Raw genomic sequence first — 56,838 nt, 5'->3', positions numbered from 1 at the left:
GTCCGAAAGGCGGTGCCCTTCATGGCCACCCCAACCGGCGATGTCGTCGCCGAGCGCCTGAAGGTTGTCCAGGACCTCTGTGACCGGGGGGAGCCGCTCGACGCGATCATGCGGACCGTCCGGGCAGGAGGCCTGCCGGCCACCGAACGACGCGCGTTCGACGCCGCGGTGCTCAGCGGCTCGCTCGGGCCGCGCTTCGACCAGGCCGTCAAGCGCGGCGCCGCCCGCAGGCGCGAGCTGGTCAACCTGTTCAAGCCCTACCTGGCCGAGGTCGACGCCGAGGTCAAGCGTGCACTGCCCGTCGAGCGCCGCCTCGCCTACCACCTCGTCGAGCACCGTCCCGACGCGGAGCTGATCGACGGCGACACCCTCACCAAGGTCGTCACGGCCGCCGCCGAGCCGTCCAAGCGCATCCGCAGGGGCCTGCGCTGGTACGCCGACCTGCCGTTCGCCGACGAGCTGCCCGCCGACCTCTACCGCCTGCGCCGCTCCGACCTGGTGCCGGTCACCCAGATCGACGACATCGTCTGGGAGAACGGCCGGCTGCGCGTCGACGGCTACGCCTACCTGGCCGGCCTGTCCGTGCGCAGCCGCCGCTTCAACCGGGCCACCGTCGTGCTGCGCGGTCCCCGCTGGCTGCCGCCCGTCCGCATGCGCACCCGCCGCACGCTCGCCCCCGAGGCCACCCACGCCGCGCGGGAGCCGGGCTGCAACTACGACTGGTCCGGCTTCACCGCCACCCTCAGCCCGTGGCCGCTGCGCTGGCGCGCCTCGCTGCGCGCCGTCGTGTCGGCGGTGCGGCGCAAGATGCGCCACCGGCCCGCCGTCCAGGACACCACCACCTGGCGGGCCGAGATCGTCTTCTGGTCGCGCGGCGCGCGGGCCACCGGCCTGCTGCGCGGCGCCTCCCTCGGCAGGACCGAACGGCCCGCCGGGCTGCGCGTCAAGCCGCGCTGGTGGGTGCGTCCCGTGTGGACCTCCGACCGGGCGCTCCAGGTCGTGCTCCAGCCGAACCGGGCCGAGCTGACCGGGGTCCGGCTCGACGGCGAGCGTCTCGAACTGACCGTCTTCCTGCCCGGACGCACCTGCACCAAGGGCCACGCCAGGCTGGGCGGCCACCGCATGGCGGCCGAGTTCCACCCCGTCGAGGGCGGCACCAACGTCACCGTGGCGCTGGCCGTACCGGCTCTGCTGCAGGAGAAGGACGGCCGGAGGCTGTGGGTCGAGCCCAAGGGCGACCCGGCGGCCTCGGTCATGCTCGGAGACTCCCTGGAGGAGACCAGGGCCACCGTCGGCGACAGGGAGATCACCGTGCTCGGCGACCGGCGCGACCGCGTCGTCGTCTCCGCGCACCGGATCAGGCCCGTCATCACCTCCGCCACCTGGGACGGACCCGTCCTCGAACTGCGCGGCGAGTACCCGGACGCCGAAGGGCCCCGTCGCCTGTCGATGCGGCACCGCTCGGGGCTGATGTTCCACGCGGACATGACCCGCACGGGCCACCAGTTCACGGTACGGCTGACGCCGTCGGAGACGGAGCGGTTCGGCGAGCGGATCCCGATGCCCTCCGGCACCTGGAACCTGTCCGTGCGCCACCCCACGGGCGAGATCGTCCCCGCGCGCATGGCCCACGGCGCGCTGCCCACCCTCGACGAGACGTGGCACTCCTTCTCCGGACGCGGCTACCGGTTCGTCTCCACCCGCTTCGACGTGCCCGTGCTGATGGCCGAGGAGACCCGGCCGGCCGACGAGAAGGGCGTGGCGGGCACCCACGTGCTGCGCCGCGTGTTCTACCCGGCCCAGCGCGGCGAGCCGATCCAGGAGACGACCGTCTACGTCGTCAACGACGGCCGCCACTACGCCGACAGCGTCCGCGCCATCTACGAGGAGCGGCTGCGCCGCGGCGACGACCGCGAGCACATCTGGGTCGTCAAGGACGGCGCCTTCGTCCCGCCCGGCCCCGCCACCGTCGTCCGCGCGGGCAGCAGGGAGCACCACGCCGCGCTGGCACGTTCCCGACACATCGTGACCAACGCCTTCCTGCCTGCCTGGTTCAGGGCGCGCGAGGACCAGGTGGTCCTGCAGACCTGGCACGGCACGCCGGCCAAGCGCATCGGCAACGACCTGCCCCACATGTCGCGCGACCCGCGCCCGCCCGTCTGGCACCGGCAGGCCGCCGAGGTCCGCGGCTGGGACGTGCTGCTGTCGCAGTCGCCGTGGGCCACGCCCGTCCTGCGGGAGGCGTTCGGCTACAAGGGCGAGGTGCTGGAGAGCGGGCTGCCGCGCAACGACGTCCTCACCTCGCCCGACAGGGAGGTTCTCGCGGCGGCCATACGGCGGCGCCTCGGCCTGGCCGAAGGCAAGAAGGTCGTGCTGTACGCGCCCACCTGGCGCGACTACGACAGGAAGAACAGCGCCATCAAGCTGGACCTGTCGCTGGCCAGGGCCGAACTCGGAGCCGACCACGAACTCCTGGTGAGGGCGCACCCGATGCAGGCCATGCCGGTCGTGCCCGCGGACGTCGCCCACGACGTCACCACCTACCCCGACATGTCCGACCTGCTGCTGGTGGCGGACGTGCTGGTCACGGACTACTCCTCGTCGATGTTCGACTTCGTGGCCACCGGGCGGCCGATCGTGTTCCTCGCCTACGACCTGGACAAGTACGCGGCGAAGCGCGGGCTGTACCTGGACCTCGCCGAGCAGGCACCCGGACCGGTGCTGTCGCGGTCGGCCGAGGTGGTGGAGGCGCTGCGGTCGATCGACACGGTGGCGGCGGCGCACGCTGACCGGTACGAGGCGTTCAGGGCCACGTACGCCCCCCGAGACGACGGCAAGGCCACGGCCCGCGTCGTCGATCACCTGTTCTCGTAGGGTTCCCGCGGAAGGGCCTTGGGCACGCGCCCGGGCCCTTCGCGCGTTCCTCCACCGTGTGACATCGCGGATGCGCGACGGCGGCGTCAGTCCCGCAGGCTGTGGAGCGCCTGCCGGGCCGCGGCGAGCGCCTCCTCGTCAGAGGCTCCCGCCTGCCGGGCGGCCTTCGCGAACTCCTCGGCCGCCGCCGCGAGGCGCAGCCGCAGCTGGTCCGCCGTACCTGAGATGACGGCCGTACGGCCGCGCCGCAGTTCGACCAGGCCCTCGTCGCGTAGCTGCTGATAGCCCCGCAGGACGGTGTGCAGGTTGATGCCGAGGGTGGCGGCCACGTTGCGCGCTGAGGGCAACCGGTCTCCGGGCCCCGCCGTACCGCCGGCCAGCGCCGCGCGTACGGCGCCCGCCACCTGGTCCGCCAGCGGCTGGGCCGACGAGAAATCCACCGTGATCAGCATGAGCCCGTCTCTCCGCGTCGTTGCCTGGTGAGCCAGCCGTTGACCAGCGCGGCCGCCGTGTCCGCCTCCGGGGTGGAGTACACGAACGAACGGTCGTCGGCGAGCGAGAGCACCAGCACCGGCCCCCTGCCGCTGACGGCCCCCCAGCCGTGCTCCCGGTCGTCCAGCTTGTAGCGGCCGGCCGGGGCCTCGGGCCTGGCCTCGGCAAAGCGTATCCGCGCCCACGGGACGGTGCGGCGCAGCCGCAGCCAGGGCAACGTCATCGTGACACCGGAGCCGTCGATCTGCAGACGGGTACGCGCCTGCGCCGTCTCCACCACCGTCCACAACGCCAGCAGGGCCACGCCGAGCCACCCGGTGTACGCCTGGACGGCCACCCACACGGCCGCGGCCGCCAGCAGAGCGCCGATCAGCAGGCTGCGGACCGACCAGGCGGAGGTCACGAACATCACCCGCTGCCACGGGCCGATCGCCATGGCGTTCACGTGCGGGGGCGGGGCGCTCCTGGCCTCGGGGTGCGCCGGCGACGGGCCCGCCGCCATCCATCCGAGCGCGAAGGCCCCCAGGGTCCCCGCGATCTCGACCGTCACGGGCCGGCCCGGCGGCGCCGCGTCCCCGAGGACGTCGACCAGCCCCAGCGACCAGGTCATGAAGGCCACGGGGATCGTGAGACCGACCACGAAGCCGATCGCCACCAGGAGGCGCTGCACCACGGGCACCCGCCAGTAACGCAGGAACGTGATGACGAGCAACGCCTCCATCCACACCATCACGCCGAAGACCGGCTGCGCGGACCAGTCCCGCCAGGTGAACTCGATCCTGGTGTCGAAGCTCCAGTGGTTGACCGTGACCCGATCGGGCAGGCGCTCGCCGAGCAGACCGACGAGGAGCATGGGGACGATGAACACCAGCAGTGGACCGAGCACCGTCAGGACCAGGCGGCGAGGACGCCGCTGCGCGGCGAAGTCCGTGGATGGGGACACCGGCCACCTCCAAGTGTTTGCTTTTGACTATAACACTGCTAACAGTTTGGCGAGCGGAACGGACCGGTGCGGACTCGGGACGTCAACTTCCCCGACAAAGTGCTCATTTGGTGAGCACTTTGCGGCGGAGGATAGGACCTGTCACGGACCGAAGGAAAGGGCCCACCCATGTCGCGAGCACCCATCACCAGCAGCGCCGGCGACCCCGAGCGGGCGATGCTCTTCGCGGACGCCGCGGGGTGGGAGACGTGGCTGGCCGAGCATCACGACGCCGGCGGCGGGGTCTGGCTGAAGATCGCCAAGAAGGGGTCGCCCGTCGCATCGGTCACGATCGCGCAGGCGCTGGAGGTCGCGCTGTGCTACGGCTGGATCGACAGCCGGCGCAAGTCCTGTGACGAGCACGTCTACCTGCAGCGGTACTCGCGCCGCCGGAAGGGCAGCCCCTGGTCGCGGGTGAACGTCGAGCACGTGGAGCGGTTGACCGCCGCGGGGCGCATGCGTCCGCCCGGTCTCGCGGAGGTCGCCACGGCCCGGGCGGACGGCCGCTGGGAGGCGGCGTACACCGCGCAGCGCGACGTCACCGTCCCGGCCGACCTGGCCGAGGCGCTGGCGGCGGAACCGGAGGCCGCCGCCCGGTTCGAGGCACTCGACAAGACCGGCCGCTACCTGCTGATCCTCCCGCTGCTCAAGGCCAGGACGCCGGCCGGGCGGGCCGTTCGCCTGCGGACGGCGATCGCCGGCCTGGCTGGGCCCGGCGGTCGGCTCCCGGCGAGCGACTGATCACCGGGCGGCCGGGCCACCGGGCCACGGCGTGCGGCCGGTCGCGCGGTGATGCGGCTGACGTGGCATGCGGGAAACGGCTCGGGTGAAGAGCGTGCGGCGACCGGCGGGTGCCGGCCGCCACGGGAAGCGGCTCAGGTGAAGAGCATGCGGCGGCCGGACACGCGGTATCCGGCCCGTTCGAAGACGGCCGCCATGGGCGCGTTGCCCACGTCGGTGTTGTCGTTGATCTCCGTCTCTCCTTCCTCGGCGAACAGGTGCATCGCCTCGGCAAGCAGGTCGAAGGCATAGCCGTTGCCGCGATGGCGATGGTCGACGCCGATGTAGCCGACGGTCGCCGACTTCGCGTTCCTGGTGGGCATGACCATCCCCACGAGCGCGCCGGACGCGTCGTGGGCCAGCCGCCACCGGCCGCGTCCACCGGGCATGTCCGCGAGCAGCGTCATCGTCTCGGCGGCCACCTCGCGCGGCGTCCTGGTGAGCAGCTCGCGGCTGTCCCAGGCGTCGAGGCTGCCGATCAGGACGTTCGCCAGGAGGTCGAGCAGCACCTCGTCGTCCGTGACGGGGCTGAACGTCAGCCTGGCCGGACGGGACGGCAGGCCGTCCTCGCGCTTCCAGGTGAGGTTGAGCCGTTCCACGTGGAAGTCCAGGCCGGCCAGCTCGGCCGCCCTGGCCCGCGCGTCGGCGTCGGCCCTGGCGTCGGGACGCTCGCGCCAGTCGGCGGGCAGGAAGAGGTGGTATTCGGGCCGCCTGCCCAGCGGGGAGTGGTAGCCGGGTGGGACGAGGGCGGCGTAGGCGGCGCGGAGCAGGGCGGCGCCCGTCTCGACGGTGTCGAAGTCGAAGAAGTCGAGGGCCCACGGGTGCTCGGCGTCGGCCGGGCCCCAGAACGCGGCGCGGGCGACGACCTCGTCGCCGCGCTGGGCGATCCAGACCCAGGCGGGCCGGTACTCGCCATCGGCCGCGAGCTCGGCGAAGGCACGGCTGCGCCGGCCGACGCCGGAGTCAGGAAGGCGGGTGACGCGGTCGAACAGGGGGAACTCGCGCTCGTCGGTGAGAGCGCGGAAGTCGGTTTCGGTCAAGGGATCTCCTTGCGGGAGCGCTCCCTCAGGCGGACACCCGTCCGGAGGGAGAGCGCGACGACATGGCGGACGACATGCTGCTCCTCACCTCCTCCGATCGATCACCGCCCGGACCCTAGCGGCCTGCCGCTGCCTGGCGCAACAGGGAATGCGCCGGGCGTTCCGCGGGTTGGAGGCATCTAGTTTAAGTTTCAATTAGATCGGAGCTCGTCGTGAACATGGGACACATCCTGATGCTGCTCGTGGGCGTGCTGGTCGTCGGCGGCATGGGCGCCGCCCTGATCGCGCTCGTCCACTCCGGGGTCCGCGCCGGCGAGTGGCCCGTGGAGAACAGGCGTCGCGTCGTCTGGCGCGGTTTCGTCGTCCGTTGAGGCCCGCGGCGGCCGCAGGCCGGTCGCAGGACGCCGAGCGCCTCGCGGTGGTGAGGCGGGCGTGCCCATGGCCGTGCCGCCGCCCGCCTGACCCGGCGAGAGTCGTGCCGTGGCCGGATCAGCCGGAGGCTCGCGCGCGGAAGGCGGCGGCCTTGGCCCGGTTGCCGCATCCGCGCATGTCGCACCACCGCCGCGTGCGCCGGTGCGAGGTGTCCACGTACAGCCGGGTGCAGGGGGCGGCCTCGCACTCCCTGACGCTCGCCGCCTGGGCCCCGCCGAGCAGGTCGATCGCCGCCCTGGCGGCGGTGGCGAGGGCGGCGGCCACGTCTCCCGCGCGCGCCACGTCCCCGGACGGGAGCAGCCGCACGTCCGGGAGCCGCCCCCCGGCGGCCTGGTTGACCAGGTCGAGGTCGGCGGGCTCGAACCCGGCGCCGAGCCGTACGGCCGAAGCCAGCCGGTAGATCGCCTCGCGCAGCGCCCTGGCCCGCGCCAGGTCGTCCGCGTCCGCGGCGGGCGGGGCGTCCAGCAGCCCGGCGGCGACCGTCCACCGGGCCAGGTCGGCGGGCGTGCTCAGCAGGTCGACGCGCTCGTTGCGCCGGTGGCCGACCGTCCCGGCGAGGTCGAGGCCCAGGTTCCCGCTGACGAAGGTGAACTCCACGAACCCCATAGTAACCGACTTGACAGGTTAGTTTGTGGCCTGCGACGGTCAGATAACCGCCTTTGCCGGTTATTACAGGGAGCTGATCGTGCCAGGACCCAACCACCGATGGATCGTCCTGTCGCTGGGTGTCGCCGCGCAGGCGAGCTTCTCGGCGATGTTCTCCGGGCTGCCGGTCACGGGGGTCACGATGCGCGCCGACTACCACCTCTCGACCGGCCGGCTCGGACTGGTCCTGGGCGGTCTGGGGCTCGGCGTGGCGATCTCCGAGATCGGGTGGGGACTGCTGACCGACAGGTACGGCGACCGCCGGATCCTGCTCACCGGCCTGCTCTCGACGGGGGCGCTCATGGCGATGATGGCGCTGGTCCCCCTCCGCTCCGTGGCGGCGCTGGCCGCCTGCATGGTGGCCGCGGGGGCGCTGGGCGGCAGCGTCAACGGCTCCTCGGGACGGGCGGTCATGACCTGGTTCGCCGACGGGCAACGCGGCTTCGCCATGAGCGTGCGGCAGACGGCGATCCCCGTCGGCGGCGCGGTCGGGGTCGCCCTGCTGCCGTGGCTGGCCGAGGCCCACGGGTTCGCGCTGGTCTACGGCGTGCTGGCCGGGTTCTTCGCGCTCACCGCGGCCGCCACGTGGCGCTGGCTGCCCGCCGCCGAGGTCGCCGCCGTCGTGCGCGAGCGTTCCGCCTCCCCGCTTCGCCGCTGGGACGTCTGGCGTTTCGCGCTGGCCGGCGGGCTGCTGACGGTGCCGCAGTTCGCCGTGCTGGCCTTCTCCGCGATCTTCCTGCACGACGTCAAGGGCGAGGGCGTGGCGCTGGCCGGCCTGGTCGTGCTGATCGCGCAGCTCGGTGGGGGCGCGGCCAGGGTGTGGACGGGACGGCTCAGCGACCGCGGCGGCGACCGCCGTACCATGATCAAGGGGATCGGCGTGCTCATCGCGGTGGTCATGGCGGGCGCCGCCGTCCTCACCCACGCGCCCACCCCGCTGACCGTCGCCGCCCTCGCGCTGGGCGGGCTGCTGGCCAACGCGTGGCACGGCGTCGCCTACACCGAGATCGCCGTCATGGCGGGTCCGGGACGCGAGGGCGCGGCTCTCGGTCTGGAGGGCACCACGCTCTTCGCCGCCGGCTTCCTCACTCCCGTCCTGATCCCGGTCGTGCTGGCCGCGACGTCGTCGTGGACGGTCGTCTGGGCACTCGCGGCCCTGGCGCCGCTCCTGGCCGTACCGCTCATCCCCGGCTCCCCGAGGCGGATGGCGGCGGTCGAGGCGCCGGCGGCCTGAAAAGAACATGCCCACCAGGGGCCCAGTCGGTACGGTTGCCGAAATGACCCCCATTTTCCGGCTTTGTGATGAATACGTCACCAGAGCGGCTCAGCTCGACCCCATCGATGCCGTCTACCTCGGAATCACCGGCGACTTCGGCGTGGCCACCGACTACAGCCCCGAGGGACACGCCGCCAGGCACGAGCTGACCAGGTCCACGCTGGCCGAGCTCGACACCCTCAGGCCCACCTCGGCCGACGACCGCCGCGCCGCCGACCACCTGCGCGAACGCCTGCAGGCGCAGGCCGCGTGGTTCGAGACCGGCGAGCAGTACCGCGACCTGCGCAGCCCCTTCGGCATGCTCTCCTCGGTGCGGGACAGCGTCGACCTGCTGTCCACCGGCGACGACGACAAGTGGCGCGCGGTGGCCGCGCACCTGGCCGCGGTGCCGGAGATGCTGGCGAGCTGGCGGGCCTCGCTCGACGAAGGTCTGCGCAGGGGACTGGTGGCGGCACGACGGCAGGCGGTGGAGGGCGCGGCCCAGGCCGAACAGTACGCGGGCACGCACGACGACCTGGTCGCCGCCTACGGCGACGGGCCGCTGGCCGGCGAGCTGGCCAAGGCCGCCGCCCAGGCCCACCAGGGCTACGCGGACGCGGCCCGCTACCTCCTGCGGGAGTACGCGCCGCGGGCCGCCGAGCACGACGGCGTCGGCCCCGAGCGCTACGCCGTCGCCGCCCGGCAGAACCTCGGCGCCGACATCGACCCGCTCGACGCCTACGAGTGGGGCTGGGCCGAACTGCACAGGATCGAAGAGGAGATGGCCGAGGAGGCCCACGCCATCCTGCCCGGCGCGAGCGTCGACGAGGCGATCGCGCACCTCAACGAGACGCAGTACGTCGAGGGCGCCGAGGCCTTCCACGCCTGGCTCAGGGACAGGCACGACTTCGCCGTCGAGGCGCTGCACGGCACCCACTTCGACATCGCCGAGCCGCTGCGCACGGTCGACGTGAAGCTGCTGCCAGGCTCGACGGCCGGCGCGCCGTACTACACGGGGCCGAGCGAGGACCTGACGCGCCCCGGCCGCACCTGGTGGCCGGTGGGCGGGCGGGAGCGGTTCGCCACGTGGAACGAGCTGTCGGTCGTCTTCCACGAGGGCGTCCCCGGACACCACCTGCAGATCGGCGCGGTCGCCGTGGCGGGTGACCGGATGTCGCGCTTCTCGAAGTTCTCCTGGGTCAGCGGGCACGGCGAGGGCTGGGCGCTGTACGCCGAGCGGCTGGCCGACGAGCTGGGCTGGCACACCGAGCCGGGCACCCGCATGGGCATGCTGGCCGAATCGGCCCTCAGGGCCGCGCGCGTCGTGATCGACATCGGCGTCCACCTGGACCTGCCGCTGCCCGACGGCTCCCGGTGGAGCTTCGAGAAGGCCTGCGAGACGCTGCGTGACCGTGGCCGCGCGCTGCCGCACAGCGTCCACGCCGAGATCGTCAGGTACTTCGGCTGGCCCGCGCAGGCGATCACCTACAAGCTGGGCGAGCGGGCGTGGCTGGAGGCGCGTGCCGAGGCCGCCCGCAAGCCGGGCTTCGACCTGAAGCAGTGGCACACCGCCGCCCTCAACCTGGGCCCGATCGGCCTGGGCAACCTCAGCGCCGCACTCCGCGAGATCTGACGTAGGGGAAACGGAGGGGAACGGGCGCGGTCCCTCGTGTCCGGCGGGGGACCGGCCTGGCCGGACGCGTGGCGCCGGCTCGACCAGTGCCGATGGAGCCCTGCGTGCCGTACAGATCGGCAGGAAAGCGGGCGTGTCGGAAAACGGGCGCGACGATTTCTCCCGGTACGGTGGGCGGATCGCGCAGGGAGACCGGGCAAGTCGGCACGATCTGTCCCTGTGGTCTGGTGGAATCTAGTGCTGTGAGTTCTCAGACCTGGCGGTTGGTGCGGCGACGAGGCAGTGGGCCCGGTGCGGCCCCTGCGCTCGACCGTGACCAGCGCGCCGTGGTCGAGCACCCAGGCGGCCCGCTGCTGGTCCTCGCGGGCCCCGGCACCGGCAAGACCACCACGATCGTCGAGGCCGTCGTCGACCGCGTCGAGCGGCGCGGCGTCGACCCCGAACGCGTCCTCATCCTCACCTTCAGCCGCAAGGCGGCCGAGGAGCTGCGCCAGCGGGTGACCAGCCGCATGCGCCGCACCACCAGGACCCCGCTCGCGCTCACCTTCCACAGCTACGCCTACGCGCTGCTGCGCAGGGAGGCCGTCCTCGAGGGCAGGGAGCCGCCGCGCCTGCTCACCGGTCCCGAACAGCTGCTGGAGATCCGCCGCCTGCTCCACGGCGAGCTCGAGGACGGCGCCCGCCTGTGGCCCGAGTCGCTGCGCGAGGCGCTCAAGACGCGCGGCTTCGCCGAGGAGCTACGCGACTTCCTGGCCCGCGCGGGCGAGCGCGGCCTCGACGCGGCGCGCCTGGTGGAGCTGGGCCGGCAGTACGGCAGGGCGGACTGGGCGGCCGCGGGCCGCTTCTCCCAGCGCTACCAGGAACGGTTCGACCTCGACCCCGAGCTGTCGCTCGACTACGCCGAACTGGTCAGGGCCGCCGCCGCGCTGCTCGCCGACCCCTCGGTACGGCACCGCGAGCGCTCGGCGTACGACGCGGTGTTCGTCGACGAGTACCAGGACACCGATCCCGCGCAGGAGCACCTGCTGCGCCAGCTGGCGGGCGACGGGCGCGACCTCGTCGCCGTCGGCGACCCCGACCAGTCGATCTACGGCTTCCGCGGGGCTGACGTCCAGGGGATCCTGCGCTTCCCCGAACGCTTCCGCGACCGTGCGGGGCGTCCCGCGCCCGTGGTGGCGCTCCACGTCTCGCGCCGCAGCGGCACCGACCTGCTGGCCGCCTCGCGCCGCGTCGCCGCCCGCCTGCCCGCCGCTCCCGCTCCCAGCGTCGGCTACCCGGCGGCGTCCGGCGGGCGGCCTTCCGCCGCCTCGGACGCTCGTGTCTCCCCGGTGGCCGGGACGCGTCCGGGGGAGGCAGGGAAGGCGTGGGAGCGGCCCGACCGGCGGCAAGCGCGCGGTCACCGGGACCTGGTCGCGCCCGAGGACGTCGACCCCGGGCAGGTCCGGGTGCTCCTGGCCGACAGCGTCAGCCAGGAGGCGGCGGTGGTCGCCGACACCCTCCGCCGGGCCCACCTCATCGACGGGATGCCGTGGCATCGGATGGCCGTGCTGGTGCGGTCGGCCACCCGGCAGGTGCCGCTGCTCAGGCGTGCGCTGGTGAGCGCCGGTGTGCCGACGATGGTGGCGGGCGACGAGGTGCCGCTGGCGCAGGAGCCCGGCGTCCGTCCGCTGCTCACCACGCTCCGCGTCGTCCTCGACCCGCGCGCGCTCGACGAGGCGGCGGCCGAGGAACTGCTGACCGGGCCGTTGGGGGGCACCGACATGCTCGGCGTCCGCCGGCTCAGGCGCGCCCTCAAGATCGCCGAGAACGAGATCACCCACCTCCTGCCCGGGAAAGCGCGCCCCTCCGCCGGACCCGCTGACGCGCCCGCTGGCCCCGACGCGTCCGCCGGTCCCGAAGCGTCCGCCGGCTCCGACACGTCCGCCGGCTCCGACACGTCCGCCGGCTCTGACACGTCCGCCGGTCCCGACGCGTCCGCCGGTCCCGACGCGTCCGCCGGTCCCGAAGCGTCCGCCGGCTCTGACACGTCCGCTGGTTCCGACGCGTCCGCTGGTTCCGACGCGCCCGCGGGTCCCGCTGATGCGTCTGCCCGCTCCGACACGCTCGAAGACGCCGGGAAGGTCGCGCCCCGGGACCGGTCCGGGCCGCCGCGGTCGTCGGGCGAGCTGCTCATCGCCGCCCTCAAGGACGTCAGAGAGCTGGTCAGGATCGAGCCGCACATCGCCCATCCCGCCGAACGCGTGGCCAAGCTCATCCAGACCGCCCGCGACGCCGTACAGGCCGGGGGCACGGCGGAGGACGTGATCTGGGCGGTGTGGCAGGCCAGCGGCCTGGCCGAGCGGTGGACCGACCTCAGCCTCGCGGGCGGCGCCAGGGGAGCGCAGGCCGACAGGGACCTGGACGCCGTGGTCGCCCTCTTCGACTACGCCGCCAGGTTCGTGGACCGGATGCCGAAGGCGGGCCCTGAGGTGTTCCTGGAGGATCTGTCCTCCCAGGAGATCCCCGGCGACACGCTCGCCGAGCGGGCCCCGGACGGCGACGCGGTCAGGGTGCTCACCGCCCACCGGTCCAAGGGCCTGGAGTGGGACCTGGTCGTCGTGGCGGGCGTCCAGGAGGGGGTGTGGCCCGACATCAGGCTCAAGGGCTCGCTGCTGGGCATCGACGAGCTGGTCGAGCTGGCCGAGGGCGCGCCGCTCGACTCCACGGACGCGACCGTCGCCGCGCTGGCCGCCAGGCAGCTGGCCGAGGAGCGGCGCCTGTTCTACGTGGCCGCCACCAGGGCGCGGGAGAAGCTGGTCGTCACCGCGATCGGCGGAGAGGACGCCGACGAGCGTCCGTCGAGGTTCCTGTCGGAGCTGATGCCGGGCGCGGTGGAGGAGGCGACGGTCGACGACCACGCCAGGTGGCTGAACCTGGCCGCGCTCGTCGCCGACCTGCGCAGCGTGGTCACCGACGCCGCGCAGCCGGAGCGCATGCGCACGCAGGCGGCGCGGCATCTGGCGCGCCTGGCCAGGCAGGGTGTGCAGGGCGCGCATCCCAGCGAGTGGTACGCGCTCACCCCACTGTCCGACGATCGCCCGCTGAGCTGGCCGGACGGCATCGTGCGCATCTCGCCCTCGGCCGTGGAGAGCTTCACCAAGTGCGGGCTGCGCTGGCTGCTGGAGACGGCGGTGGGCGCGGCGGGCACGAGTTCGGCGCAGGGTCTCGGCACGGTCGTCCACGCGCTGGCCGTTCTGGCCACCGAGGATCTGGCCGGGGAGGAGCTGCTGGGCAAGCGGCTCGACGACATCTGGACCGAGCTCGACTTCGGCGGCGTCTGGTTCAACCGCAAGCAGCGCAGGGTCGCCGAGCAGATGATCGCCAAGTTCATGGAGTGGCAGCGCCGCAACGGCAGGACCGTCGTCGCCACGGAGGAGTCGTTCGTGGCGATGGTGTCGGAGGGCGTGCAGATCAAGGGCCGGGTCGACCGGGTGGAGATGGACGAGCAGGGCAGGGCGTTCATCATCGACCTCAAGACCGGCAGTTCGAAGCCGCGGCCCGAGGAGCTGGACCGGCATCCTCAGCTCGGCGTCTACCAGCTGGCGGTGCTGCTGGACGCGTTCAAGCGGCACGGCCTGGCCGAGCCGGGCGGCGCCGCGCTGGTGCAGGTCGGCAAGGCCGCCGGCAAGGAGGCCAAGGAGCAGGCGCAGGCCCCGCTCGACAGGGACGACAACTGGGCCAGGGACATGGTCGACACGGTCGCCATCGGCATGTCGGGCCCGTTCTTCCAGGCGAAGGTCAACGACGGCTGCCGCACGTGCGCGGCCAAGGGGAGCTGCCCGGTCAACGACAGCGGGGGGCAGGTGTGCTGAGCCCCGTCGAGCTGGCGGACAAGCTCGGCATCCTGCCGCCCACGCCGGAGCAGGCCGCGGTCATCGAGGCGCCGCTCGAACCCATGGTCGTCATGGCAGGAGCGGGCTCGGGCAAGAGCGAGACCATGGCGGGCCGGGTCGTCTGGCTGGTGGCCAACGGCCTGGTCAAACCCGAGCGCGTCCTCGGTCTCACCTTCACCCGCAAGGCCGCCGCCGAGCTGGCCCACCGGGTGCGGGAGCGCCTGAACGGCCTGGCCGAGGCGGGGCTGGTGCCGGCGCAGGTGCTCGACAACGAGCCGACCGTCTCGACCTATCACGCCTACGCCGCCCGCCTGGTCACCGACCACGCCGTCCGCGAGGCGCTCGAACCGACGATGCGCCTGGTCACGCCCGCCGTCTCGTGGCAGCTGGCCTCGCGGGTGGTCGCGATGTACGACGGGCCGATGGACCGGATCGAGCTGGGCCCGCCCTCGGTCACGGCCGCCGTGCTGGAGCTGGCGGGTGAGATGTCGGAGCACCTGCGTTCGAGCGCGGACGTCAGGAGGGTGGGCGAGTGGCTGCGCGAGCGCCGGGGCGAGGCGACCACCGTCCGCCAGCGCCGGCCGATCGGCGTGCACGACGCCCGCGAGCAGTTGCTTCCCCTGGTGGAGGCCTACGAGCGGCTCAAGCGGGCCCGCGAGGTGATCGACTACGGCGACCAGATGTCGCTGGCGGCCCGCATCGCCGCCAACCATCCCGACGTGGGCCGCATCGAGCGTGCCCGCTACTCGGTGGTGCTGCTCGACGAGTACCAGGACACCAGTCACGCCCAGCTCGTCCTGCTCAGGAGCCTGTACGGCACCGGCCACCCGGTCACCGCCGTCGGCGACCCCTGCCAGTCCATCTACGGCTGGCGCGGCGCCTCGTCGGGCAACCTGCGGCGCTTCGTCGCCGACTTCCCGACGGCCAAGGGCGACCCGGCGCCGGTCAGGCAGCTGAGCGTCAGCTTCCGCAACGGCGACCGGGTCCTCGACGTGGCCGCGCGCGTCCAGCTGCCGCTGCGCATGGAGGCCCGCGAGGTGCCGGTGCTCGTGCCGGGGCCGAACCGGGTCGACAGGGGCCGCGTGACGTGCGCCTTCCACGAGACCGCCGAGGACGAGGCGCGGTGGGTGGCCGAGCAGGTCAGGCAGGCGCTCGGCCATGAGGTGGCGCCCGACGGCCTGCCGTGGGGCGGCGGGGAGCGCAAGAAGACGCCGGCCGTCCAGCCCCAGGACATCGCGGTGCTGGCGCGCAAGCGGTCGCAGTTCCCCGTGCTGCGCCGGGCGCTCGAGGAGCGCGACATCCCGGTCGAGGTGGTGGGCCTCGGCGGGCTGCTGACCGTGCCGGAGGTCAGCGACCTCGTGGCCACGCTGAGGGTGCTGTACGACGCGGGCGCGGGCGACGCGCTGGCCCGGCTGCTGGCGGGCCCGCGCTGGCGGATCGGCCCGGCGGACCTGCGGCAGCTCGGCGAGTTCGCCAGGGAGCTGAACCGTGAGCTGCGCGAGGGCACCGAGCGCGTGGCCGATCCGCTGGACCAGGCCGTCGCGGACCTCGCCGAGGAGCGCGGCAGCCTGGTCGACGCGCTGGACGAGCTGCCGGACCGGCCGGAGTGGCTGGAGGCGTTCTCGCCGCTGGCCAGGACCAGGATGGTGGCGCTCGCCCAGGAGCTGCGCCACCTGCGCGCGCACACGCACCAGCCGCTGCCCGACCTGATCACCGAGGCCGAGCGCCGCATGGGCCTCGACATCGAGGTGGCGGCCCGAGCCGGTACGGCAGGCGCCGTCGCGGCCCGCGCGGATCTGGACGCCTTCCTCGACGCCGCCTCCCGTTTCGCGGGCGACGCCGAGGACCCGACGCTCGGCGCCTTCCTGGCCTACCTGGAGGCGGCAGAGAGCGAGGAGTTCGGCCTGGAGGCCGGCAGGGTCGGTGAGAGCAACAGCGTGAAGCTGATGACCGTCCACGCCTCGAAGGGCCTGGAGTGGCCGATCGTCGTCGTGCCGGGGCTGTCGCAGCTGGTGGGCAGGACCGGCATCACCAAGGGCAGCATCTTCCCCTCCACCCCGGTCACCAACAGCCGCTGGACCGACAATCCGCGCAAGCTGCCCTACCCGCTGCGCGGCGACGTCGCCGACCTGCCCAGGCTGGCCGGGCTCACCAGGGACGAGCTGGACGCCTTCGACGAGCGCTGCCGCGACCGTGACCTGATGGAGGAGCGCCGCCTGGCCTACGTGGCGGTCACCCGCGCCCACTACCACCTCATCGCCTCCGGGTACCGGTGGGGGACCGCGTCCAAGCCGCTGGAGCCGTCCGACTTCCTGCTGGAGATCAGGGACACCTGCGGCAGGGTCGCCTGCTGGGCGCCGGAGCCGGCGGAGGGGGCCACCAACCCGCTGCTCGCCGAGCCCGCGGAGGCCACCTGGCCGCTCGCTCCCGGCGGCGTCCGCCGGCAGGCCATCGAGGAGGGCGCCGACCTGGTGCTGCGGGCGCTGATGGAGCCGCCCGACCTGGGGGAGACGGCCGGGCTCGACGACGAGCCCGACACGGAGGGCATGGAGAGTGCGGAGGGCGTGGAGGGCGCGGAGGAGATCGGCGAGGGCGACGCGGAGCGGCTGCGGGCCTGGGCGCGCGACACCGACCTGCTGCTCAGGGAGCGGGCCTCCGGCGGGCGCCGCACGCAGACCGTGGTGGAGCTGCCCGCCAGGCTGACCGTCTCCTCGCTGGTCACGCTCGCCACCGACCCGCGCGCGCTGGCCCGCAGGATCCGCCGGCCCGTTCCCACCCAGCCGGCTCCGCTGGCCCGCCGCGGCACCTCCTTCCACAAGTGGCTGGAGTCCAGGTGGGGGCAGCAGCGGCTGATCGACGACTTCGAGCTGCCCGGCGCCTACGACGAGCCGGAGGAGATCGACGCCCGGCTGGCGGAGCTGCAGGAACGCTTCGAGGAGAGCGAGTGGGCGGGCAGGGAGCCGCTCGACCTGGAGGTCCCGTTCGAGACCATGATCGCCGACCGGCTGGTGCGCGGCCGCATGGACGCCGTCTTCGAGCGGGACGACGGCTCCTACGAGGTGGTCGACTGGAAGACGGGCCGCCCGCCCTCCGGCAAGGCGGCCCGCGGCGCGGCCGTGCAGCTGGCCGCCTACCGGCTGGCGTGGTCGCACCTGGCCGGGGTGCCGCTGGAGCGGGTGGGCGCCGCCTTCCACTACGTGCGCTTCAACAGGACCGTCCGCCCCGTCGACCTGCTGGACGCCGACGGCCTGGTCGCGCTGATCGAGTCGGTCCCGCTGCGCCGCTGACCCGCCCGGCTCCCCGGGCGGGTCAGGTGAGGTAGTGGAATCCGGGCTTCGGATGCATCAGGAAGTCGTGGTGGGAGATGTTCCACGCGTAGGCCCCCGCCATCGCGAACACCACCGTGTCGCCCACCCTGATCGACGTCCGCACCCCGCTGGCCAGCACGTCCTTCGGCGTGCACAGCTGCCCGACGATCGTCACCGGCGTGTCCGCCACGCCGGGCCCCGATCCCGTCGGCAGCACGGTGAACGGCTGCGAGTGCCCCTTCGTCGCGGGTGTCCGCAGGTGGTGGGTGCCGCCGTGCACGATCGCGAACACCTCCCCGTGCACCCGCCGTACGTCGATCACCCTGGTCACGTAGGACCCGCAGTAGACGGTCAGCGCCCGCCCCGGCTCGATCCGCACCACCTGCCCGGGGCGGCGCAGCGCGGCCAGCCCGGCCCCGTAGGCGGCCCAGTCGAAGCGGGCGGAGGGCGAGGTGTAGGAGACGGCCATGCCGCCGCCCACGTTGACCTCCTCGTCGTGCCGCGCCAGGACGACCGCCGCCAGATCCAGCAGCGCGGGCGCGTCCAGGCCGCTGGCCAGGTGGGCGTGGACGCCGCGCAGCCGTACCGTGTCGGTGAACAGCGGCAGGCAGGCGGCCAGCCCGTCGGCGTCCATGCCGAACGGCCCGCTCATGGTCAGCGCCGCGCCGGTGGTCTCCACCCGCAGGTTCAGCCGCAGCAGCACGTCGGCGGGCACGCCCGCCGCGACCAGCCGCCGCAGCTCGAAGGGCGACTCGACGTGCACCCGGTGTGCGGGCAGGCGCAGCTCGGCGTCCGTCTTGCCGGGCCCGCCCAGCGCCAGCCGCGCCTTCGGCAGGACGGCGCCGACGTGCGCGTGCTCGCCCGCCGACGACACCTCGAAGCCGTCGACGTGGGGGGCGAGGACCCGCAGCAGCGCGGGGTCCGGGTTGGCCTTGACCGCGTAGTACAGCTCGACCCCGGGGAGGGCGGCCCGTACGGCGGCGGCGTGCGCGTCGAGCCCCGCCAGGTCGTAGACGAAGGCGGGGGCGTCCAGCGTCGGAGCGATCTCGTCGATCATGCGAAGTCGATCACGCGAAGGGGTTCCCGATCGGCACGTACCCGGCGCTCCTGTCGGCGCCGCGGGCCCACCTGACGGTCAGGTTGGCCTTGGCGGGCAGCGGAGCGCCCGCCAGCAGGTCCGACAGCGGCAGCGGCCGGCCCGCCGCGTCGCCGTACCCGGCCAGGACGTCCCTGGCCACCGCCCACAGCTCGCGCAGCCCGGCGTCCGTCGTGGCCAGCGTGGCGGCGATCTCGGTGAGGTGGTTGACCATCAGGCAGTAGACCACCCGGGCCCAGCCGCGCGCGGCGTCGTAGGTGAGGGCCTGGGCCACCCGCGGGTGCATGCCGGACAGGTCGTGCCCGACGAGCTTGGTGCCCTCCAGGTCGCGGAAGATCGCCTCGACGGGACGGCCGGCGGGGTCGAGGCAGACGAGGACGTTCTGCAGGTGGGGTTCGAGGACGACGCCGTGGGTGAAGTACGCGTCGAGCACCGGCAGCGCGACCACGCGCACGTAGGCGGCCCACCAGGAGACCGGGTCGGCCGGCGGCGCCGCGCAGGCCAGCGCCCCCGCCAGCACCGGGGTCAGGCCCGGCGAGCACACCGACCACGGGCCGGCCCGCACGATCACCCCCAGCCCCTCCAGCAGCCTGCCGCCGAGGGCCGCCGAGCGGTAGCCGGGCTCGGGCAGCCACCGGGTGCCGGGGTACTTCGCCGACAGCTCGGCGAAGATCGGGGCCAGCCGCTCGGTCAGCGCGACCGCGCCCGACAGCTCGTACCAGGCGTTCTTCCTGACGCAGTTGGTGATCCGCACGTCCAGGCTGAACTTCAGGCAGGTGCCGCTCACCGGGTCGTACACCGTGCGGACCGAGGAGGTCGGGGCGACGAGCGGGCCGGGACCGAGGTCGATCAGCCGGTCGTCGAACGCGGGCCTGAGCAGGTCGAGCTGCCACGGGTGCGCGGGCAGCAGCGCGTAGCCGGGCGGCGCGACCCCGGCCAGGTCGAGGGCGGCGGCGTCGCCCTCCTCCGCCAGCACGTCCTCGCGCACGCCCAGCAGCCGCAGCGGGAAGGCGGCGTGGGCTTCAGGGGCGTACCTCAGCCAGTCGTCGCCCGCCCGTGCCTTCGGCGAGGGATGGAACGGATGCCCGAGCACCAGCGCCTGCTCCGAGGCCAGCCAGGGGTCGTTCGGCGGCGGCGCGGCGGCGCGGGCCCGCAGGATCGCCGCCAGCGCGTCCCTGCTGGCCGCCACCTGCGCGGCGAACTCGGGGTTGCGCCCGTCGAGCTCGGCCTCGGCCAGCCGGACCAGCTCGTCGGCGGTCAGCGGCACCCACGCGCCGAACTCCAGGCGCTCCACCGGCCCCTCGAACCGCAGGGCGGCGCCGCCGCCCGCGCGCGCCCTGATGAGCGTGTCGGCCACCGTCAGCAGCAGGTACGGCGAAGCCGGCCACACGTGCCCTCGCGGCCCCGCCACCTCCCGCACGCAGCAGCGCAGCAGCGCCGCCAGCGTGGCCTGCTCGGCGATCGCCGCGGGCGGGTCGAGGACCAGGCCTTCCATGATCAAGCACTCCTCAGAAGGGACTAATGGGAAAGGTGCCAAGTGGACTGCCACTACGGTCCTGACCCGGCACGACGGTGGGGTGGCAGGCCGACGAGCAGGTTTCCCGTTAGGGACAGGGCCCGCAGGTAGTTGGGCCCGCTGGTGCCGTAGAACTTGTTGACGTCGCGCGCCCCCGAGCGCTCCTTGGCCACGAGCGTGCCCGCGGTGATCATCGACTTGCCGGTCAGCCTGACCGCGTCGAGCGTGCGGGCGCGCAGCAGCTTGGCCATCGGGTCGTCGCCGTGCTCGGCCAGCGCCTCCTCCAGGCAGCCGCGTACCAGCATGGCGGCCCGGTCGGCGGGCAGCGCGCCGAAGGCGATCGAGGCCGCCGCCAGGTGCAGGGTGATGGTGACGAACACGTCGGCCAGCGCGTGCGGGTCGTCGGTGAGCATCCGCTCGTCGGTGAAGGACGGCGGGGTCACTCCCGCGGCGGCCAGCCTGGCGGGGGAGACCAGCAGGCCGTCGTTGTCCTTGACGAGGAGCTTGAGGCCGGCGCCGCCGTCGATGACGAGCGCCAGGTTCTGCTGGTGGGCCTCCAGGGCCACGCCGTACCGGACGAACAGCCGCACGTTCCAGCGCAGCAGCGTCGTGAGGTAGCGGGTCAGCAGGTCCTCCACGTCGCCGAGCTCCTCGCGCACCTCGGGGACGTTCAGCGCGGCGACCGGGATGATCCGGCCCTCCGGCAGGCGGCGCAGCATCCAGCCGAGGTACTCGTGGCCCGCGTGGGCGTAGGTCTGCTCGTCGGCGAGCAGGATGCCGGGGTCGGCCAGGGCGCGCAGCAGCCGTTCGGCGGAGGCGCCGTCGGCCAGCGTCGACGGTTTGATCGAGCGGCGGTTGCGGCGGCCGAGCGTGCTGGTGGGCAGCGGCAGCTTCAGCTGCGTGCGGTCGTCGAGCTGCACGGTCCGCATCGACAGCGTCGGCCTGACCGTGATCCGCGGCCCGACGTCCGTCAGGCGGGCCCGCGGCGGCAGCGCGCCCACGCTCAGCGGATGGACGGGCATCAGCACCGCACCGCCCTCCTGCGGCCCCCACTGCGTGGCCGCGCCCGTCACGTCGGCCCGTGGCACCCACGCCCAGCGCAGCTCGAAGGAGGGCGCGAACTCGGGGGCGTAGGCCAGCAGTTCCTCGTCCGACAGGCCGGCCCGCGCCCGCGCCGTCGGGTAGACGGGATGGTCGACGAAGGCGGCGAGCGCCTCGTAGTCGGCCAGCCGCCTGCCCGTGATGCGCGGCCGGTGCTCGTCGTGCAGTTCGAGCGCGTGCAGGGCCTCCACGCACTCGTCGAAGAAGGCCGCCACACCCTCGGCGTCGGCGGGGTCGGCGATCTCCTGGAGCGTGTTGAGCACCTGTTCGAGACCGAGCAGCTCGTCGTCGGCGACCACGAAGTCCTGGAAGAGCAGGCCGGGCGCCAGCCGTACCCGCCTGCCGTCGGCCAGCAGCAGCGCCACGCCCTCCTTGCTCCTGGTGACCCGCTTGGCCAGGTCGCCGTAGTCCTCCCGCAGCAGCGCGTCGAGGATCCTCCTGGCCAGGTACGGCTCCCGCCGCCTCATCCGATCACCCACGGGTGCCGTTCCATGAACGACCCGACGGCCGCCTCGACCTTCTCCGCCGAGGGCCCGACCGCCCTGATCACGCCCAGGTAGTCGCGGTTGGTGTTGGTGAGCTCCACCCTGTCGCCCACGCTTCTGAGCGGCCTGTGCCACAACCCGTCTCCTTCGAAGGCGGGCGGCGCCTCGACGACCACGCCCGATCTGTCGGCCACCACGCTGACCGCGCACCCGTGACCGCCGGCGGCCGGAACCTCGGGAACCGGCTCGCCCAGGTGCACCCGCAGGATCCACTCGAACAGCGGCACGCCGAGGATGTCGGCCAGCAGGAAGTCGCAGTGGTCGCCGATGACCCGGTAGTTCACCTCGACGATCCTGGGACCCCGCGCGGTGACCACGTACTCGGTGTGGCACGCCCCGAACCCGACGCCCAGCGCCTCCAGCGCCCGTAGCACGTGCGGGTCGGCCTCCGGCGCCCAGTCCAGCCGCTCCTCCACGAAGTGCGGCAGCGGCCCGAGCGTGGTGGCGAACCCGCCGAGCACCCGCGTCGTGGCGCCGTCGCCGAGCGTCTCCAGGGTGCGCAGCGGCCCCTCCAGGTACTCCTCGACGACCAGCGGGAGGTCTCTCAGCCCGGCGATCGCCCGCTCCAGGTCGCGCTCGACCAGCATGACGTTCTCGCTGGCCACCCCCTCGCGCGGCTTCACCACCACCGGGTACGGCACGCGGCCCGGCACGGGGTCGCCGGGGGCCAGCCGTACGGACCAGACCTTCTCCACCCCCGCCTGGGCGAGCCTGCGGCGGGTCAGTGCCTTGTTCTTGGCCGCCAGGCACGCCCGCCAGTCCTTGCCCGGCAGGCCGAAGTACTCCGCCGCCAGCGCGGTCTCCACCTGCAGGTGGTCGGAGTTGGAGAAGATCGCGTCCGGCCGGTGGTGGTGGGCGATCGTGTCGATCACCGCCCGTGGATCCCACACGTCGCACGCGATGGCGTCAGGGTGTTGCTCCGGCCGGTCGGTGAGGATCGTGACGTCGCAGCCCAGCGCGCGGGCCGCGGGCAGGAAACCGTCGGTCACCGAGTCGGTCGGTTTGGCAGCGGTCATGTAGAGCCGCAACGCGTGGCACCCCCGGGCTCAGGTAAGGCTAACCTAACTCGGCAGATCCTAGCGTGGTGGAGATCATGATGCGGCACGGACAGCGTAATCGCCCTGTATGAGAGTCATCTCCGCTCCTACTCGCTCGTGTTCGACGAGAAGAGCCGCGGCTACCGCGACAACCTGGTGGTCTACGCTGCCTGACACAAGGGCCCGGCGTTCACGCGCCGGGCGCCCTGCGTCCTGTCACGGTCAACCGACCGTCATAAGATGGCATCGAATTCCGGGAGGAAGTGGCGCGTGGAGACGACCGCAGAAGAGCAGCTGCTGGGGCCCCTGCTCCTCGCGCGCGGCACGATCGACAGGTCGGCCCTGCTGCGTGGCGACGCCGACTGGCTCGCCAAGGCGTGGGCGGACCCGACGAGCAGGGTGCTGCTCGTCAGCGACGGCCACACCCTCGTCAGGCGCGCGGGTGACCAGGTCGAGGTGATCCTGTACACCACGCGGGAGGCGCCCGAGGGCGAGCGCTACCTGCTCGGCGTCGAGCACGGCGTCGCCTACTTCGCGGTCGCCGCGCCGCTGCCGGGGTTCGCCACGGCCGACACCAACGGCCGCGTCGTGAGCCCGCTGGGCCTGGGCGACACCCCCGAGGGCGAGCCGTTCCCCGCGGGCCTGCGCCAGGCCGGGGCGCTCCTGGGCGACCGTGACGCGGGCCTGCTCGTCTACGCGGTCGCGCTGGAGGCCTGGCACACCACGCACGAGTTCTGCCCGCGGTGCGGCAGCCGTACGAAGGTCGAGGCGGGCGGGCACATCCGCGTCTGCCCCGAGGACGGCAGCCAGCACTTCCCGAGGGTGGACCCGGCGGTCATCATGCTGGTCCGCGACGAGCACGACCGCTGCCTGCTCGCCCGCGGCCCGCAGTGGCCGGAGGGGCGGCTGTCGATCCTGGCCGGCTTCGTGGAGCCCGGGGAGTCGCTGGAGCACGCGGTCGTCCGCGAGGTGGCCGAGGAGGTCGGCATCACCGTCGTCGACCCGCGCTACCTGGGCAGCCAGCCGTGGCCCTTCCCCCGCAGCCTCATGCTGGGCTTCTTCGCCAGGGCCATCAGCACCGAGGTGGTCTGCGACGCAGACGAGATCGCCGAGGCCCGCTGGTTCTCCCGCGCCGAGCTGCTGGCCGCCCTGCAAAGTGGCGAGGTACGGCTCCCGCCGCCCGTCTCCATCGCCCGCCGCCTGATCGAGACCTGGTACGGCGACCACCTGACCGGCGACTGGTGACCTGGCTCGGCGGCCCGGGCGAGCCCGGCCGCCGCGTCACGCGGGCACGTGGTTGCGCAGGCGCAGTTCCTCGGGGAACGGCAGGAAGTAGGTCTGCTCCCTGACGTAGGAGGCGGCCGGCTCGCCGCGCGCGTGATGCCGCAGCAACGTCGCGGGGCGGGGCCGCACGCCCGCTCCCGCCACCAGACGCCCCGCCTCCCGGTGGCGGGCCGGGTCGTGGGCCAGGATCTGCATCTTGTGCCTGGCGTGGAAGGCGACCAGGTCGGCGGGCCGCCAGTCGCCCTCCAGCAGCTCGCGCAGCCTGGCGTGGGCGAAGACGCGTTCCACGAAGCTCTCCCTGAGCAGGTCGTCGTTCAGCCGCCCCTCATCCTCGACGGGCAGCTCGGGACGGGAGTCCATCACGACGGCGGCGAAGAGACCCCGGTTGCGCTTGCCGACGGGCTTCCCGCCGCCCTCGGGGTACAGCGGGATGCCGTAGACGCCGCAGCTGGGGCTCCTGGACTTGAAGACGTACCCGTCGACGTCGAGCCCGGCGCCGCGGGCGCTGGCCAGCGCGGTCATGCGGTCGGTGAGGTCCACGCCGGTCGTCCGGGTCACCAGCCGCGGGCCGTCCGGTGAGCGCTCCAGCCTGAGCGTCTCGCGCGGGGCGCCGAGCCCGGCTTCCATCTCCGGGCAGATCCGCACCCAGTCCACGAAGGGGTCGAGGGCGCCCGACAGGAACCGGTCGCGGCTGTGCCCGCCGTTGAACCTGACGGGATCGCCCAGCAGGCAGCTCGAGACGGCGATCCTGGGCCTGACGGTCGTCATGCCGCCGCCAGGAGGGTCGAGAGGCGGTGCAGGCCGCGTGCCGTACGGGCCTTGACGGTGCCGAGCGGGACGCGCAGCCGTTCGGCGATCTCCCGCTGGCTCAGGTCGCCGTAGTAGGCCAGTTCGATGGCCTCGCGCTGCGGCGCGGGCAGTTCGGCCAGCGCCCGGCGGACCAGGTCGCGGTCGGCGAGGGAGTCGCCGTCGGCCCTGCCGTCGGACCCCTCGGGCTCGCCGACGGCCTCCAGCGAGACCGTGGGGACGCGCCGGGCGCGCAGGTGGTCGACGGCCCGCTTGTGGGCGATGCCGAGGACCCACGTCGTCAGGCTCCTGGCCGGGTCGTATCGGTGCCTGGACCGCCACACCTCGGTGAACACCACCTGGGTGACGTCGTCGATGTCCTGCGCCGGCACGAGGCGGCGCAGGTAGCAGCGGACCAGTGAGGCATGGGTTCGGTAGCACTCGGCGAGCGCCTCCATGAGAAAGCCTCCCTGCGAGATAACTTATTCAAAACTCATTCAACCTCCACCGCGGGCGACCGTGCAACCAAGCCGAGGGAGATCAGCCGGCGGCGCCGGCGATCACCGTGATGGCCTCCTCCAGCGAGGTCACCCTGGTGACCCTGGCGGGCAGCGCCCCGCCCCACCCCGGCCCGCCGACGACGATCCCGGCGGGCGGGCGGACCGCCGGCAACCCCGCCAGCGGGGCGGGGTCACCGGTCGAGGACTGCTGCGACCAGACGAAGACCACCGAAGGACCGAGGCGGCGCATCGCGTCCCCCAGCGCGGGATACGGCGTGCGAGCGCCCAGCACCCGCGTCTCCACCCGCCGGTCGACGGTGAGCGCGGCGGCCAGCACGTAGACGGGCAGGCTGTGCTGCTCCTCCGCCGCGCAGGCCAGCAGCACCGGCCGCGCGTTCACGGGCCGGGCGGGACGCTCGACCAGCGGAGAGAGAGCGGCCAGCAGCCGGTCGGAGAACAGGTGCTCGACGTCGATGCCCGCGCCCGTCTCCGCCTGCCTGCGGGAGATCGCCGTGAAGACGGGGCGGACCAGCCGTTCCCAGGTCCACACCACCCCGTGCCGGGCCAGCGCGGTCCCGACGCCCTCTGCCACGGCCCGCCCGTCGAGCGCCTGGGCCGCCCGCGCCAGCATCGCCGCCGTCGGCACCGGCCCAGGGGCCGGAGCGCCAGGGCTCTCGGCCCGCGGCGTACCGGCCTCCGGTACGGCAGGCAGGCCGGCCACGTCGCCCGGCGTGACGGTGAGGCGGAGGGCCTGGCGGGCGGCATCGGCGGGTGCGACGCCCTCGCGGATCAGCCGGCTCATCTCCGCCAGCCGCAGCAGGTCCCCCGCGTCGTAGCGGCGATGGCCGCCCGGACTGCGCCTGCTGGGGCCGATGCCGTACCGCAGGTTCCAGGTCCGCAGGGTGGGCGCGGGCACGCCGAGCCGCCTGGAGACGGCGCCGATGCCGTACCCAGGCTCCTCCTCGGGCAGCTCGCCCCGCTCATGCGCGCCGATCCCGACATTGTGGCGGATCGGCCGCCCCCGGTCGCAACCGCGGGGCGGCGGCCCTCGAATACCTGGGTGATGGACACCGTCATCGTGCTCTTCACCAGGGACCTCAGGGTCCGCGACCACCCGGCGCTGGCCGCCGCCTGCGCGCAGGCCCGGCGGGTGGTGCCGCTGTTCGTGCGCGACCCCGCCGTGCCTTCGGGCCGCCGCGCCGCCTTCCTGTCCGACTGCCTGTGGGACCTGCGCGACTCGCTGCGCGCCCGCGGCGGCGACCTCCACGTACGGCAGGGCGACACCGTCGCCGAAACCATGCGCCTGGCCCGCGAGACGTCCGCCACAGCCGTCTTCATGAGCGCCGACGTCAGCTCGCTCGCCCGGCGCAGGCGCGAGCGGTTCGCGAGGGAACCGATCGAGGTCAGGCACTTCCCCGGCGTGACCGTCGTGCCGCCCGGCCTGCTGCGCCCCTCGGGTGAGGGCGACCACTACCGCGTCTTCACCCCCTACTGGTGGGCCTGGTCGCAGGCGCCACGACGGCCGGCGGCCCAGACGCCCCACGCCGTCCCGACCCCCGAGGGGCTGCCGGCGGGCCCGATCCCGCGCGGCGTGCCGTACGGGGGGATCAGGGGCGGCGAAACGGCGGCGAGGGAGAGGATGCGCGCCTGGACGCGCCGCTCGCTGGACGACTACGCCGGCCTGCACGACGACCTGGCGGGCGACGGCACCTCCAGGCTCAGCCCGTACCTGCGGTTCGGCTGCCTGTCACCGCTGGAGCTGGCCGGATGCGGCAACGAGGACTTCGTCCGGCAACTGTGCTGGCGAGACTTCCACCACCAGGTGGCCTGCGCCTTCCCCGACCTGAACCGGCGCGACTACCGGCCGCGCGGCACGGCGTGGCGCTCCGACAAGGACGCCGAGCAGGCCTGGCGAGAGGGCATGACGGGAGTGCCGATCGTCGACGCGGGCATGCGACAGCTGCTCGCCGAGGGCTGGATGCACAACCGCGCCCGCCTGATCACGGCCGCCTACCTCGTCAAACATTTGCGCGTCGACTGGCGGGTGGGCTACGAGCACTTCTTCGAGCTGCTCCTGGACGGCGACGTGGCCAACAACGCGGGCAACTGGCAGTGGGTCGCGGGCACCGGCAACGACACGCGACCCAACCGCACGTTCAACCCGCTACGGCAGGCCAGGCGGTTCGACCCCGAAGGGGAGTACGTCCGCCGGTACGTGCCCGAGCTGGCCGGACTGCCCGCGACGCTCGTCCACGAGCCGTGGCTGCTGACCGATGGCCGGACCGGCGCTTATCCCGCGCCTCTCACGCCGCTCTAGGAATCTCGGATGGGCCCCGCTCGAGGCGGGGCCCGCCGTACCTGCTCAGACCATCGCCGCGAGGCGGGCCTTCACCTCGTTCACCGAGGGGTTGGTGACCGCCGTCCCGTCGGGGAACACGACGGTCGCTCGCATGGATGACTTCGACATCCTGGCGTGTTGGAAGATCGACCGCCTATCCCGCCGGACTCTTCACTCGTACAACCTGGTGAAGGTACTCAAGGACGCAGGGAAGCGCGTCAAGGCCACGAACGACGACATCGACCCCATGTCCAAGACGGGAGAGCTGATTTGGTTCGTGATGTCTTGGCTCGCTGAAGGCGAGCTTGAAGCCATCGCAACCAGGAACAAGGCCAATCACGTCTACATGATTGCCACCGGACAGTGGCGTGGCGGCGTGCCACCCTTCGGCTACGAGCCCGACCCGGAGACCAAGCGGCTCAGGGTTGTCCCGAGTGAACAGGCGATCGTGGAACGGATGGTAAATGACATCCTGCCTGGGAAGGCTTCCCCGGGCGACGTGGCCGATTGGCTGAATGCCGAAGGCGTCAGACCCCGCAAGGCTGAGCGCTGGTCGGCCAATACGGTTCGCGCGCTACTCAAAAGCCCTGTCCTGATCGGCCAGTACCAGACGCGCACGGCTGAAGTGGTCCGAGATCAGGAAACGGGACTCCCTGTCCAGCGGGCCGAACCGCTCATAAGCGTTGAGGACTTCCTGAGACTCAAGGGTGTCCTTCAGGAACGAACCTCGGGTAAGACGAGCCACCGCAAGAACGTGACGCCGTTGCTGGGTGTCGCGTTCTGCGCGGAATGTCAGGCTCCGCTCTACACGACAGAGGGCTACTACAGATGCCAGACCCGAGGATGCGCATCCAAGCGCATCCGGGTCGAAAGGCTTCACGAGGAGACAGAGAAAGCCCTCCTCATCCTGTACGGGGATCAGATGATCTATCGCACCGTACGCACCCCGGGCCAGGACCATGCGGCCGACATAGCCGAGGCCGAACGGGCGTTGGAGGAACTACAGGAAGACCGCGCGGCCGGTCTCTACAAGGGGGAGCGTGGAACAGCACGCTTTCGAGCCATGTACGCCAAGCTTGAGGAGAGGCTGGAGCGCCTTGAATCGCTGCCCAGTCGTCCAGCTCAGATGACTCACGAACCGACAGGAAAGACCGTTCGGCAAGAGTGGGAGTATCGGGACTGGCCGCAGCGTGGGGCGATGCTACGCGACGCGGGCCTGAGAGTCCTTTTCAAGGACACCAGCCCCGGAAGGGGGCTCAAGGACCCGCTCGTTTACGTCACGGGGACCGACCTTTCGAAGGAGGCGCAGTCACTCACAGGCAATCCGGTCCTGGTTCTTGAGCCAGCCGAACTTGGATATCTCAAGATCGGGACTGCTCACCCGGTTGGTCGAGTTCCCCCGTTGATTAGCTCTGGCCGTAACTGAGCCAGCGGATACCCAAGCCCCAACTCGCGGCACCGGTCGCGAGTCTGGGGCTTTCGTCGTTTCGCCTTGGCCCCCCTGTCTGCACAAGCTCGTGGCGGGACGTGATCTTCGACACAGCCCGCCCCCCTTTCTCAAGTTCTGATGTGTTCTCCGTTGTCCTCAAGTGTTTTAGGTCTTCGCTGGACACCTCCTTCGTGCCATCCATGGGGCCGTGCAGTAGTCGGAAGCGCGGACGCTGGCTAGCCTTCCTTCTACGTGACCAAGATCTCGGCCTAGCCGGATGCTCGGGCACAGCAAACAAGCGACACGACAAGGGGAGAGGGGCGTGGAGGAAGTAGAGGGCGGCAAGTTCTTCGTCAGCGATCAGGAGCTAGAGGATCTGGTCATCGCGGAAGCCGACCAAGCATGATCAACCCGGCTTCGTCCTTCAGTCGCCGAAGCTCCACGCCGCGCCTTGGACGGTCTGGCTCGCCTTGCTGATTGTCGTCCGGGCTGAGCGTTCAGTTGAATAGATCAGCTCAGTCCAGGAGCGTAGACCGACTGTTGCTTCCTGGTGAACCGGTCGAGGTCCAGGCGAACGCCTGTCAGTGCCTCAACGGTTGCCAGTGCAGTCTCCCAGTCAGGGTAGGGCGTAGCGGGTGTCACCCCCGCCTCATCATCGGCCTTCATCCGCGCTCCCAGCGCCCGCAAGGCTCCCAGATGGTCATCGAGCGCGGCGGGGTCCTGGCCGAAGCACTCCAGGGAATGAGGGAACGAGTGCATGTTCACCGATGTGACGAGAACGCCGTCGGCCGCATAGAACAGCTCGTGGGCGTTGTTGACAAGCCACCAGAAGCCCCATGCCTGCGCGTTCTCGGTCAGTCGGGCCCAGATGTCTGGATCGCTGGGATAGGCGTTCTGCGCCAGCACGATCACACCATGGTCGCTATGTTCCAGGACGACGTGTTCCCCCAGCTCCAGCACCGTGCCGGGACTCGCGGCGTGGGGGTCGGCCGCCAGTCGGCGTGCGACATCGGCGACCGTTAGGGGCTCTCCGTGCCCTCGCACTACCATCCAGAACATCGCGTCGTTGATGTAGGGGTCTACTCGACCCAGATCCTGACGGAGCTGCACGTAGTAGTTGATCATTTCGGGCGTGACCGGGCTCATGCTCTCCCCTCTCGCATGGTGGAGACGACAGGGTAGCGGCCGGTTCCGACATTTCCGATCAAGCACGGTGACCATTGGCCTTGAGAGATGTTGGCCGTCTACCTGGAGAAATCCTGGCCGTGAGCCAGGATGCTCATGGCCTTGCATCAGGAGAACTTCATGTCCGTCTACACTGGCAACAGCCGTTGGCCTAGACAAGGCAAAGCCCCGGCTCTGGAACACGCCAAGCCGGGGCAGCTCTGCACTACCCCAGGGACGCTGCGGCCTCAAGTAGGCGCTTGATCTGGGCGACGGGCGGATTGGTCAGTACCGTGCGACCGTTCGGGGAATCTACAACAACCGTTGGTACGGTCTGGTTGCCGTTGTTGACGCTCATCACGAACTCCGCCGCGGCGGGGTCGCGCTCGATGTCGACCGTTTCGTAAGCGATGCCCTCGCGGGTGAGCTGGCTCTTGAGCCGCTTGCAGGGACCGCACCAGGTGGTGGTGTAGACGGTGAGCGCCATGAAGCAATCCTTCCGGGTTCAAATGAAGGCCAAAGAGCGCAACAACCTGGAGGGCGCGGGTAATCCCCGGGTCAGCTCGACAGTCGCTCCTCGATCCACTTCTGCACGCGCTCGGCGACCCCCGGCTCCCGGTACAGCGGCGCGCTGTGCGAGATGCCGGGCTCGGTGAAGACCGTCATCTTCACCCCGACCTGGCCGAGCATGTCCTTCAGCAGCAGGCTCTGCGCCGCGGGCACGAACTCGTCGTCGGAGTGCACGGTCAGCATCGGCGCGTCCTTCTTGCTGGCGTGCCACGGCACCTCCATCGAGGCCCACACGCGCGAGCACTTGCCCTTGGGCTCGCAGCCGCCCGCCAGCCTGATGGCGGCGTCGCGCAGCTTGACGCGGTTGGGGTCGGTGGAGTCGGCGCCGTCGGTGTAGGCGCGCAGCGGCGAGATCACGGGCGAGACGCCGACGACGCCCTTGAGGCCCTGGAGGGTGCCGTCGCCGTACGTGCCGACGGCGGCGGCGATGTGGCCGCCCGCGGAGAAGCCGACGACCACGTAGTTGTTGGGGTCGAAGTTCCAGCGCTCGGCGTGCCTGCGGGCGGTGGCGATGGCGTCGAAGGCGTCGGTGCGCTGCGCCGGCCAGGGCGCCTCGGTGGACAGCCGGTAGTTGAGGTTGAAGACCGTGTAGCCGAGCTCGACGTAGCTGCGGGTGATCTCGGTCATGTACTTCTTGTCGCCGCCCGACCACCAGCCGCCGTGGATGAGGAAGACCGCGGGGTGCTTGGAGTAGTCAGGCGTCCACCAGATGTCCATGGCCTGGCGCTTGCCGGGGCCGTACGAGACGGTCTCGAACGTCGTGCCGCCCAGCGCGTCGCCGTACGAGGGGGACGGATCCTTCGACGCGTGCGCCGCTCCTGGGATCAACGCGACGGCAGCGAGAACACTCGCGATCACCGCAGCTCGCACGGGCCTTCCTTTCCCCATGATTCGGTCGGGCCCCATTGTGGGGGAAATGACCTACTTTTCGCATCTCAGCGATGAAGAAACAGGTGACGGCGGCATGTTGCCAGAATGGCGCAGGCCCCCGCCACCTGCTGCGAGGATGTTTCATGTGATGACAGGCGACGACGTTCTGGCCGGGCTCGACCCTGAGCAGCGCGCCGTGGCCGAGGCCGTCCGCGGCCCGGTCTGCGTGCTCGCCGGGGCCGGCACCGGCAAGACCAGAGCGATCACCCATCGCATCGCCCACGCCGTGCACACAGGGGTGGTCGACGCGCAGGGCGTGCTCGCGGTGACCTTCACCACACGGGCGGCAGGCGAGCTGCGGCAGCGGCTGCGCCGGCTCGGCGCGCCGGGCGTGCAGGCGCGCACCTTCCACGCCGCCGCGCTGCGCCAGCTCACCTACTTCTGGCCCAAGGTGATCGGCGGATCCGCGCCGGCGGTGATCGAGTCGAAGCTGCCGCTGCTCGTCGAGGCCTCCCGGCAGATCCGCCGCGGCCGCGACCGCTCGGAGCTGCGCGACATCGCATCGGAGATCGAGTGGGCCAAGGTCACCCAGATCGGCCCTGAGGACTACGTCGCCGCCGCGGCCAAGGCCCACCGCTCACCGCCCGCCGCCGCCGACGAGATCGCCGCCCTCTACGAGGCCTACGAACGGCTGCGCCGTGAGCGTCACCTGGTCGACTTCGAGACGATCCTCGAGCTGACCGCCGCGGTGATGACCGAGCACGCCGACGTCGCCCACCAGATCCGCCAGCAGTACCGCTACTTCGTCGTCGACGAGTACCAGGACGTCAACCCGCTGCAGAAGCTCCTGCTCGACACCTGGCTCGGCGGGCGCGACGACCTGTGCGTGGTCGGCGACCCCAACCAGACGATCTACTCCTTCACCGGCGCGACCCCCCGTTACCTCACCGGGTTCGCCGTGGAGTACCCGAACGCCTCGGTGATCAAGCTCGTCCGCGACTACCGCTCCACGCCCGAGGTCGTCGGCCTGGCCAACCTCGTGATCGCCAAGGCCAGGAGCCCCCACCGCCTCGATCTCGTCGCCCAGCGCCCCCAGGGGCCCGCGCCCACCTTCACCGAGCACGACGACGAGCCCGCCGAGGCCGCCGGCATCGCCCGCGCGATCAGGAAACTGATCGACAAGGGGGTGCCGCCCAGGGAGATCGCTGTCCTGTTCCGCGTCAACGCCCAGTCCGAGGCCTACGAGGAAGCCCTCGCCAAGGCCGGCATCCCGTACCTCGTGCGCGGCGCCGACCGCTTCTTCGAGCGTCCCGAGGTACGGCGGGCGGTGGTCCTGCTGCGCGGCGCGGCCCGCTCCGCCTCGGGCGAGCCCCTGGCGCAGGAGGTTCACAGCATCCTGGGCGGCATCGGCCTCACCCCCGTCCCGCCCGGCGGCGGCAAGGCCCGCGAGGAGTGGGAGTCGCTGCGCGCCCTCGCCGACCTGGCCGAGGACATGGCCGCCGAGGGCGGCGACCTGCCCGCCCTCGTCACCGAACTCGAACGCCGCGCCACCGAACAGCACGCGCCGCCGGTCGAGGGCGTCACCCTCGCCTCCCTCCACGCGGCCAAGGGTCTGGAATGGGACGCGGTGTTCCTCGTCGGGCTGACCGACGGGATGATGCCGATCATCTACGCCGAGACACCCGAACAGATCGAGGAGGAACGCCGCCTCCTCTACGTCGGCATCACCCGCGCCCGCGAGCACCTCGGCCTGTCCTGGGCCCTGGCCCGGGCACCCGGCGGGCGCAAGGGCCGCCGCCCCTCCCGTTTCCTCGACGGCCTCACCGGGCGGCCTCCTCGCTCCTCCTCATCCCCCGGTACGGCTACCGCCGGGCCCCGCCGCTCGGTCGCCGCGCCGGTCAACTGCCGGGTGTGCGGCAAGACGCTGGTGGCCGCGGCCGAGCAGAAGCTGGGCCGGTGCGCGACCTGCCCGTCCGACTACGACGAGGCGCTGCTGGAGGCGCTGAAGGCGTGGCGCACGGCGATGGCCAAGGAGGGGAAGGTGCCGCCGTACGTGGTGTTCACCGACGTCACCCTGCAGGCCATCGCCGAACGGGCGCCGCGCAGCGAGCAGGAACTGCTGTCGATCGCGGGGATCGGGAAGGTCAAACTCGACCGGTACGGCGCCGCCGTCCTCGACATCTGCCGCACCCACACCTGACCCCGCCTGACCTCATCGCCCGGACGGTCCCGTGACCTTCCCCACACAAGACGGTCAGCGGCTCGCCCGCAGGAGGCCGCTCACCCGCCGAGAGCCACGCACCTCCGCCCTTGGTACGCCCACAGGGCCGGACCTGCACCGCAGGAGGTGACTGCGCGTGCCGATGGCCTCCTAGGGGGAGGTTCGCCGCAGGAGGCGGTCGGTTCCGTGGTTGAGGTCACTCGGGCCTTCAGGGGTGGACGGCCTCCTGGGGAGACCTTCGCCACAGGAGAAGGCCGGTCCCGCGCCTCCAAGGCGCCGTCCGGTCGCGAAGGCCGGTTCGAGGCATGGGGTTGGGATGGGGGATGCCCCGGGGCACTGCCACGGCACCGGTCCCGTCACACTAGGTTGGGATGGCTTCAGCCATAGGAGGGACCCATCGTGAACGAAGCGCTCAAGGAGTTGCTCGACCTGCTCGACCTGGAGCAGATCGAGCTCGACATCTTCCGCGGGCGGAGCCCCGAAGAGCGCATCCAACGGGTCTTCGGCGGCCAGGTCGCGGCGCAGGCGCTCGTCGCCGCGGGCCGTACCGTCCCCAAGGACCGTAACGTGCACTCCCTGCACGCCTACTTCATCCGCCCCGGCGACCCGTCGATCCCGATCGTCTACAACGTCGAGCGGGTCAGGGACGGCAGGTCCTTCACCACCCGCCGGGTCGTCGCCGTCCAGCACGGCAAGGCGATCTTCACGATGTCCGCCTCGTTCCACATCCACGAGGAGGGCGTCCACCACCAGGCCGCGGTGATGCCGCAGGTCCAGGCGCCCGAGATGTTGCCGACGTTCCAGTCGCGCATGCTGGAGCTCGTGGGCGACGACTCGCAGTGGAAGGAGTGGCTGGCCCGCCCCCGGCCGGTCGACGCCCGCTACGTCTCGCCGCTGACCTGGGAGGCCTACAAGGATCCGTCGCTGCGCAGCGCCGAGAACAACGTGTGGTTCCGCTACGACGCCGACCTTCCTGACGACCCGCTGCTGCACGTCGTCCTGGCCGCGTACGCCTCGGACTTCACGCTCGTCGACACCGTCCTCCTGGCTCACGGACTCGCCTGGGGTGCCTCGAACGTCAGCGGCGCCTCGCTCGACCACGCCATGTGGTTCCACCGTCCCTTCAGGGCCGACGAGTGGCTGCTCTACGCTCAGGAGTCCCCATGGTCCGGAGGGGCGCGCGGCCTGGCGAGGGGTCAGATGTTCACCTCGTCGGGAGACCTGGCGGTGTCGGTGGTTCAGGAGTGCATGATTCGCGTGGCAGACTCGTAACACCGCAGGTAGAAAATGTGTTGCCCCTTCCCGGCTTTCCGGTTTAGGGTCATGGTCAAGCGAGTCGGACGGTCCTGTCCGACGATCACAGATGGAGGTGAGCCCGGTGAGGAACATGACTGAAATGTCGGCCACGCAGTGGCTCGCTTCCGCATGCCGTGACTCGGTCAGGCTCGCCAGTGGCCTGGCCAAGGTCCGACGGGACAAGTCTGCCCGTAGCCAGCTCGTGTTCCACGCAGGCTACGGCGCAGCCGTTGCCCAGGGCGCCCCCGCCTACGTCGCGGGCGCCGACGTGCCGACCCCTCAGATCACCAAGGGTGGACTGCGCGGTCCGCAACCCTGGAGGGATGACCCGGTCATAACCTGACCGGCAGTCAAGCCTCCAGGCCGCGGATCCGCAGACAGGATCCGCGGCCTTCTTGTTTGTCCGTGATCCCCCGACCCACGAGGTACCAGACCAAGAACAACCGAAGGAGACAGCAGATGGGGGCCCAGACGATCATGGACCTGATCGACGAAGCCAAGATCCCCTGTCGTACCGACCCCGACCTGTGGTTCGCCGAGTCGCCCGACGACGTCGAGTTCGCGAAGACGCTCTGCGGCGGCTGCCCCATCCAGAAGGCCTGCCTGGCCCGCGCGCTCGAGCGCGAGGAGCCGTGGGGCGTCTGGGGCGGCGAGCTCATCCTCCGGGGAACGATCGTTCCCCGTAAGCGGCCTCGCGGGCGTCCGCGCAAGCACCCGGTCGCTGCCTGAAACCTCACATTCACCGCACCACAGAAAGCCGAGACATCCGATGAGCATCATCCCTGGTAGGAGCTTTGAAATGCCGTATATCTATCAAGAACTGGTCAATGACCGAATACAAACCCTCCACAAGGAGGCCGAGGAGTACCGGATGGTGTCCCGCTTCAAGCGCGTCCAGCGCGCGCGGCGTGACCTGCAGCGGGCCAACGACCGGCTGCGCAAGGCTCTCATCGCCCAGGGGTAGGTCGTGAGATCCTGCCGCCGGCGGAGGATCTCACGGTCTGACCTCACGTGAAAGGCCGGGTGCACACGATGCACCCGGCCTTTCGGCTGTCCCGGGCCCCACCCATCGGACCTCCGGGCATTGACCTCCACCCGACCCCTCCTGCAAAGCGGCCAGCCGGCGCCACGCCACGAGATGGCCTCATGGCGGATCAAGAGCTGTCAGTGGTCGCTCGGCCAGGGTGGGTCGAGAGCGACCGACGGTCCTGCGCTGATTTCGGGCGGCTGGTGGGCACGGCTGAGAGGTCCGCCGCAGAAGGGGTCAGTGGTTCCTCGTGCGAGGTCTCGACGGCCGGGTCGGCCGAGGGCCGCCGGTCCTGGGGTGACCCCAGGCGGTCGACGGGGTCGGCTGATGGCCTCGGGCGCGGGTCAACCCAGTGAGCGGCCGAACTCCCACGGATGGGGCGAATGACCGCCTGGAGCGCGGTGACCGTCGGTGAGACCGGTCCTCGCGCGGATGGGTCGGTGAGACCGGTCCTCGCGCGGATGGGTCGGTGAGACCGGTCGTCGCGTGGATGGGTCGGTGAGACCGGTCGTCGCGCGGATGGAGCGGGAGGACGGCCCGGGGATGGATCCTTGCGGGCGGCCGATGCCCGGCGGGTGGGGTGTTGACGGCCGGAGGAGCGGGCCGCCCGTGAGGGAGTGATCCCTGTTGGATGGGGCCGGCGAGGGGTGGGAGGAGCTGACGGTCCTGGTGCGGGTGAACCCTGGTGCGGGTCGCCCCCCGCGCGGGCAGGGGTGAGTCGGGAGACCCAAGTACGGGTGCGGTGAAGCCCGGCAGGCCAGTACGGCGGGCAGGTGTCAGCTGACGGCCTCGTCGGCGAAGCCCGGGACCCACCTGATGACCTCGTCTCGAAAGCGGGCCGTCGTGCCGAGCTGGCACAGCACCCCCACCCCCGCCGCGTGCACCCGGTGGATCAACACGTACGAGACCGGCAGGTTGAGCTGCCTGATCACGTTCGTCGGGCGCAGGTCGGTGGCGCTGGCCGCCTGCGCCTGCAGCCACTCCCTGCTGAACGTGAACTCCTCGACCGCTGTCGGCTCCACGTAGGGGGCCAGGAAGCCGCGCAGCGCCTCGACGTCGATCTCGATGTGCTCCTGGATGAAGCCCTCGTCACGCAGCCCGGTGACCACCGCGTCCATGTCGCCCTGGTTGAAGATGCGGGTCAGCTGCCCGAACACCGTGGGGTAGCCGTCAGGCATCCGGTTGACCGCGCCGAAGTCGAGGACGCCGAGCCTGCCGTCCGGCAGCATGCGGAAGTTGCCGGGGTGCGGGTCGGCGTGGAGCATGGCGACGCGGGCGGGGGAGCAGAACAGGAACCGCACGAACAGCAGTCCCGCCTTGTCGCGCTCCTCCTTGGTGCCGTCGGCGATGATGCGTGACAGCGGCGTGCCGTCCATCCACTCGGTGACCAGCACCTGCTCGTTGGCCGCCACGACGTCGGGCACGTAGAAGTCGGAGTCGTCGGCGAACGCCTGCGCGAAGGTGTGCTGCGCCTCGGCCTCGCGCAGGTAGTCGAGCTCCTCGGCGATGCGCTCGCGCAGCTCGGCCAGGACGGCCTTGATGTCGAGCCCGGGCAGCAGCGCCCCGAACAGCTTGCCGAGGCGGGCCATCTGGGCGAAGTCGCCGAGCAGCGCCTTGCCCGCGCCGGGATACTGGATCTTGACGGCGACCGTCCTGCCGTCGTGCCAGACCGCCTTGTGGACCTGCCCGATCGAGGCGGCGGCGGTCGGCCGGTCGTCGAAGGACCGGAAGTGGTCGCGCCAGTCGTCGCCCAGCTGCTCGGTCAGCACCTGGTGGACAGTGGCGGCGGGCAGCGGGGGAGCGGAGTCCTGCAGCTTGGTGAGGGTCGCGCGGTAGGGGCCGACGATCTCGGGCGGCAGCGCCGCCTCGAAGATGGACAGCGCCTGGCCGAGCTTCATCGCCCCGCCCTTGAGCTCCCCCAGCACCTTGAAGATCTGCTCGGCGGTGCGCTGCTGGATCTCCTGGGCGACCAGCTCGGCGGGCCGTCCGCCGATCCGCTTGCCGAGGCCCATGACGGTACGGCCGGCGAACCCGAGCGGAAGGGTCGCCAGCTTGGCGGAGCGCGCTACGGCGCGGCGCGGAAGATCACTCACCATGACGCGCGACGTCCCTGTTGGGACGGCGCTTCCCCCCTTCGTGGTCCCGGCCTGATGGGGCGCCAGGCCTTGCGTGTGGCCCGTCAATGGCAAGAGCCCGGCTCGACCATTGTTAGCGCACCTAGGTCGTTTCGCCAGCAACGACATTGTGGATGCACTGTCCAGGATCGGCGCTTCCACCGCCAATCAGGCAAAACATCCATTGTGCCGTTTGTCACAGCGCTGCTCCGGCCGTCGATGTGAGCAAGCGCATGGCCGGTCGCCGCTGCGGCGACCAGCGAGGACAGTGCGGAACCGCAGGCGATCTCACCGGCGGGGAATCCGCCGAGCCGGGCGGTGACGATCGGCCACGCAGGGTCACGGTCGCGCCGCGCGAGGTCCAGGCAGTGCAGGCACGAGGTCTCGCCCGGCAGTACCAAAGGACCGACGGAGCCGTGACCCTCGAAGGCGGCCGCGAGCAGGTGCGGGATCCTCATGGCGACCAGTTCGGACACCAGCACCGCGTCGAGTGGCCCGACGGGCGCCAGCACGACGAGATCCGGCCGCTGCGAGCCGTCGGACAGGTGCGGCCCGCCCGCGCGGGCATCCACCGAGGACTCCACCTCGCACACCCCCACACCCGCCGAGGACTCCGCCGCATGCGCCCTCGCACCGGCCGAGGACTCCGCCTCATGCGCCCTCGCACCGGCCGACAACCCCTGCCCACACGCGCACACTGCGGTCCGACGTGCCCCCGCCTGCACCGGGGATTCCGGGCCGCGCCTCCCCGACTCACCCGCCCTCGGGCCGCGTCCGGAAGAGGCCCCCGGCGCTCCCGTGCCGCGCCCCTCCGTGCCGCGCGCCCCCACATCCGAAGCCATCGCTCCGGCGTCCGAAGCGATCACTCCCGAAGCGCAGCCGCAGTCGACGGGAGCCACCGCAGGCACGGGGACACAGGCACGCCCGGCGGTGATCCGCCTGGCCACGGCGACCGCGCCCGCCTCCCGCGGCATCCCCAGCTCCGTCCAGCCGAGCCCGCCCGGCACCAGATCCTCCGGCCGGGCCGGCTCCGGGTCGATCACCCGCAGCTGCCCCACCCCCGAGGCCGCCAGCAGCGCGACGATCTGCGCCCCCACCCGCCCCGCGCCGTAGACCCGCACGCGTGCCTCACGCCGCCCCCGCATCGTCGCCAGCGCGCCGCCGGGCGTCGTGGCGGCCACGTCCAGCGCGTCGAGGTCGGGCCGCAGCCGGTCGCGCTCGGCGAGCGTGAGCCGCGCCAGCGGCGACGGCCGCACGGCCGCGTCGTCGAGCACCCCTCTGGCCGTGAGCGTGTCGAGCAGCGACCGGGCGCCCTCCTGCGACAGCCCCGCCGTGGCCGCCTCCCGCAGCACCTGTTCGATCTCCCTCGTCCCGTCGAGCCGGTCGAGCCACCGCTTCACCGACGGCGCGAGATCGCTCACCAGGACGGCGCTGCGCGGATGCACGCCGAACTGGAGGGTGCGCTCGTCGCGGAGGATCCGGCGCAGGACGGGTTTCACACGTGGCCTCATGGCGCGCAAGATTCCCACCGGGGAGCATGATCGTGGAGGGGTTTCCCGCCGCCTGTGGATAACCGGCGCCGGGCCCGCGGACGGCTGTGGATACTCTCTCCCAATGAACGAGCTCTTGATCGACCGGCACGACGACGGCGTCGTCCTGCTCACCCTCAACCGCCCTGACCGCCGCAACTCCATGACCGACGGCATGACCGCCGCATGGGCGGAGACGGTCGCCGCGCTCGCCGCCGACAGGGACGCCCGCTGCGTGGTGGTCACCGGCGAGGGCAGCGCCTTCTCCTCGGGCGGCGACCTGTCATGGCTGGCCGAGCGGGGCGACGAGACGGTTCCCGCGCTCCGCGACCGGATGCTCGCCTTCTACCGCACCTGGCTGTCGATCGCCCAGCTGGAGATCCCCACGATCGCCGCGGTCAACGGCCCAGCCGTCGGCGCGGGCCTGTGCGTGGCGCTGGCGTGCGATCTCGTCTACGCCGCCGACGACGCCAAGCTCCTGGCCCCGTTCACCACGCTCGGCCTGCACCCCGGCATGGCCGCCACGTATCTGCTGCCGAGCAGAGGAGGGCTCAACCTCGCGCGGGAACTCCTGCTGACCGGCAGGACCATCAGCGGCGCGGAGGCCGCGCGCGAAGGGCTCATCAACCGCGCGTTCCCGACGGCGGATCTTCTCCGGGAAACTCTCGAGATCGCGAGAAGCGTCGCGGCGAACGCTCCGATCGCGACGCGGCTGACCAAAATCGCCCTCAAGACCGCACACAATGACCTCGATGAAGCGCTCAAATGGGAGGCGCTGGCCCAGCCGGTCACGATGACCTCGAACGACATGCTTGAAGGCCTCGCCGCGCATCGGGAAAGGCGGGTGCCCAAATTCACCGGCTCTTAATCATGCTGACCAGCGAAAACAGCGGCTCACCCCCTGTGGAATTTCGCCATCGTCGGCTAACGTGCATATGTGTCCCCCGAGAGAGTCGAGGTCCGTCGAAGTTCTCGTCGCCGGCGTACGGTCTCCGCGTACCGCGACGGCGACAAGACGATCGTGCTCCTGCCCGCGTGGCTGAGCGGCGAGGACGCGGACGAATGGGTGAGCCGGATGCTCGATCGGCTGGCGGCCAAGGAGCAACGGCGACGTCCGACGGACGAAGGACTGCTCGAGAAGGCCGTCGAGCTGTCGGCGAGGTACCTCGACGGCAAGGCGCAGCCGGTGAGCGTCCGCTGGGTCGACAACCAGCAGCACAGGTGGGGCTCGTGCACCCCCGACAGCGGCACGATCAGGATCTCGACCCGGCTCAGGGGGCTGCCCGAGTGGGTCATCAACTACGTCATCATCCACGAACTCGTGCACCTGCTGGTGCCGAGCCACGGGCCCGATTTCTGGGCACTGGTCGAACAGTATCCCAAGGCGGAGCGGGCGCGCGGCTTCCTCGAAGGTTTCTCCGCCGCCGCCAGCACCACACCGGAGGAGTGTTGACCCGAGTCGTCGCCGTTCTGGTACGGCAAAGCATGGCGAATGCCGCGCCCGGCGATCCTCGCGAGTTCCTGGAAGCCATAGTCGAGGACACCTACGAGATCGTCGCGGGCCTCGAACTCGTCACACCGGTCCTCGTCACGAGCGTTCCCGCTTTGGATCATCTTTTGTGGCCCGGCACGGACATTATCCAGATAAATGAGGACACGCCGCTGAAGGACATCTTCAAGGCGATAAATGCTGATCAAGCGGCGATTGTGAGTGGAGACGCCCCCGATCTCCCGCCCCTGCTCATCGGAAAGTTGTTCCGCGAACTCGGCCGGGCCGCGCTGACCGTCTGCCCCGCCGAGCAGGGCGGCGCCGTCGCCGTAGCGGCCACTCTTCCCTTCCCCGGCTGGGCCGACCCCGACCTCGACGCCGACGACCCGGTGAAGCAGCTGCGCGCCCAGGCCCCCGGCCGCCGCATGGTCGCCACCACCCCCGGCTGGCACCGCCTGCGCACCAGAGCGGACCTCGACCGCCTCGACCCCGGCCTGGAGGGCTGGGACAACACCAGGGCACTCACGGCACGGTGAGACCGGCGAAGACCGCCCGGTGATCGGTGCCCGGCATGGTGTGCACGCTGACCTCGCGCACGCCCGCCCGCGAGTCGACGAGCACGTGGTCGATCGTGATGACCGGCGGGATCCGCTTGTTGGCCGGCCACGTCGGCACCAGACCCCGGCCGACCTCGTCGGCCGCGTCCTTGTAGCCCCGCCCGAGCAGCTCGCGCATCGCCGCGTGGTCGAGACTGGCGTTGAAGTCGCCCGCCAGCACCCGCACCACGTCGCCCGAGGCGGCGGGCAGTGCCCGCAGTGCAGCGTTCCAATCCCGGACCTGCGGGCCGAGCGGCGGAACGGGATGCACGGCCATCAGCTGGACGGGCTTGCCGCCGGGCAAGGCCAGCACGGCCAGCGGCATGTTGTTGCCGATCGGCGGAGCCTGGTCCCACACCTGCGTCAGCGGGTACTTCGCGTAGAGGCCGCTGCCGCCCGGGCCGTACTCGGCCTCCAGCACCCGGTACGGCATCACGTCCTTCAACCCCGCCGCGTCGAGCCGCTCGACCGCGTCGGGCGTGAGCTCCTGCGTGGACAGGACGTCGGGGTTCAGCCGCCGCACCAGCTCGACCACCGGTGCCGCCTCCGCCTCGCCGAACAACAGGTTCAGGGTGAGCACCCTGAGCGGCCTGCCCGCGGTGGCGTCCGCCGTACCGAGAGCCCTGGGCAGCACGCTGAAGCCAAGGGCGGCCGTCGTGACCAGGGCGACCGCGCAGGCCGCGCGGTTGCGGGAGGCCAGCGCGAGCAGGAGCGGGACCACGGAACCCGCGGCCGCGTACGGCGTGGCCGTCATGAGCTGCGTGGTGATCGAGCCTTGTTCGAGCCCGCCGACCCGGGCAGCCGCCCACAGGAGGAAGGGGATGACCGCGATCCACGCGAGTGTCCTGAACGGGAAGGCGCGACGCGCGGGCGTCACGATCGAGCCGCCGACCATGTCCACATAACCCCCTGTGTGAGGGGACTCTAACCGAGGGGGCGTGAAGTCGCCGTGAGAACGTCGCGGCCCCGCCTGGCCAGCAGCCTCGTGGCCTCGTCGGACAGCTCGGGGATGTCGTCCACGGGGAACCACCGCAGGTCGAGCGACTCGTCGCTCATCACCGCCTCGGCTCCCTCGGGGGCGACGGCCGCGTACTCCACGTCGAGGTGCCAGCTGTGCGGCGGGTGGCACCACACCTTGTGCCGGTCGAGCGCGAGCGGCCCGGGCAGCAACCGGAGGCCCGCGATCCCCGACTCCTCCGTGGCCTCGCGCAGCGCGACCCCGGCCAGCGAGCCGTCGTAGGACTCGCAGTGGCCGCCCATCGGCAGCCACATGCCCGCCTTCGGGTGCAGCGTGAGCAGCACGTGGGCGCCGTCGTGCGACAGCACGGCGGTGGTGCCCGTCAGGTGCCCGGGCGCGCAGCCGCGGGTCATGGCGTCGGGATGCCGCCGCAGGTGTTCGAGGAACTCGCGCCTGAGCTCCTCCTCGGCTTCCGTGGGGGCCTTCCAGCCCGTGAGTACGGCTACCGCGTCGCGGTGGAGGGTCAAGCGTCGCCGTCCTCGAGCTTGGAGATGTCCCAGGCCGCCTCGCCCTTCACGAAGGTGTCGGGAGCGTCGAGGTCGTCGGCCGTCGGCATGAGGTCGGGGTGCGCCCAGATCGCGTCGCGCCCGTCGATCCCCCGGTCGGCGACCACCGCCTGCCACAGCGCCGCGGCCTCGCGCAGCCGCCTGGGCCGCAGCTCCAGGCCGACGAGCGTGCCGAACGTCGTCTCGGCGGGCCCGCCCGTCGCGCGGCGCCGCCGTACCGTCTCGGCCAGCGCGCCCGCGGACGGCAGCTTGCCCTCGGCGGCGGCGTCGACCACGGTCGCGACCCAGCCCTCGACCAGCGCCAGCATGGTCTCCAGCCGCGCCACGGCGGCCTTCTGCCGCTCGGTCTCCTCGGGCTTGAGCAGCGCGCCGCCGCTCAGCGCCTCCTGGAGGGCCTGCGGGTTGCTGATGTCGAGGCCGCGGATCTGCTCCTCCAGGGCGGAGGTGTCGAGCGTGATGCCTCTGGCGTACTCCTCGACCGCGCCGAGCAGGTGCGCGCGCAGCCACGGCACGTGCTGGAACAGCCGGTGGTGGGCGGCCTCGCGCAGCGCCAGGTAGAGCCTGATCTCGTCGGAGGGCAGCTCCAGGCCGCTGCTGAAGGCGGCGATGCCGCCGGGCAGCAGCGCGGCGGTGTCGGACAGCGGCAGGCCGATGTCGGTCGTGCCGATCACCTCGCGCGCCAGCGAGCCGATGGCCTGGCCGATCTGCTGGCCGACCATCATGCCGCCCATCTGCTTCATCATGCCCATGAGTGGGCCGAGCTGGGCGGCCATCTGCTGGGCCTCCGGCGGCAGGTCGGCGCCGCCGATCGTGCCGCCCATGGTCTCGACCATGCGCTCGGCGATCGGCTCGCACAGCTTGCGCCAGACGGGGATCGTGTTCTCGATCCACTCCGAACGGCTCCACGCCTGCGGGTTGGCCACCCCGCTGGGCAGCGCGGTGGCCTCGTTCAGCCACAGGTCGGCGAGCTGGAGAGCGTCGACGATCTGGCGGCGTTCACCCTCCATCACGCTCGGATCGCCGTCCGCGACCACCGCGTGGCGGGCGATGTTCTTGGCCATGTCCCAGTTGACAGGGCCTGAGCCCTGCGGCGCCGAGAGCATGTCGGCGAACTGGCGCATCGCCTGAGCCATCTGCTCAGGGTTGCCGAACATGGCGAACGGGTTGTCGTTGGGGTCGTTTTCGCGACCTGGCAGGTCAGTCACCGCGTTACCTCGTGCAGGATGGAGGAGTCCACAACCGCCACGTTAGTCGTCCTGCGGCGGATCAGTGCAAAGTGAGGACCTGGTGCCTACCTCGAAACGCCCGCGCCAACCAGTCGTCGCCGTCACCGGCGCGTCCTCAGGCATCGGCCGCGAGCTCGTCGCGAAGCTCGCCACCAACGCGGATTTCCGCAGGGTGGTGGCCATCGACGAGGAGCGCGGCGACGTCCAGGACGTCACCTGGCGGGTGATCGACGTGCGAGATCCGCTCTTGGCGAACCGGATCTCCGACATCGACGTGCTGGTTCACCTGGCCGGTGACTACGGGCTCGACTCCGATCCCGCCGAGCGGCGCGCCTACAACCTGCGCGCCGCCCAGACGGTGCTGACCGCCAGCGCGGCCGCGCGCGTGCGCCGTGTGGTGCTGGTCACCAGCGCCATGGTCTACGGCGCGGCGCCCGACAACGAGGTGCCACTGGCCGAAGACGCCGCGGTCGCCGCCGAGCCCGACACCGGCGTGGTCGGCGACCACCTCGAGATCGAGGCGCTGGTGCGCAGGGCCTCGCGCAGCCATCCGGGGCTCGAGGTGACCGTGCTGCGCCCCGCCGCGATCGTCGGGCCCGGCATCGACACCGTCATCACCAGGCACTTCGAGTCGCCCCGGCTGCTCAAGGTCAAGGGCTGCTCGCCGCGCTGGCAGTTCTGCCACGTCGACGACCTGGTCTCGGCCCTGGAACTGGCCGCCAGGGGCCTGGTCACCGGCGTGGTCGCCGTCGGCTCCGAGGGCTGGCTGGAGCACGAGAAGGTCGAGGAGCTGTCCGGCATCCGCGGCTTCGAGCTGCCCGCCGGCATCACCTTCGGTACGGCGCAGCGCCTGCACCGCCTCGGCATCACCCCGGCCCCCGCGACGGACCTCCACTACGTCGTCTACCCCTGGGTGGTCGACTGCGCGAGCCTGCGCCAGGCGGGCTGGAAGCCCGCGTGGACCAACGAGGCCGCGCTGGAGCAGTTGCTGGAGCTGCGCGAGAACAGGACCACCGTGGTCGGCAGGCGACTGCCGGTCAAGGAGGCCACGCTCACCGCGGCCGGCGCCACCGTCGCGGTGATCGGCACCGCGGCCATCGTCAGGCAGGTGCGAAAGAAGCGTAGGCTCTGAGCGTGATTCGGTTGCTGGACATTCGCGACACCCCGCTGTCGGTCGAGGAGGTGTTCACCGCCGTGGGCTCCCACGCCGCCGGCGGCACCGCGCTGTTCGTCGGCACCGTCCGCGAGCAGGACCACGGCAAGGCGGTGACGCGGCTGTCGTACTCCGCCCACCCCGGCGCGGTCGACGAGCTGAGGCGCGTGGCCGAGAAGGTGGCCGCCGACTTCCCCGTGACGGCGCTCGCGGCCGTCCACCGGGTCGGCGACCTGGAGCTGGGCGACATCGCGGTGATCGTCGCGGTGGCGTGCCCGCACCGGGCGGAGGCGTTCGCGGCGTCCCGCAGGCTGATCGACGACCTGAAGGCCGAGGTGCCCATCTGGAAACACCAGGTGTTCGCCGACGGGTCGGCCGAGTGGGTCGGCGCCTGCGAATAAGCTCATGGCCATGTCACGACGCGCACTCACCCTGCTGGTGGCCGGTTTCCTGGTGCTCGCACTCGGCATCTCCGGCGCCTGGGTGACGGTGCCGTACGTCGTGCTGAGCCCGGGGCCCACCGAGAACACGATCGGCTCCGTCGACAACAAGCCGGTCATCACGATCAGCGACCGGCAGACCTACCCGACGAGCGGCACGCTGAGCCTCGTCACGGTCTCCTACCAGGGTGGTCCCCAGGCCAGACCCGACCTGCTGACCGCGCTGCGCGGCTGGGTCGACCCCACCGCCGCCGTCGTTCCCGAGGAGTCGATCTTCCCGCGCGAGCAGACGGCCGAGGAGGTCGAGCAGGAGAACACCGCGGAGATGACCAACTCGCAGGACAACGCGACCGCCGCGGCCCTGACCGAGTTGAAGATCGACTATTCCATGGTGCCCACCGTCCTGTCGGTGGAGAAGACCGCGCCGGCGGCGGGCAGGCTCAAGCCGTCCGACGAGATCCGCACCGTCGACGGCAAGCCGGTCACCGCGGTCGACCAGGTCGCCGCGGCCGTCAAGGCGCACAAGCCGGGCGACGAGATCGTCTTCGGCGTCGTCAGGGACGGCAAGCCGCAGGACGTCACCGTCACCTCCGTCGCCGGTAAGCAGGGCACCGCGATGGTCGGCATCGTCATGCAGGCCAGGTACAAGTTCCCGTTCAAGGTGAGCATCAGCGTCGGCGACGTCGGCGGGCCGAGCGCCGGCATGATGTTCGCCCTCGGCATCATCGACAAGCTCACCCCTGGCGAGCTGACCGGCGGCAAGTCGATCGCCGGCACCGGCACCATCACCCCCGACGGCAAGGTCGGCGGCATCGGCGGCATTGCGCAGAAGATGGTCGGCGCCAAGAACTCCGGCGCGACGGTCTTCCTCACCCCGGCCGACAACTGCGCCGAGGCCGTCAAGGCGGCCCCCGACGGGCTGCGGCTGGTGAAGGCGGAGACGCTCCACGGCGCGATGCAGGCGCTCGACGCGATCAGGTCGGGCAAGGGCGAGGTGCCTTCCTGCTCCGCGGGGTGAACTTTCCCGGGTCCTCGAGCGTTAGCCGTACGGCATCCTTCGTCAGCTCTCCCGAGCCGGTGTAGGTTGCCAATCACGGACCGTTTGTTCATCACGACGAGGGGTTGGCCTTGGCATTCCGGACCCCAGGACCCGGTCGGGGGATGCGTTTGCCCCGCCGACCGCGACTGCTTCTTCCCGTCGCGATCGCGTTGGTGGCGATCGTGGCGTTCTTCTTCCTGTTCTCGGGCATCTACACCGACTACCTCTGGTTCGACTCCGTCAAGGCCACCTCCGTGTTCTCGGGTGTGCTGCTGACCGAGATCGGGCTGTTCGTGGTGGGCGCGCTGCTGATGGCAGGCATCGTCGGCGGCAACATGCTGCTGGCCTTCAGGATGCGTCCGATGTTCGGTCCCGCCATGTTCGGCGGGGGCAGCGGCGCTGACCGCTACCGGCTGGCGCTCGACCCCCACCGCAAGCTGATCTTCATCATCGGCATGGCCGTGCTCGCGCTGTTCGCGGGCTCGTCGTTCGCCGGGCAGTGGAAGACGTGGCTCCAGTACGCCAACGGCACCCGGTTCGGCAAGACCGACGCGCTGTTCAACCTGGACATCTCCTTCTTCACCTTCGACTACCCGTTCATCAGGATGGTGCTGAACTTCCTGTTCACCGCGGTGATCATCGCGATCATCATGGCGGCGATCACGCACTACCTGTACGGCGGGTTCCGGCTGCAGTCGCCCGGCGTCCACGCCTCCCGCGCCGCCCGCGTGCACCTGTCGGTGCTTCTGGGCGTCTTCGTGCTGCTGAAGGCGGTCGCCTACTGGGTCGACCGCTACGGCCTGGTCTTCTCCGACCGGGGTTTCGTCAACGGCGCCTCCTACACCGACGTCAGCGCCGTCCTGCCGGCCAAGACGATCCTCGCGATCATCGCGCTGATCTGCGCCGCGCTGTTCTTCGCCGGCGTCGTACGGCCCGGCGGCATGCTTCCCGGCGTCTCCTTCGGCCTGCTGGTCCTGTCGGCCATCCTGATCGGCGGCGTCTACCCGGCGCTGGTCGAGCAGTTCCAGGTCAAGCCCAACCAGCAGCAGCGTGAGGCGACCTACATCGGCCGGAACATCGCGGCCACCCGCGACGCCTACGGCGTGGCGGGCAGCGAGGTCATCCCCTACTCCGCGCAGTCCGACCCCAGCAAGGTGACCGCCGACGGCGACGTCTCCGTGTCGGGCGTCCGGCTGCTCGACCCCAACCTGGTCGCCAAGACCTACCAGCAGAAGCAGCGCATCCGCGGCTTCTACGACTTCCCCACCCAGCTCGACGTCGACCGCTACAAGGGCGTCGGGCCCGTGCCCCGCGACCACGTCGTCGCGGTGCGCGAGCTGACGGGCCCGCCCGCCCAGCAGAACAACTGGATCAACAAGCATCTCGTCTACACCCACGGCTACGGCTTCGTCGCCGCCCCTGGCAACGAGGTCGACTCCGAGGGCCTGCCCAACTTCGACGCCAAGGACATGCCGGTCATCGGCTCGCTCGGCGAGACCCTCAAGGAGCCGCGCGTCTACTTCGGTGAGCAGATGGACACCGAGTACGTCATCGCGGGCGGCCCCAAGGGCGAGGCGGGCCAGGGCCAGGAGCTCGACTTCCCCGAGAGCGGCGGCACCGGCCAGGCCAACACCACCTACACGGGCCAGGGCGGCGTGCCGGTCGGCTCGTTCTTCAACCGCCTGGTCTACGCGGCCAAGTACGGCGAGAAGAACATCCTGCTGTCGAGCGACATCAACGACAACTCCAAGATCCTCTACGAGCGCAACCCGCGTGACCGCGTCGCCAAGGTGGCGCCGTTCCTGACGCTGGACGGCAACCCCTACCCGGCGATCGTCGACGGGCGCATCACGTGGATCGTCGACGCCTACACGCTGTCCAACGACTACCCGTACTCACAGAGCAAGTCGCTGGCGTCGATGACCGAGGACACCACGACCCTGCGCGGTGTGGTCGCCCCGCAGCCCCGCGACCAGATCAACTACATCCGCAACTCGGTCAAGGCCACCGTCGACGCCTACGACGGCACGGTCACCCTCTACGCCTGGGACCCCAAGGACCCGATCCTGCAGACGTGGAGCAAGGCGTTCCCCGGCGTCATCCAGCCGGCCGCCAAGATGAGCCAGAGCCTCAAGGACCACATCCGCTACCCCGAGGATCTGTTCAAGGTGCAGCGCGACATCCTGTCGCAGTACCACATCGAGGACGCCAACGCCTTCTACAGCGGCCAGGACTTCTGGAACGTCCCCTTCGACCCCTCGCAGGGCGACAGGGACGTCAAGCAGCCGCCGTACTACCTGACCACCACGATGCCGAAGCAGTCGCCGTCGTTCTCGCTGACGACGACCTTCGTCCCGCGCCAGGGTCCCAACCTGGCGGCCTTCATGGCGGTCGACGCGACCGCCGGTCCCGAGTACGGCAAGCTGCGCATCCTGCGCATGCCGTCCAACACCTCGATCCCGGGCCCCGGACAGGCGCAGAACAACTTCCAGAACAAGTTCTCCGGCGAGCTCAACCTGCTCGGCCTGGGCAACGCGACGGTCCGCTACGGCAACCTGCTCACGCTGCCCTTCGCCGACGGGCTGGTCTACATCGAGCCCGTCTACGTCCAGACGGCGGCCGCCGCCGGCCAGGAGCCGTTCCCGATCCTGAAGCGGGTCCTGGTGGCCTACGGCAGCACGGTCGGCTCGGGCAACACCCTGAAGGACGCCCTCGAGCAGGTCTTCAGCGGCAAGGCGGCCCAGCAGCAGACCGGCCAGGAGCAGCAGCAGACGGGGCAGCCTGCCGACGCCTCGGCGACCGCCAAGCTGATCTCCGACGCCCAGAAGGCCTACGACGACGCCAACAAGGCGCTGGCCAGCTCGCCGCCCGACTGGGTGAAGTACGGCGAGGCGCAGAAGCGCCTGCAGGACGCGCTCAACGCCCTCGGCCGCAACGTCACCGTCCAGCCGTCGCCCACTCCCACGCCCACCACGAGCCCGACGCCCTCGCCGACCGGCTCCCCGACGCCCTCGCCCACGCCGAGTTCTTGATTTGCACGAGTCCCGCGTCGCCGATAGTCTTTAGACACACGCCGACGCGGGGTGGAGCAGTTCGGTAGCTCGCTGGGCTCATAACCCAGAGGTCGCAGGTTCAAATCCTGCCCCCGCTACTAGTGAAAGGCCCTCAGGGAGATCGTCCCTGAGGGCCTTTTCCGTGCCCGGAGACGGTTTCAGTTGCCGATGGGGCCGGGGTTGCACGGGTCGTTGTTGTGGGTCTGGTTCTCGGGGCGGGCGCATTCGGGCAGCTGATCGTTCGTGCCGCCTGGATCGGTGTTGCCGATGGGGCCGGGGTTGCAGGGGTCGTTGTTGTGCGTCTGGTTCTCGGGGCGGGCGCATTCGGGCAGGGCGGGGTTGGCTGGCGGCTTGACGGTCTCGTGCTTGCCGCAGGGTCGGTCACTGTGTCTACGTGTGCACGGGTGGGACGTGGCATCCGTTGTGACGGACTGGACGCCTGCCTTGGTCGTGGTGGCGCCGGCGGGGCTGCCCGCCAGCGTCACAGGAACGGCCAGGGCTGAGGCGGCGATCGCGCTGACGGCGAGGGCTCGCTTGATGTTGATCATCAAATGGCTCCGATCACATGAGTTTTGTAGTGATTCATGCACCTTTCTAGCCGTTTCGCCTTTTAGGCTCCTTTCGTGCAGCTTGCAGCCTGTTCGCGGCATCGGGTGCCCTCATTGGGGCGGCGTCGAGCGCGGCCGATCATCGGCTCTGGCCCGGAGTGACGTCGATCACTACTGTGAAGGCATGACGGATCGGGCGAGGCTCCGCGCCGGCGACAGCGACAGGGATCGGGTGGCGCGGATCCTTCGGTTCGCGGTCGGCGACGGGCGCATCGGCACCGAGGAGCTCAACGACCGTCTCGACCGCGCCTACGCCGCCCAGACCTGCGGCGAGCTCGACGGCATCGTCGCCGACCTGCCCGACCCCGACCGGTTCGAGGTCCCCGAGGTGCTGCGACTGTCCACGGGGTGGGCCAGGAGCGTCAAGCAGGTCGGCCACTGGGTGGTGCCGCCGCGCATCGAGGTCGCGTGCGGGTGGGGCACGGTGCGGATCAACTTCATGCGCGCGACGTGCCCGCACCGCGAGGTGTCCATGGACGTCCGGTGCGACTCGCTGTTCGGCGACATCTGGATCGTCGTGCCGAGGGGCTGGTGGGTGCGCACCGACGAGGTGACGACCCGCTCAGGGCACGTCCACAACAAGCCGCCCGAGCCGCCCGCGCAGGACGGGGTGGTGCTGCGGATGACGGGCCACCTCGACAGCGGGGACGTCTGGATCCGCTACCGCAGGCCACCGGGGACGAACGTCACGTCGCGGGCATAAAGGCGAAACCTCCTGCGTCGTGCGCAGGTCGGCGGCTGGTGGTCCTGTCGGCCGCGTCGAGGCGTCCGGCCGATCTGCGTCACGGGCTGCTGCGGCTGTCGCGGTCATGCTTCAGCGCCAGCCGTACGGCGAAATAGACGATCACGAACTGGAGGAGCGCGCTGATGAGCCAGGAAAGGAGCGGATCCACAGACCGAGTGTGACCGGATAAGTCAAGATATTCCATGCTTGTGAAGAAGCTCGCATGGTGATTACATAATTACGTGATCGTAGAGTACATTCGCTATCGTGTTCCCGACGCGGACGGCTTCGAGGCCGCCTACCGGCGGGCCGTCGTCCCTCTCGGCGAGTCGCCGCAGTGCCTGGACTACGAGCTCTCCCGTTGCGTCGACGAGCCGGAGTGCTACATCCTGCGCATCGAGTGGACCTCCGCGGAGGGACACCTGGAGGGTTTCAGAAAGAGCGACCACTTCGCGGCATTCTTCGCGGAGATCAAGCCATATGTGTCGAACATCGAGGAGATGCGGCACTACGAGCAGGTCATCACCAAGACCGAGCCCACCCTGTACGAGTGGGCGGGCGGCGCGGAGGCGTTCGAACGGCTCACCGCGACCTTCTACGCGAAGGTGGAGAAGGACGAGCTGGTCGGGCCGTTGTTCGCGGCCATGGACCCCGGGCACCCGAAGTACGTGGCGATGTGGCTGGGCGAGGTCTTCGGCGGCCCCGACTCCTACACGCGCGAGCGCGGCGGCCACACGCACATGGTCTCCAAGCACCTCGGCAAGGGCATCACCGAACAGCAGCGCCGCCGCTGGGTGAACCTGCTCATGGACGCGGCCGACGAGGTGGGCCTGCCGCGTGACGCGGAGTTCAGGGCGGCGTTCGCCGGCTACGTCGAGTGGGGCACGCGCCTGGCGCTCTACTTCTCCGGTCCGCGCGCGCAGGCGCCCCGCGAGGAGCCCGTGCCCAGGTGGGACTGGGGGAGCAGGCCACCGTACAAGCCCTAGTCTGGAGCCATGGGCAGGGGGAGGTTGCGGATCTATCTGGGCGCGGCCCCCGGTGTGGGCAAGACCTACGCGATGCTCGGCGAGGGCCGCAGGGCCGCCGCCCGAGGTAAGGACGTGGCGGTGGGTCTCGTCGAGACCCACGGCCGCACACGCACCGCCGAACTGCTCGACGGTCTCGACATCCTCCCCCGCAAGCACCTGCGCCACCGTGGCGCCGACTTCACCGAGCTCGACGTCGACGCTGTCATCGCCCGCAAGCCGAAGGTCGCGCTGATCGACGAGCTGGCCCACACCAACGTGCCCGGCTCCCGCAACGCCAAGCGCTGGCAGGACATCGACGAGGTCCTCGACGCGGGCATCGACGTCATCTCGACCGTGAACATCCAGCACCTGGAGTCGCTCAACGACGTCGTGCGGCAGATCACCGGCGTGCCGCAGCGCGAGACCGTGCCCGACGAGGTCGTACGGCGAGCCGACCAGATCGAGCTGGTCGACATGTCACCCGAGGCCCTCAGAAGGCGGATGGCCCACGGCAACGTCTACGCGCCCGAGGACGTCGACGCCGCCCTCGCCAACTACTTCCGCGTCGGCAACCTGACCGCGCTGCGCGAGCTGGCCCTGCTGTGGGTGGCGGGCAAGGTCGACGAGCAGCTCGACCGCTACCGCGCCGACCACGGCATCTCCGGCACCTGGGAGGCCCGCGAACGCGTGGTCGTGGCGCTGACCGGCGGCGCCGAAGGCGAGACCCTCATCAGGCGGGCCGCCCGCATCGCGGCGCGCACCAAGGGCGCCGACCTGATGGCCGTCCACGTGACCAGGGGCGACGGCCTGGTCGGCAGCGCCGACCCGGCCGGCCTCGCCAAACAGCGGGCGCTGGTCGAAAGCCTCGGCGGCAGCTACCACCAGGTGGTCGGCGACGACGTCCCGCGCGCGCTGCTCGACTTCGCCGGCGGCGTCAACGCCACCCAGCTCGTCCTCGGCGCCTCCCGCAGGGGCAGGCTGGCGCGACTGCTCTCCCTCGGCGTGGGCCTGACGACCACGGCCCGGTCGGGCTCGATCGACGTGCACCTGGTCATGCACGAGGCGGCACACGGCGCCGGCAGGGAGTCGACCGGGCGCGCCGCGCTCACCCGCAGGCGCCGGCTGGCGGGCTGGGCCATGGCGCTGCTGGGCATGCCGCTGCTCACGGCGGTGCTGCTGCCCTTCGACGGCGGCCTGACGCTGACCACCCACATCCTGCTGTTCTTCCTCATGGTCGTGGGCGTCGCGCTGGTCGGCGGGACGTGGCCCGCGCTGACCGCGGCGGTCGTCGGGTTCGGCCTGCTCAACTGGTTCTTCACGCCGCCCCTGCACACGTTGACGATCCACGCGCCGGAGAACCTGCTCGCGCTGGTCATCTTCGTGCTCGTGGCGGCGATGGTCAGCACGGTGGTCGACCTGGCGGCCCGCCGTACCAGGGAGGCGGCCGGGTCCGGCGCCGCGGCCGAGGTGCTCTCCACGCTGGCGGGGCAGGTCCTGCGGGGCGAGCCGCTGCTCGAACGGCTGCGCGAGATCTACGGGCTGACCTCGGTCACGCTGCTGGAGCGGACGGGGGACGGCTGGCGGATCGTGTCGATGGCGGGCGGCCCGCCGTGCACCGCGCCGGGAACGGGTGACACGGACGTCGTGATCGACGAGGACCTGGTGCTCGCCGTACGGGGAAGGCTGCTGGACGCCGCCGACCGGCGCGTGCTGGAGGCGTTCGCCGCGGAGGCCGCGGTGGCGCTGCGCCACGAGCGGCTGCGGAAGGAGGCGGAGGCGGCGCGCCCGCTGGCCGAGGCCGACAGGATGCGCACCGCCCTGCTCGCGGCGGTCAGCCACGACCTGCGCACACCCCTCGCGTCGGCGAAGGCGGCCGTGGAGAGCCTGCGCAGCGCCGAGGTCGACTGGAGCCAGGAAGACCGGCGGGAGCTGCTGGCCACGGCCGACGAGTCGCTGGTGAAGCTGCACCGGCTGGTGGAGAACCTCCTCGACATGAGCCGCCTGCAGGCAGGCGTGCTCGGGGTCGCGCTGCAGCACGTGGCCGTGGAGGAGGTCGTCTCCCATGCCACGGCCGACGTGGGCGACCGGGTGCGCGTCGACCTGCCCGCCGACCTGCCCGACATCATGGCCGATCCCGTGCTGCTCGAGCGGGTACTGGTCAACCTGATGGGCAACGGCGTCAGATACAGTCCCGTGCTGGTGACGGCCAGTTCCTACGAGTCCACCGTCGAGATCAGGATCATCGACCGCGGCCCCGGCATCCCTCCCGAGGCACAGGAACGGGTGTTCCTGCCGTTCCAGCGGCTGGGCGACCGCGACAACCACACGGGGGTCGGGCTCGGGCTCGCCCTCTCGCGCGGGCTGACCGAAGCCATGGGCGGCACGCTGGTGCCGGAGGAGACACCAGGAGGAGGACTCACCATGATCGTCTCTCTGAAAGCGGTCGCATGATCCGCGTGCTGGTGGTCGACGACGAGCCGCAACTACTGCGCGCCCTGCGGATCAACCTGGCGGCCAGGCAGTACGAGGTCGCGGTGGCGGAGGACGGCACGTCGGCGCTGCGCCAGGCCGCCGACTGGCACCCCGACCTGGTCGTCCTCGATCTCGGGCTGCCGGACCTCGACGGGGTGGAGGTCATCCACGGGCTGCGCGGATGGACGAGCGTGCCCATCATCGTCCTGTCGGGCCGGGCGGGCAGCGATGACAAGGTCGACGCCCTCGACGCGGGCGCCGACGACTACGTGACCAAGCCGTTCAGCATCGACGAGCTCCTCGCCCGCATCCGCGCGGTCGCCCGGCGGACGCAGGCGTCCGCCGGCGAGTCGCCGTCCGTGCGGATCGGCGACCACGAGGTCGACCTGGCGACCAAGACGATCTCCGGTGGGATACGGCTGACGCCCACCGAATGGCACTTCCTCGAGCTGCTGCTACGCCATCCCGGCAAGCTCGTCACCCAGCGGCAGGTGCTGACGGAGGTGTGGGGCAGCGCCTACCTCAAGGAGACGCACTACCTGCGCCAGTACATGGCCCAGCTCAGGCGGAAACTCGAGCGCGACCCTGCGCGCCCGGTCCACCTCCTGACCGAGCCGGGGATGGGATACCGCTTCCAACCCTAGAGATCCTCGTTGAAGGATCTCGGCTCCTCCAGAGGATCGGGATGGGCGTCGGTGACGCGGTTGTCCTCCTCGTTCATCCACCGGAAGATCCCTCGTGCGCACTCGTCGTCGATCTCGTCGATGTGGTGACGCAGCGGGTAGCTGTCCTTGTACATGGCAATCGAGGATTCCTGCACGTCATCGCCCATGTCGTGGGAAATTTCGTACGGCTGATCACTCATAGCACCAGAATACTCACTCTGCGGCGACTGATGCGGAGTGTCGTGTTTCACCGGCGGAGTGAACGGCCGCTGCCGACGCAGCGGCGCAGTCGCAGCCCCGTCCGCTTGGCCCCGACGGGCTGGTCGAGGGCGGCGAGCAGCGCGGCGGCGGTGCGCGCGTCGGACAGGATGCGCAGGACCGTCTCGTCATCGGCCGGCAGCTGGCCGTGCGCGTCGAGCTCGTGCTTGAGGAAGACCAGCGGCTCGGGCGCGCCGGCGGACTCCGCGGCGACCGTGGCGCGGGCCGCGGTCAGCAGGCGCAGGTAGTACGTCCGCAGGGCGGCTTCGCGCATGCGAACGTGCTCGAGGTCGTCGAGCAGCGTGCCGGCGATCCTGAGCAGGTCGCTGGCGCGATTGCTCTCGTCGGCGATCGCGGCGCGGATGTCGTCAAACTCCGAGCGGGTCATGGTGGGCACCTCCACGGGCGCAGAAGCTCGTGCGTACTTCGTACCGGGAGGCGGTTGCGGATGGCTTGCCATCTGGTTGCGAGGCGCGGAGGTTTGGCGAGTCGGTGGGGTGGGAATGACCGCAAGGTTGCCTGAGTGGCGTGAAGTGCCTCCGGAGTCCTGCTAGAGTTTGAGTTGTCGCCCCGCTCCGCTGGAGTGCGGCGCGAACACCCCAACACCTTGATCACCTGCCCGGTTGGTTCGCATCTGTCCGGATCGGCTGGTAGGTTCAAGGGGTTGCCCTGAAAGGGGCGGTCGAAATTCTCGGCAGGTTTCGCGAAAAGAGTCAATTTGACTCGGATCGCGGGGGCTGAAAGAATGGAGACACAACGAACGAAGCGAGTGCGGCCGGGTGGTTGACGGTGAACGCGTCCGTTTCTTGAGAACTCAACAGTGTGTTAAAAGCCAGTGCATGAAAATA

The 56,838-nt window shown here is 71.2% G+C and carries 47 protein-coding genes and 1 tRNA gene; 26 read left to right on the top strand and 22 right to left on the bottom strand.

Annotated features, from left to right (window positions below; translation table 11 throughout):
* Nucleotides 1–21 precede the first annotated feature (21 nt).
* Nucleotides 22–2,874: a CDP-glycerol glycerophosphotransferase family protein gene (locus ACWEVS_RS02850; protein WP_452549629.1), complete on the top strand. Its 2,853-nt coding sequence runs from the start codon at nt 22–24 to the stop codon at nt 2,872–2,874.
* 86 nt (nt 2,875–2,960) lie between these two features.
* Here ACWEVS_RS02850 and ACWEVS_RS02845 read toward each other — a convergent pair whose 3' ends face one another.
* Nucleotides 2,961–3,326 (bottom strand): GntR family transcriptional regulator, encoded by a 366-nt coding sequence (locus tag ACWEVS_RS02845; RefSeq protein WP_449917677.1) that lies wholly within the window; start codon nt 3,324–3,326, stop codon nt 2,961–2,963.
* The gene (locus tag ACWEVS_RS02840) at nt 3,320–4,309 is read right to left on the bottom strand and encodes a hypothetical protein (RefSeq protein WP_452549627.1); all 990 of its coding nucleotides are present in this window, start codon (nt 4,307–4,309) and stop codon (nt 3,320–3,322) included. Before ACWEVS_RS02840 ends, ACWEVS_RS02845 begins: the two co-directional genes overlap by 7 nt.
* Before the next feature lie 168 nt (nt 4,310–4,477).
* Here ACWEVS_RS02840 and ACWEVS_RS02835 point away from each other — a divergent pair, with 168 nt between their 5' ends.
* Nucleotides 4,478–5,089: a YdeI/OmpD-associated family protein gene (locus ACWEVS_RS02835; RefSeq protein ID WP_452415899.1), complete on the top strand. Its 612-nt coding sequence runs from the start codon at nt 4,478–4,480 to the stop codon at nt 5,087–5,089.
* A 134-nt stretch (nt 5,090–5,223) separates the two neighbouring features.
* On the opposite strand, the gene ACWEVS_RS02830 is transcribed toward ACWEVS_RS02835, so the two are convergent.
* On the bottom strand, nt 5,224–6,168 hold the full coding sequence (locus ACWEVS_RS02830) for a GNAT family N-acetyltransferase (RefSeq protein WP_452549625.1): 945 nt from the start codon (nt 6,166–6,168) through the stop codon (nt 5,224–5,226).
* A 212-nt stretch (nt 6,169–6,380) separates the two neighbouring features.
* On the opposite strand from ACWEVS_RS02830, the gene ACWEVS_RS02825 reads away from it, so the two are divergent.
* Nucleotides 6,381–6,539, top strand: a complete 159-nt coding sequence (locus ACWEVS_RS02825; protein WP_449917669.1) for a hypothetical protein — start codon at nt 6,381–6,383, stop codon at nt 6,537–6,539.
* Nucleotides 6,540–6,657: 118 nt separating this feature from the next.
* Here the strand turns inward: ACWEVS_RS02825 and ACWEVS_RS02820 are convergent, their stop codons facing one another.
* Nucleotides 6,658–7,197, bottom strand: a complete 540-nt coding sequence (locus tag ACWEVS_RS02820; protein ID WP_449917666.1) for a CGNR zinc finger domain-containing protein — start codon at nt 7,195–7,197, stop codon at nt 6,658–6,660.
* An 88-nt stretch (nt 7,198–7,285) separates the two neighbouring features.
* Here ACWEVS_RS02820 and ACWEVS_RS02815 point away from each other — a divergent pair, with 88 nt between their 5' ends.
* From ACWEVS_RS02815 to ACWEVS_RS02800, 4 genes are all read left to right on the top strand, one after another.
* The gene (locus ACWEVS_RS02815; protein ID WP_452549623.1) at nt 7,286–8,479 is read left to right on the top strand and encodes an MFS transporter; all 1,194 of its coding nucleotides are present in this window, start codon (nt 7,286–7,288) and stop codon (nt 8,477–8,479) included.
* Nucleotides 8,480–8,522: 43 nt separating this feature from the next.
* On the top strand, nt 8,523–10,133 hold the full coding sequence (locus tag ACWEVS_RS02810) for a DUF885 domain-containing protein (RefSeq protein ID WP_452549621.1): 1,611 nt from the start codon (nt 8,523–8,525) through the stop codon (nt 10,131–10,133).
* A gap of 266 nt (nt 10,134–10,399) precedes the next feature.
* Complete coding sequence (locus ACWEVS_RS02805) at nt 10,400–13,984, top strand: UvrD-helicase domain-containing protein (RefSeq protein WP_452549894.1); 3,585 nt, start codon at nt 10,400–10,402, stop codon at nt 13,982–13,984.
* A complete protein-coding gene (locus tag ACWEVS_RS02800) occupies nt 13,978–17,292 on the top strand; it encodes an ATP-dependent helicase (RefSeq protein WP_452549619.1) in 3,315 nt (1,104 codons plus the stop codon). The genes ACWEVS_RS02805 and ACWEVS_RS02800 overlap by 7 nt, the downstream gene beginning before the upstream one ends.
* A gap of 22 nt (nt 17,293–17,314) precedes the next feature.
* On the opposite strand, the gene ACWEVS_RS02795 is transcribed toward ACWEVS_RS02800, so the two are convergent.
* The 4 genes from ACWEVS_RS02795 to ACWEVS_RS02780 are packed head-to-tail and all read right to left on the bottom strand — an operon-like array spanning nt 17,315 to nt 22,587.
* Nucleotides 17,315–18,370, bottom strand: a complete 1,056-nt coding sequence (locus tag ACWEVS_RS02795; RefSeq protein ID WP_452549617.1) for a type III PLP-dependent enzyme — start codon at nt 18,368–18,370, stop codon at nt 17,315–17,317.
* 10 nt (nt 18,371–18,380) lie between these two features.
* Nucleotides 18,381–19,904 carry an IucA/IucC family protein gene (locus ACWEVS_RS02790; protein ID WP_452549616.1) on the bottom strand — a complete coding sequence of 508 codons (1,524 nt, stop codon included), beginning with the start codon at nt 19,902–19,904 and terminating at the stop codon, nt 18,381–18,383.
* 53 nt (nt 19,905–19,957) lie between these two features.
* Nucleotides 19,958–21,505 carry an IucA/IucC family protein gene (locus ACWEVS_RS02785; protein ID WP_452549614.1) on the bottom strand — a complete coding sequence of 516 codons (1,548 nt, stop codon included), beginning with the start codon at nt 21,503–21,505 and terminating at the stop codon, nt 19,958–19,960.
* Nucleotides 21,490–22,587 (bottom strand): ATP-grasp domain-containing protein, encoded by a 1,098-nt coding sequence (locus ACWEVS_RS02780; protein ID WP_449917648.1) that lies wholly within the window; start codon nt 22,585–22,587, stop codon nt 21,490–21,492. The genes ACWEVS_RS02785 and ACWEVS_RS02780 overlap by 16 nt, the downstream gene beginning before the upstream one ends.
* A 291-nt stretch (nt 22,588–22,878) precedes the next feature.
* On the opposite strand from ACWEVS_RS02780, the gene nudC reads away from it, so the two are divergent.
* A complete protein-coding gene (gene nudC / locus ACWEVS_RS02775) occupies nt 22,879–23,853 on the top strand; it encodes an NAD(+) diphosphatase (RefSeq protein ID WP_449917646.1) in 975 nt (324 codons plus the stop codon).
* Between the two features lie 36 nt (nt 23,854–23,889).
* Here nudC and ACWEVS_RS02770 read toward each other — a convergent pair whose 3' ends face one another.
* The 3 genes from ACWEVS_RS02770 to ACWEVS_RS02760 form a co-directional block, all read right to left on the bottom strand.
* Entirely contained in the window at nt 23,890–24,660 is a 771-nt protein-coding gene (locus ACWEVS_RS02770; protein ID WP_452549612.1) for a YbgA family protein, read from the bottom strand.
* Complete coding sequence (locus tag ACWEVS_RS02765) at nt 24,657–25,136, bottom strand: RNA polymerase sigma factor (protein WP_354905932.1); 480 nt, start codon at nt 25,134–25,136, stop codon at nt 24,657–24,659. The genes ACWEVS_RS02770 and ACWEVS_RS02765 overlap by 4 nt, the downstream gene beginning before the upstream one ends.
* Before the next feature lie 82 nt (nt 25,137–25,218).
* The gene (locus ACWEVS_RS02760; protein WP_452549893.1) at nt 25,219–26,121 is read right to left on the bottom strand and encodes a MerR family transcriptional regulator; all 903 of its coding nucleotides are present in this window, start codon (nt 26,119–26,121) and stop codon (nt 25,219–25,221) included.
* A gap of 120 nt (nt 26,122–26,241) precedes the next feature.
* On the opposite strand from ACWEVS_RS02760, the gene ACWEVS_RS02755 reads away from it, so the two are divergent.
* Both ACWEVS_RS02755 and ACWEVS_RS02750 read left to right on the top strand, forming a co-directional pair.
* A complete protein-coding gene (locus ACWEVS_RS02755; protein ID WP_452549610.1) occupies nt 26,242–27,495 on the top strand; it encodes a cryptochrome/photolyase family protein in 1,254 nt (417 codons plus the stop codon).
* A 133-nt stretch (nt 27,496–27,628) separates the two neighbouring features.
* On the top strand, nt 27,629–28,942 hold the full coding sequence (locus tag ACWEVS_RS02750; RefSeq protein ID WP_452549608.1) for a recombinase family protein: 1,314 nt from the start codon (nt 27,629–27,631) through the stop codon (nt 28,940–28,942).
* 513 nt (nt 28,943–29,455) lie between these two features.
* Here ACWEVS_RS02750 and ACWEVS_RS02745 read toward each other — a convergent pair.
* The 3 genes from ACWEVS_RS02745 to ACWEVS_RS02735 all read right to left on the bottom strand — a co-directional run bounded on the left by ACWEVS_RS02745 (nt 29,456) and on the right by ACWEVS_RS02735 (nt 31,549).
* Nucleotides 29,456–30,091 carry a hypothetical protein gene (locus ACWEVS_RS02745; RefSeq protein WP_452549606.1) on the bottom strand — a complete coding sequence of 212 codons (636 nt, stop codon included), beginning with the start codon at nt 30,089–30,091 and terminating at the stop codon, nt 29,456–29,458.
* A 244-nt stretch (nt 30,092–30,335) separates the two neighbouring features.
* A complete protein-coding gene (locus ACWEVS_RS02740; protein WP_449917635.1) occupies nt 30,336–30,596 on the bottom strand; it encodes a mycoredoxin in 261 nt (86 codons plus the stop codon).
* A gap of 71 nt (nt 30,597–30,667) precedes the next feature.
* Nucleotides 30,668–31,549, bottom strand: coding sequence for an alpha/beta hydrolase (locus ACWEVS_RS02735; protein WP_449917632.1), 882 nt, complete (start codon nt 31,547–31,549; stop codon nt 30,668–30,670).
* A gap of 148 nt (nt 31,550–31,697) precedes the next feature.
* Here ACWEVS_RS02735 and ACWEVS_RS02730 point away from each other — a divergent pair, with 148 nt between their 5' ends.
* The 4 genes from ACWEVS_RS02730 (at nt 31,698) to ACWEVS_RS02715 (ending at nt 36,030) form a co-directional block, all read left to right on the top strand.
* Nucleotides 31,698–33,749 carry an ATP-dependent DNA helicase UvrD2 gene (locus ACWEVS_RS02730; protein ID WP_452549604.1) on the top strand — a complete coding sequence of 684 codons (2,052 nt, stop codon included), beginning with the start codon at nt 31,698–31,700 and terminating at the stop codon, nt 33,747–33,749.
* 420 nt (nt 33,750–34,169) lie between these two features.
* Nucleotides 34,170–35,042, top strand: coding sequence for an acyl-CoA thioesterase (locus ACWEVS_RS02725; protein ID WP_449917627.1), 873 nt, complete (start codon nt 34,170–34,172; stop codon nt 35,040–35,042).
* A gap of 483 nt (nt 35,043–35,525) precedes the next feature.
* A complete protein-coding gene (locus tag ACWEVS_RS02720; protein WP_449917625.1) occupies nt 35,526–35,795 on the top strand; it encodes a WhiB family transcriptional regulator in 270 nt (89 codons plus the stop codon).
* A 70-nt stretch (nt 35,796–35,865) separates the two neighbouring features.
* Nucleotides 35,866–36,030, top strand: a complete 165-nt coding sequence (locus ACWEVS_RS02715) for a hypothetical protein (RefSeq protein ID WP_354905944.1) — start codon at nt 35,866–35,868, stop codon at nt 36,028–36,030.
* An 839-nt stretch (nt 36,031–36,869) separates the two neighbouring features.
* On the opposite strand, the gene ACWEVS_RS02710 is transcribed toward ACWEVS_RS02715, so the two are convergent.
* Complete coding sequence (locus ACWEVS_RS02710; RefSeq protein ID WP_452549602.1) at nt 36,870–38,189, bottom strand: ABC1 kinase family protein; 1,320 nt, start codon at nt 38,187–38,189, stop codon at nt 36,870–36,872.
* Between the two features lie 83 nt (nt 38,190–38,272).
* Nucleotides 38,273–39,718: a ThiF family adenylyltransferase gene (locus tag ACWEVS_RS02705; protein ID WP_452549600.1), complete on the bottom strand. Its 1,446-nt coding sequence runs from the start codon at nt 39,716–39,718 to the stop codon at nt 38,273–38,275.
* Nucleotides 39,719–39,821: 103 nt separating this feature from the next.
* Here ACWEVS_RS02705 and ACWEVS_RS02700 point away from each other — a divergent pair, with 103 nt between their 5' ends.
* The 3 genes from ACWEVS_RS02700 (at nt 39,822) to ACWEVS_RS02690 (ending at nt 41,761) form a co-directional block, all read left to right on the top strand.
* Nucleotides 39,822–40,604 carry an enoyl-CoA hydratase/isomerase family protein gene (locus ACWEVS_RS02700; protein ID WP_452549599.1) on the top strand — a complete coding sequence of 261 codons (783 nt, stop codon included), beginning with the start codon at nt 39,822–39,824 and terminating at the stop codon, nt 40,602–40,604.
* 69 nt (nt 40,605–40,673) lie between these two features.
* Nucleotides 40,674–41,189, top strand: a complete 516-nt coding sequence (locus ACWEVS_RS02695; protein ID WP_354905949.1) for a M48 metallopeptidase family protein — start codon at nt 40,674–40,676, stop codon at nt 41,187–41,189.
* Complete coding sequence (locus tag ACWEVS_RS02690) at nt 41,186–41,761, top strand: DUF2064 domain-containing protein (protein ID WP_449917612.1); 576 nt, start codon at nt 41,186–41,188, stop codon at nt 41,759–41,761. The genes ACWEVS_RS02695 and ACWEVS_RS02690 overlap by 4 nt, the downstream gene beginning before the upstream one ends.
* On the opposite strand, the gene ACWEVS_RS02685 is transcribed toward ACWEVS_RS02690, so the two are convergent.
* From ACWEVS_RS02685 to ACWEVS_RS02675, 3 genes are read right to left on the bottom strand one after another with little or no spacing between them, the layout of a single operon-like run.
* The gene (locus ACWEVS_RS02685) at nt 41,748–42,716 is read right to left on the bottom strand and encodes an endonuclease/exonuclease/phosphatase family protein (RefSeq protein ID WP_452549891.1); all 969 of its coding nucleotides are present in this window, start codon (nt 42,714–42,716) and stop codon (nt 41,748–41,750) included. The two genes, ACWEVS_RS02690 and ACWEVS_RS02685, sit on opposite strands and share 14 nt — an antisense overlap.
* A gap of 29 nt (nt 42,717–42,745) precedes the next feature.
* Nucleotides 42,746–43,306: an NUDIX hydrolase gene (locus ACWEVS_RS02680; protein WP_452415919.1), complete on the bottom strand. Its 561-nt coding sequence runs from the start codon at nt 43,304–43,306 to the stop codon at nt 42,746–42,748.
* Entirely contained in the window at nt 43,303–44,550 is a 1,248-nt protein-coding gene (locus tag ACWEVS_RS02675) for a zinc-dependent metalloprotease (RefSeq protein ID WP_452415920.1), read from the bottom strand. The genes ACWEVS_RS02680 and ACWEVS_RS02675 overlap by 4 nt, the downstream gene beginning before the upstream one ends.
* Before the next feature lie 79 nt (nt 44,551–44,629).
* Here ACWEVS_RS02675 and ACWEVS_RS02670 point away from each other — a divergent pair, with 79 nt between their 5' ends.
* The 5 genes from ACWEVS_RS02670 to ACWEVS_RS02650 all read left to right on the top strand — a co-directional run bounded on the left by ACWEVS_RS02670 (nt 44,630) and on the right by ACWEVS_RS02650 (nt 50,354).
* Complete coding sequence (locus ACWEVS_RS02670) at nt 44,630–45,703, top strand: NAD-dependent epimerase/dehydratase family protein (RefSeq protein WP_449918632.1); 1,074 nt, start codon at nt 44,630–44,632, stop codon at nt 45,701–45,703.
* Nucleotides 45,700–46,125 carry a molybdenum cofactor biosynthesis protein MoaE gene (locus ACWEVS_RS02665; protein ID WP_354905988.1) on the top strand — a complete coding sequence of 142 codons (426 nt, stop codon included), beginning with the start codon at nt 45,700–45,702 and terminating at the stop codon, nt 46,123–46,125. Before ACWEVS_RS02670 ends, ACWEVS_RS02665 begins: the two co-directional genes overlap by 4 nt.
* Before the next feature lie 10 nt (nt 46,126–46,135).
* Complete coding sequence (locus tag ACWEVS_RS02660; protein WP_452549597.1) at nt 46,136–47,182, top strand: YlbL family protein; 1,047 nt, start codon at nt 46,136–46,138, stop codon at nt 47,180–47,182.
* A 143-nt stretch (nt 47,183–47,325) separates the two neighbouring features.
* Entirely contained in the window at nt 47,326–50,235 is a 2,910-nt protein-coding gene (locus tag ACWEVS_RS02655; RefSeq protein ID WP_449917605.1) for a UPF0182 family membrane protein, read from the top strand.
* Nucleotides 50,236–50,280: 45 nt separating this feature from the next.
* Nucleotides 50,281–50,354, top strand: a tRNA-Met gene (locus tag ACWEVS_RS02650).
* A 60-nt stretch (nt 50,355–50,414) separates the two neighbouring features.
* Here the strand turns inward: ACWEVS_RS02650 and ACWEVS_RS02645 are convergent.
* On the bottom strand, nt 50,415–50,804 hold the full coding sequence (locus ACWEVS_RS02645; RefSeq protein WP_452549595.1) for a hypothetical protein: 390 nt from the start codon (nt 50,802–50,804) through the stop codon (nt 50,415–50,417).
* A 184-nt stretch (nt 50,805–50,988) separates the two neighbouring features.
* On the opposite strand from ACWEVS_RS02645, the gene ACWEVS_RS02640 reads away from it, so the two are divergent.
* From ACWEVS_RS02640 to ACWEVS_RS02625, 4 genes are all read left to right on the top strand, one after another.
* On the top strand, nt 50,989–51,567 hold the full coding sequence (locus ACWEVS_RS02640) for a DUF1707 SHOCT-like domain-containing protein (RefSeq protein ID WP_449917601.1): 579 nt from the start codon (nt 50,989–50,991) through the stop codon (nt 51,565–51,567).
* 263 nt (nt 51,568–51,830) lie between these two features.
* Entirely contained in the window at nt 51,831–52,574 is a 744-nt protein-coding gene (locus tag ACWEVS_RS02635; protein ID WP_452549593.1) for a globin domain-containing protein, read from the top strand.
* Between the two features lie 9 nt (nt 52,575–52,583).
* Nucleotides 52,584–55,046 (top strand): DUF4118 domain-containing protein, encoded by a 2,463-nt coding sequence (locus tag ACWEVS_RS02630; protein ID WP_449917599.1) that lies wholly within the window; start codon nt 52,584–52,586, stop codon nt 55,044–55,046.
* A complete protein-coding gene (locus ACWEVS_RS02625; RefSeq protein WP_449917596.1) occupies nt 55,043–55,711 on the top strand; it encodes a response regulator in 669 nt (222 codons plus the stop codon). Before ACWEVS_RS02630 ends, ACWEVS_RS02625 begins: the two co-directional genes overlap by 4 nt.
* On the opposite strand, the gene ACWEVS_RS02620 is transcribed toward ACWEVS_RS02625, so the two are convergent.
* Both ACWEVS_RS02620 and ACWEVS_RS02615 read right to left on the bottom strand, forming a co-directional pair.
* Nucleotides 55,708–55,932, bottom strand: a complete 225-nt coding sequence (locus ACWEVS_RS02620; RefSeq protein WP_354905965.1) for a hypothetical protein — start codon at nt 55,930–55,932, stop codon at nt 55,708–55,710. The two genes, ACWEVS_RS02625 and ACWEVS_RS02620, sit on opposite strands and share 4 nt — an antisense overlap.
* Before the next feature lie 47 nt (nt 55,933–55,979).
* Nucleotides 55,980–56,378, bottom strand: coding sequence for a hypothetical protein (locus ACWEVS_RS02615; RefSeq protein WP_449917592.1), 399 nt, complete (start codon nt 56,376–56,378; stop codon nt 55,980–55,982).
* Between the last annotated feature and the right edge of the window lie 460 nt (nt 56,379–56,838).

The sequence above is a fragment of the Nonomuraea sp. NPDC003754 genome (assembly GCF_053605785.1).
This window is presented reverse-complemented; position numbering and strand designations above follow the sequence as displayed.

Bases quoted from the DNA above. Each gene is read 5' to 3' on its own strand.
- ACWEVS_RS02850 (WP_452549629.1), top strand. From the start codon at position 22: ATGGCCACCCCAACCGGCGATGTCGTCGCCGAGCGCCTGAAGGTTGTC.
- ACWEVS_RS02845 (WP_449917677.1), bottom strand. From the start codon at position 3,326: ATGCTGATCACGGTGGATTTCTCGTCGGCCCAGCCGCTGGCGGACCAG.
- ACWEVS_RS02835 (WP_452415899.1), top strand. From the start codon at position 4,478: ATGTCGCGAGCACCCATCACCAGCAGCGCCGGCGACCCCGAGCGGGCG.
- ACWEVS_RS02810 (WP_452549621.1), top strand. From the start codon at position 8,523: ATGACCCCCATTTTCCGGCTTTGTGATGAATACGTCACCAGAGCGGCT.
- ACWEVS_RS02795 (WP_452549617.1), bottom strand. From the start codon at position 18,370: ATGATCGACGAGATCGCTCCGACGCTGGACGCCCCCGCCTTCGTCTAC.
- ACWEVS_RS02790 (WP_452549616.1), bottom strand. From the start codon at position 19,904: ATGGAAGGCCTGGTCCTCGACCCGCCCGCGGCGATCGCCGAGCAGGCC.
- ACWEVS_RS02780 (WP_449917648.1), bottom strand. From the start codon at position 22,587: ATGACCGCTGCCAAACCGACCGACTCGGTGACCGACGGTTTCCTGCCC.
- ACWEVS_RS02770 (WP_452549612.1), bottom strand. From the start codon at position 24,660: ATGACGACCGTCAGGCCCAGGATCGCCGTCTCGAGCTGCCTGCTGGGC.
- ACWEVS_RS02765 (WP_354905932.1), bottom strand. From the start codon at position 25,136: ATGGAGGCGCTCGCCGAGTGCTACCGAACCCATGCCTCACTGGTCCGC.
- ACWEVS_RS02755 (WP_452549610.1), top strand. From the start codon at position 26,242: ATGGACACCGTCATCGTGCTCTTCACCAGGGACCTCAGGGTCCGCGAC.
- ACWEVS_RS02750 (WP_452549608.1), top strand. From the start codon at position 27,629: ATGGATGACTTCGACATCCTGGCGTGTTGGAAGATCGACCGCCTATCC.
- ACWEVS_RS02745 (WP_452549606.1), bottom strand. From the start codon at position 30,091: ATGAGCCCGGTCACGCCCGAAATGATCAACTACTACGTGCAGCTCCGT.
- ACWEVS_RS02740 (WP_449917635.1), bottom strand. From the start codon at position 30,596: ATGGCGCTCACCGTCTACACCACCACCTGGTGCGGTCCCTGCAAGCGG.
- ACWEVS_RS02730 (WP_452549604.1), top strand. From the start codon at position 31,698: ATGACAGGCGACGACGTTCTGGCCGGGCTCGACCCTGAGCAGCGCGCC.
- ACWEVS_RS02720 (WP_449917625.1), top strand. From the start codon at position 35,526: ATGGGGGCCCAGACGATCATGGACCTGATCGACGAAGCCAAGATCCCC.
- ACWEVS_RS02715 (WP_354905944.1), top strand. From the start codon at position 35,866: ATGCCGTATATCTATCAAGAACTGGTCAATGACCGAATACAAACCCTC.
- ACWEVS_RS02710 (WP_452549602.1), bottom strand. From the start codon at position 38,189: ATGGTGAGTGATCTTCCGCGCCGCGCCGTAGCGCGCTCCGCCAAGCTG.
- ACWEVS_RS02705 (WP_452549600.1), bottom strand. From the start codon at position 39,718: ATGAGGCCACGTGTGAAACCCGTCCTGCGCCGGATCCTCCGCGACGAG.
- ACWEVS_RS02700 (WP_452549599.1), top strand. From the start codon at position 39,822: ATGAACGAGCTCTTGATCGACCGGCACGACGACGGCGTCGTCCTGCTC.
- ACWEVS_RS02685 (WP_452549891.1), bottom strand. From the start codon at position 42,716: ATGGTCGGCGGCTCGATCGTGACGCCCGCGCGTCGCGCCTTCCCGTTC.
- ACWEVS_RS02660 (WP_452549597.1), top strand. From the start codon at position 46,136: ATGTCACGACGCGCACTCACCCTGCTGGTGGCCGGTTTCCTGGTGCTC.
- ACWEVS_RS02655 (WP_449917605.1), top strand. From the start codon at position 47,326: ATGCGTTTGCCCCGCCGACCGCGACTGCTTCTTCCCGTCGCGATCGCG.
- ACWEVS_RS02645 (WP_452549595.1), bottom strand. From the start codon at position 50,804: ATGATCAACATCAAGCGAGCCCTCGCCGTCAGCGCGATCGCCGCCTCA.
- ACWEVS_RS02640 (WP_449917601.1), top strand. From the start codon at position 50,989: ATGACGGATCGGGCGAGGCTCCGCGCCGGCGACAGCGACAGGGATCGG.
- ACWEVS_RS02630 (WP_449917599.1), top strand. From the start codon at position 52,584: ATGGGCAGGGGGAGGTTGCGGATCTATCTGGGCGCGGCCCCCGGTGTG.
- ACWEVS_RS02625 (WP_449917596.1), top strand. From the start codon at position 55,043: ATGATCCGCGTGCTGGTGGTCGACGACGAGCCGCAACTACTGCGCGCC.
- ACWEVS_RS02620 (WP_354905965.1), bottom strand. From the start codon at position 55,932: ATGAGTGATCAGCCGTACGAAATTTCCCACGACATGGGCGATGACGTG.
- ACWEVS_RS02615 (WP_449917592.1), bottom strand. From the start codon at position 56,378: ATGACCCGCTCGGAGTTTGACGACATCCGCGCCGCGATCGCCGACGAG.